The sequence below is a fragment of the Oscillatoria sp. FACHB-1406 genome (genome assembly GCF_014698145.1).
Classification (GTDB): domain Bacteria; phylum Cyanobacteriota; class Cyanobacteriia; order Cyanobacteriales; family Spirulinaceae; genus FACHB-1406.
The window spans coordinates 1-57,671 of the sequence record NZ_JACJSM010000002.1; the positions used below are offsets into that span (position 1 = coordinate 1).

At 48.9% G+C, this 57,671-nt stretch carries 48 protein-coding genes and 2 pseudogenes (1 of these 50 running past the window's edge); 19 read left to right on the forward strand and 31 right to left on the reverse strand.

The window, feature by feature from the left end:
* A pseudogene (locus H6G50_RS02620) lies at positions 1-458 on the reverse strand (RNA-guided endonuclease TnpB family protein); the annotation flags it as partial.
* A gap of 115 nt (positions 459-573) precedes the next feature.
* Between H6G50_RS02620 and H6G50_RS02625 the strand changes: the two are divergent.
* Positions 574-2,295, forward strand: coding sequence for a PAS domain S-box protein (locus H6G50_RS02625; RefSeq protein ID WP_190713048.1), 1,722 nt, complete (start codon positions 574-576; stop codon positions 2,293-2,295).
* Between the two features lie 64 nt (positions 2,296-2,359).
* Here the strand turns inward: H6G50_RS02625 and argB are convergent, their stop codons facing one another.
* Positions 2,360-3,253, reverse strand: coding sequence for an acetylglutamate kinase (argB, locus tag H6G50_RS02630; protein ID WP_190713051.1), 894 nt, complete (start codon positions 3,251-3,253; stop codon positions 2,360-2,362).
* A 22-nt stretch (positions 3,254-3,275) separates the two neighbouring features.
* On the reverse strand, positions 3,276-3,539 hold the full coding sequence (locus H6G50_RS02635; protein WP_190713054.1) for a hypothetical protein: 264 nt from the start codon (positions 3,537-3,539) through the stop codon (positions 3,276-3,278).
* Between the two features lie 60 nt (positions 3,540-3,599).
* On the opposite strand from H6G50_RS02635, the gene H6G50_RS02640 reads away from it, so the two are divergent.
* Positions 3,600-5,081 carry an SGNH/GDSL hydrolase family protein gene (locus tag H6G50_RS02640; RefSeq protein WP_190713056.1) on the forward strand — a complete coding sequence of 494 codons (1,482 nt, stop codon included), beginning with the start codon at positions 3,600-3,602 and terminating at the stop codon, positions 5,079-5,081.
* Positions 5,082-5,085: 4 nt separating this feature from the next.
* On the opposite strand, the gene H6G50_RS02645 is transcribed toward H6G50_RS02640, so the two are convergent.
* The gene (locus H6G50_RS02645) at positions 5,086-5,994 is read right to left on the reverse strand and encodes a ribonuclease H (protein ID WP_190713058.1); all 909 of its coding nucleotides are present in this window, start codon (positions 5,992-5,994) and stop codon (positions 5,086-5,088) included.
* A 103-nt stretch (positions 5,995-6,097) separates the two neighbouring features.
* Complete coding sequence (locus H6G50_RS02650; RefSeq protein ID WP_190713060.1) at positions 6,098-9,310, reverse strand: tetratricopeptide repeat protein; 3,213 nt, start codon at positions 9,308-9,310, stop codon at positions 6,098-6,100.
* 289 nt (positions 9,311-9,599) lie between these two features.
* On the opposite strand from H6G50_RS02650, the gene H6G50_RS02655 reads away from it, so the two are divergent.
* Together H6G50_RS02655 and H6G50_RS02660 are read left to right on the forward strand one after the other, a co-directional pair.
* Positions 9,600-9,818 carry a hypothetical protein gene (locus H6G50_RS02655; protein WP_190713062.1) on the forward strand — a complete coding sequence of 73 codons (219 nt, stop codon included), beginning with the start codon at positions 9,600-9,602 and terminating at the stop codon, positions 9,816-9,818.
* 66 nt (positions 9,819-9,884) lie between these two features.
* Positions 9,885-11,324, forward strand: a complete 1,440-nt coding sequence (locus H6G50_RS02660; RefSeq protein ID WP_190713064.1) for an adenylate/guanylate cyclase domain-containing protein — start codon at positions 9,885-9,887, stop codon at positions 11,322-11,324.
* On the opposite strand, the gene H6G50_RS02665 is transcribed toward H6G50_RS02660, so the two are convergent.
* The 7 genes from H6G50_RS02665 to H6G50_RS02695 all read right to left on the reverse strand — a co-directional run bounded on the left by H6G50_RS02665 (position 11,304) and on the right by H6G50_RS02695 (position 19,714).
* Positions 11,304-11,987, reverse strand: coding sequence for a type II CAAX endopeptidase family protein (locus H6G50_RS02665; RefSeq protein WP_190713066.1), 684 nt, complete (start codon positions 11,985-11,987; stop codon positions 11,304-11,306). The genes H6G50_RS02660 and H6G50_RS02665 overlap by 21 nt on opposite strands.
* A gap of 281 nt (positions 11,988-12,268) precedes the next feature.
* Complete coding sequence (locus H6G50_RS02670) at positions 12,269-12,655, reverse strand: AvaI/BsoBI family type II restriction endonuclease (RefSeq protein ID WP_199302682.1); 387 nt, start codon at positions 12,653-12,655, stop codon at positions 12,269-12,271.
* Positions 12,656-12,664: 9 nt separating this feature from the next.
* Positions 12,665-14,098, reverse strand: coding sequence for a site-specific DNA-methyltransferase (locus H6G50_RS02675; protein WP_190713067.1), 1,434 nt, complete (start codon positions 14,096-14,098; stop codon positions 12,665-12,667).
* Between the two features lie 221 nt (positions 14,099-14,319).
* A complete protein-coding gene (locus tag H6G50_RS02680; protein WP_190713070.1) occupies positions 14,320-14,694 on the reverse strand; it encodes a DUF1823 family protein in 375 nt (124 codons plus the stop codon).
* Between the two features lie 1,015 nt (positions 14,695-15,709).
* Positions 15,710-16,522 carry a glutamate racemase gene (gene murI, locus H6G50_RS02685; protein ID WP_190713073.1) on the reverse strand — a complete coding sequence of 271 codons (813 nt, stop codon included), beginning with the start codon at positions 16,520-16,522 and terminating at the stop codon, positions 15,710-15,712.
* Between the two features lie 65 nt (positions 16,523-16,587).
* Entirely contained in the window at positions 16,588-18,027 is a 1,440-nt protein-coding gene (locus H6G50_RS02690) for an N-acetylmuramoyl-L-alanine amidase (RefSeq protein ID WP_190713075.1), read from the reverse strand.
* A gap of 316 nt (positions 18,028-18,343) precedes the next feature.
* Positions 18,344-19,714, reverse strand: a complete 1,371-nt coding sequence (locus H6G50_RS02695; protein WP_190713078.1) for a cation:proton antiporter — start codon at positions 19,712-19,714, stop codon at positions 18,344-18,346.
* A 188-nt stretch (positions 19,715-19,902) separates the two neighbouring features.
* Between H6G50_RS02695 and H6G50_RS02700 the strand changes: the two genes are divergently transcribed.
* Positions 19,903-20,769 carry a shikimate dehydrogenase gene (locus H6G50_RS02700; RefSeq protein ID WP_190713080.1) on the forward strand — a complete coding sequence of 289 codons (867 nt, stop codon included), beginning with the start codon at positions 19,903-19,905 and terminating at the stop codon, positions 20,767-20,769.
* A gap of 435 nt (positions 20,770-21,204) precedes the next feature.
* Here the strand turns inward: H6G50_RS02700 and crr are convergent, their stop codons facing one another.
* The 5 genes from crr to H6G50_RS02725 form a co-directional block, all read right to left on the reverse strand.
* Entirely contained in the window at positions 21,205-21,714 is a 510-nt protein-coding gene (gene crr, locus H6G50_RS02705) for a PTS glucose transporter subunit IIA (RefSeq protein ID WP_190713082.1), read from the reverse strand.
* A 275-nt stretch (positions 21,715-21,989) separates the two neighbouring features.
* Positions 21,990-24,086 carry an AAA family ATPase gene (locus H6G50_RS02710; RefSeq protein WP_190713085.1) on the reverse strand — a complete coding sequence of 699 codons (2,097 nt, stop codon included), beginning with the start codon at positions 24,084-24,086 and terminating at the stop codon, positions 21,990-21,992.
* A 270-nt stretch (positions 24,087-24,356) separates the two neighbouring features.
* A complete protein-coding gene (locus tag H6G50_RS02715) occupies positions 24,357-24,530 on the reverse strand; it encodes a hypothetical protein (RefSeq protein ID WP_190713087.1) in 174 nt (57 codons plus the stop codon).
* A gap of 21 nt (positions 24,531-24,551) precedes the next feature.
* Entirely contained in the window at positions 24,552-24,986 is a 435-nt protein-coding gene (locus tag H6G50_RS02720) for a hypothetical protein (protein ID WP_190713090.1), read from the reverse strand.
* Positions 24,987-25,056: 70 nt separating this feature from the next.
* Positions 25,057-25,383, reverse strand: coding sequence for a 2Fe-2S iron-sulfur cluster-binding protein (locus H6G50_RS02725; protein ID WP_190713092.1), 327 nt, complete (start codon positions 25,381-25,383; stop codon positions 25,057-25,059).
* Positions 25,384-25,462: 79 nt separating this feature from the next.
* On the opposite strand from H6G50_RS02725, the gene cimA reads away from it, so the two are divergent.
* From cimA to recG, 6 genes are all read left to right on the forward strand, one after another.
* Positions 25,463-27,112 (forward strand): citramalate synthase, encoded by a 1,650-nt coding sequence (gene cimA / locus H6G50_RS02730; protein WP_190713095.1) that lies wholly within the window; start codon positions 25,463-25,465, stop codon positions 27,110-27,112.
* A gap of 861 nt (positions 27,113-27,973) precedes the next feature.
* Positions 27,974-28,300, forward strand: coding sequence for a DUF3082 domain-containing protein (locus H6G50_RS02735; protein WP_190713097.1), 327 nt, complete (start codon positions 27,974-27,976; stop codon positions 28,298-28,300).
* A gap of 481 nt (positions 28,301-28,781) precedes the next feature.
* Positions 28,782-30,461 (forward strand): HD family phosphohydrolase, encoded by a 1,680-nt coding sequence (locus tag H6G50_RS02740; RefSeq protein WP_190713099.1) that lies wholly within the window; start codon positions 28,782-28,784, stop codon positions 30,459-30,461.
* A gap of 20 nt (positions 30,462-30,481) precedes the next feature.
* Entirely contained in the window at positions 30,482-31,201 is a 720-nt protein-coding gene (locus H6G50_RS02745) for a Crp/Fnr family transcriptional regulator (protein ID WP_242032692.1), read from the forward strand.
* 52 nt (positions 31,202-31,253) lie between these two features.
* Positions 31,254-32,054: a Uma2 family endonuclease gene (locus H6G50_RS02750; protein ID WP_190713101.1), complete on the forward strand. Its 801-nt coding sequence runs from the start codon at positions 31,254-31,256 to the stop codon at positions 32,052-32,054.
* Positions 32,055-32,263: 209 nt separating this feature from the next.
* The gene (recG, locus tag H6G50_RS02755; RefSeq protein ID WP_190713103.1) at positions 32,264-34,741 is read left to right on the forward strand and encodes an ATP-dependent DNA helicase RecG; all 2,478 of its coding nucleotides are present in this window, start codon (positions 32,264-32,266) and stop codon (positions 34,739-34,741) included.
* A 146-nt stretch (positions 34,742-34,887) separates the two neighbouring features.
* Here recG and H6G50_RS02760 read toward each other — a convergent pair whose 3' ends face one another.
* Both H6G50_RS02760 and H6G50_RS02765 read right to left on the reverse strand, forming a co-directional pair.
* Positions 34,888-35,496: a Uma2 family endonuclease gene (locus H6G50_RS02760; protein ID WP_190713105.1), complete on the reverse strand. Its 609-nt coding sequence runs from the start codon at positions 35,494-35,496 to the stop codon at positions 34,888-34,890.
* Positions 35,497-35,595: 99 nt separating this feature from the next.
* Positions 35,596-36,144 carry a peroxiredoxin gene (locus H6G50_RS02765; RefSeq protein ID WP_190713107.1) on the reverse strand — a complete coding sequence of 183 codons (549 nt, stop codon included), beginning with the start codon at positions 36,142-36,144 and terminating at the stop codon, positions 35,596-35,598.
* A gap of 192 nt (positions 36,145-36,336) precedes the next feature.
* Here H6G50_RS02765 and H6G50_RS02770 point away from each other — a divergent pair, with 192 nt between their 5' ends.
* Positions 36,337-36,807 carry a DUF4079 domain-containing protein gene (locus H6G50_RS02770; protein ID WP_190713109.1) on the forward strand — a complete coding sequence of 157 codons (471 nt, stop codon included), beginning with the start codon at positions 36,337-36,339 and terminating at the stop codon, positions 36,805-36,807.
* Positions 36,808-36,935: 128 nt separating this feature from the next.
* On the opposite strand, the gene H6G50_RS02775 is transcribed toward H6G50_RS02770, so the two are convergent.
* From H6G50_RS02775 to H6G50_RS02790, 4 genes are all read right to left on the reverse strand, one after another.
* Positions 36,936-37,667 (reverse strand): DUF1997 domain-containing protein, encoded by a 732-nt coding sequence (locus H6G50_RS02775; RefSeq protein ID WP_190713111.1) that lies wholly within the window; start codon positions 37,665-37,667, stop codon positions 36,936-36,938.
* Positions 37,668-37,893: 226 nt separating this feature from the next.
* Positions 37,894-38,766 carry a DUF72 domain-containing protein gene (locus tag H6G50_RS02780; protein ID WP_190713114.1) on the reverse strand — a complete coding sequence of 291 codons (873 nt, stop codon included), beginning with the start codon at positions 38,764-38,766 and terminating at the stop codon, positions 37,894-37,896.
* Positions 38,766-39,959 (reverse strand): GNAT family N-acetyltransferase, encoded by a 1,194-nt coding sequence (locus H6G50_RS02785; protein ID WP_190713116.1) that lies wholly within the window; start codon positions 39,957-39,959, stop codon positions 38,766-38,768. Before H6G50_RS02785 ends, H6G50_RS02780 begins: the two co-directional genes overlap by 1 nt.
* A gap of 502 nt (positions 39,960-40,461) precedes the next feature.
* Positions 40,462-41,328 (reverse strand): RibD family protein, encoded by an 867-nt coding sequence (locus tag H6G50_RS02790; RefSeq protein WP_190713117.1) that lies wholly within the window; start codon positions 41,326-41,328, stop codon positions 40,462-40,464.
* Between the two features lie 382 nt (positions 41,329-41,710).
* Between H6G50_RS02790 and H6G50_RS02795 the strand changes: the two genes are divergently transcribed.
* The 4 genes from H6G50_RS02795 to H6G50_RS02810 all read left to right on the forward strand — a co-directional run bounded on the left by H6G50_RS02795 (position 41,711) and on the right by H6G50_RS02810 (position 47,290).
* The gene (locus tag H6G50_RS02795) at positions 41,711-43,687 is read left to right on the forward strand and encodes a sensor histidine kinase (protein ID WP_190713118.1); all 1,977 of its coding nucleotides are present in this window, start codon (positions 41,711-41,713) and stop codon (positions 43,685-43,687) included.
* Between the two features lie 59 nt (positions 43,688-43,746).
* Positions 43,747-44,778, forward strand: a complete 1,032-nt coding sequence (fni, locus tag H6G50_RS02800) for a type 2 isopentenyl-diphosphate Delta-isomerase (RefSeq protein ID WP_190713120.1) — start codon at positions 43,747-43,749, stop codon at positions 44,776-44,778.
* Between the two features lie 142 nt (positions 44,779-44,920).
* The gene (gene sppA / locus H6G50_RS02805) at positions 44,921-46,714 is read left to right on the forward strand and encodes a signal peptide peptidase SppA (RefSeq protein WP_190713121.1); all 1,794 of its coding nucleotides are present in this window, start codon (positions 44,921-44,923) and stop codon (positions 46,712-46,714) included.
* Positions 46,715-46,768: 54 nt separating this feature from the next.
* Positions 46,769-47,290 carry a PD40 domain-containing protein gene (locus H6G50_RS02810; RefSeq protein ID WP_190713122.1) on the forward strand — a complete coding sequence of 174 codons (522 nt, stop codon included), beginning with the start codon at positions 46,769-46,771 and terminating at the stop codon, positions 47,288-47,290.
* A 39-nt stretch (positions 47,291-47,329) separates the two neighbouring features.
* Here the strand turns inward: H6G50_RS02810 and H6G50_RS02815 are convergent, their stop codons facing one another.
* From H6G50_RS02815 to H6G50_RS02825, 3 genes are all read right to left on the reverse strand, one after another.
* Entirely contained in the window at positions 47,330-48,829 is a 1,500-nt protein-coding gene (locus H6G50_RS02815) for a serine/threonine-protein kinase (protein WP_190713123.1), read from the reverse strand.
* A 47-nt stretch (positions 48,830-48,876) separates the two neighbouring features.
* The gene (locus H6G50_RS02820) at positions 48,877-49,335 is read right to left on the reverse strand and encodes a hypothetical protein (RefSeq protein ID WP_190713125.1); all 459 of its coding nucleotides are present in this window, start codon (positions 49,333-49,335) and stop codon (positions 48,877-48,879) included.
* Between the two features lie 198 nt (positions 49,336-49,533).
* Positions 49,534-50,703: an anhydro-N-acetylmuramic acid kinase gene (locus tag H6G50_RS02825; protein WP_190713127.1), complete on the reverse strand. Its 1,170-nt coding sequence runs from the start codon at positions 50,701-50,703 to the stop codon at positions 49,534-49,536.
* Positions 50,704-51,012: 309 nt separating this feature from the next.
* On the opposite strand from H6G50_RS02825, the pseudogene H6G50_RS24025 reads away from it, so the two are divergent.
* Positions 51,013-51,213, forward strand: a pseudogene (locus H6G50_RS24025) (type II toxin-antitoxin system antitoxin SocA domain-containing protein); the annotation flags it as partial.
* Between the two features lie 36 nt (positions 51,214-51,249).
* Complete coding sequence (locus H6G50_RS24350; RefSeq protein WP_277882656.1) at positions 51,250-51,375, forward strand: hypothetical protein; 126 nt, start codon at positions 51,250-51,252, stop codon at positions 51,373-51,375.
* A 624-nt stretch (positions 51,376-51,999) separates the two neighbouring features.
* Here the strand turns inward: H6G50_RS24350 and H6G50_RS02835 are convergent.
* The 4 genes from H6G50_RS02835 to H6G50_RS02850 form a co-directional block, all read right to left on the reverse strand.
* Complete coding sequence (locus tag H6G50_RS02835; RefSeq protein ID WP_190713128.1) at positions 52,000-52,614, reverse strand: 2OG-Fe(II) oxygenase; 615 nt, start codon at positions 52,612-52,614, stop codon at positions 52,000-52,002.
* Between the two features lies 1 nt (position 52,615).
* Positions 52,616-53,344, reverse strand: coding sequence for an amino acid ABC transporter ATP-binding protein (locus H6G50_RS02840; protein ID WP_190713587.1), 729 nt, complete (start codon positions 53,342-53,344; stop codon positions 52,616-52,618).
* Between the two features lie 106 nt (positions 53,345-53,450).
* A complete protein-coding gene (locus H6G50_RS02845) occupies positions 53,451-54,656 on the reverse strand; it encodes an amino acid ABC transporter permease (protein ID WP_190713130.1) in 1,206 nt (401 codons plus the stop codon).
* A gap of 203 nt (positions 54,657-54,859) precedes the next feature.
* Complete coding sequence (locus H6G50_RS02850) at positions 54,860-56,029, reverse strand: ABC transporter permease subunit (RefSeq protein WP_190713131.1); 1,170 nt, start codon at positions 56,027-56,029, stop codon at positions 54,860-54,862.
* 267 nt (positions 56,030-56,296) lie between these two features.
* Here H6G50_RS02850 and purD point away from each other — a divergent pair, with 267 nt between their 5' ends.
* Positions 56,297-57,556 carry a phosphoribosylamine--glycine ligase gene (gene purD / locus H6G50_RS02855; protein ID WP_190713132.1) on the forward strand — a complete coding sequence of 420 codons (1,260 nt, stop codon included), beginning with the start codon at positions 56,297-56,299 and terminating at the stop codon, positions 57,554-57,556.
* Between the two features lie 98 nt (positions 57,557-57,654).
* Here the strand turns inward: purD and H6G50_RS02860 are convergent, their stop codons facing one another.
* Positions 57,655-57,671 carry the final stretch of a hypothetical protein gene (locus H6G50_RS02860; protein ID WP_190713133.1) on the reverse strand. Its footprint extends 664 nt past the window's final position, so the window shows 17 of its 681 coding nt (coding positions 665-681); its start codon lies off the right edge, out of view — the gene reads right to left on this strand; its stop codon occupies positions 57,655-57,657.

The following is a 57,671-nucleotide window of genomic DNA, read 5'->3' on the forward strand; positions in this document are numbered from 1 at the left end:
ATACGCTTAATTTTCTCGACCTGGTAGAAATTAAGATCGCGCGAACCGATTAATTTGAGCCTGCCAATCTTGAAGCCATCGGTCAAAGTTAGGGATTTCCGATCGTCGCTAAGCTTCCATCCTGAAGTTTTATATTCGACAGAGTAACCGCGCTTTTTGAATCTCGGAAAGCCCTTTTTACCGGGTACTTTCTTCTTGCAATTCTCAAAGAATCGACTAATGGCAGACCACGCTCTTTCTGCACTGGCTTGTCTTGCTTGAGAATTTAACTTTTTAGCAAACTCAAACTCTTTGGCAAGTACAGCGCAGTATTTGTTGAGGTCGTATTTATCGCTCCCTTTTACATCCATCCATAGCCTCAAAGCCTTATTGCGGACAAACAGAGCGGTACGAATCGCCTCATCTATGAGGTTATACTGCTCTGTCTTTCCTTTTAGTTTTGCTTCGAGTATTAGCATGGATTGGGTCAGTCTTATGCTGGGCATTCTAGCAAAGAATGTTAGATTAATACAAAGCCGTCCTAGAAGGACGGGGTTTTAAACCCAATTTTTCGATAAAACCGAAGCCGTCCGGATGCGAGCGCTGGTTGAATTTACACCAGCGGCAATCCCGCAGGGATCTACTTCGCGGCACGCGCTCTTCGACCGCGAGATGCGCTACCTTGCAGCCAGTCAGGGCTGGAAAGAAGATTATCGTTTGGGAGAGTGCGAACTTATCGGTCGGAGTTACTACGAACTTCACCCAGAAATTTCCGAGCGTTGGAAACCCATTCACCAACACTGTTTAAACGGCGCGATTGAGTGCTGCGAAGAAGAGAGTTTGCTTCGGGCTGACGGGACGAGGGATTGGCTGAAATGGGAAGTTCGCCCGTGGTACGATCTCAACGGCGCGATCGGCGGCATCATTATGCTGACTGAAGTCATTACCCAGCGAAAACAAGCCGAAATTGCCCTCGAACAACTGAATAAAACCCTAGAAACTCAAGTGGAGGAGCGCACTGCCGAGTTGAAGAAATCGCTTCAAGAACTTGCCGCGATTAAGCTAACCCTCGATCTCTCCATTATCGTTGCCATTACCGATCGCAAAGGCACGATTACCTACGCCAACGACAAATTCTGCGAAATTTCTCAATACTCCCGAGCCGAACTGATCGGACAAAATCACCGCCTTTTAAACTCGGGCTACCATCCCCCGCAATTCTTCCAACAGATGTGGAAAACGATCGCCAGCGGTCAAATTTGGCAGGGAGAAATTTGCAATCGCGCTAAAGATGGGAGCTTGTACTGGGTCGATACTACCATCGTTCCCAGCTTGGATGAAAGCGGAAAACCCGAGCAATACGTGGCTGTTTGCAAGGACATTAGCGATCGCAAGCAAGCCGAAGCCGACAATCAAAAACTCGCTGCTTTAGTCGATAACAGTAACGATTTTATTGCGTTAGGTTCCTTAGAAGGCAAAGCGCTCTATGTCAATCCCGCCGGACGCGCCTTAATGGGTTTAGAAGCGATCGAAGATCTTTCATCGATCAAAATACTCGATTTTATGTTTCCCGAAGACCGGGAACATTTCCTGCAACAGCAGATGCCCAAAATCCAGCAACAAGGGTTCGATCGCGGCGAGTTTCGCTTCAGAAATTTTACGTCTGGCGAAGCCATAGAGATCGACTACAACTCTTTTATTATCAAACACCCCGATACGGGAGAAATGCTAGCCCTCGGTACGATTTGTCGAGATATTCGAGAGCGAAAATTATCCCAACTTCAACTGCAACAAAGAACTCAAGAATTAGAGGAAACCTTGCACGAACTTCGACACACACAAATGCAAATGCTCCATAGCGAAAAAATGTCGAGTTTGGGACAAATTGAAGTTAGCAAACAGTACGGTCAGTTGCCTAAAGTTGAGTGCTATCCGGGTCAACTCAATCAAGTTTGGATGAATATTCTCGTGAATGCGATCGATGCTTTGGAAGAACGAGATCGCCGCCGGACTTACCCGGAAATTCAACAACATCCCAGCCGCATCCAGATTTGCACAGAAGCTCATCGCGCGGGCTGGGTTAGTATCCGCATTAAAGATAACGGATCGGGCATTCCCCCGGCGATTTTAGAGCGCATTTTCGATCCCTTTTTTACGACCAAAGATGTGGGTAAAGGAACGGGCCTCGGAATGTCGATCTCCTATCAAATTATTGTTGAAAAACATAAGGGAAAAATCAGGTGCTTATCCGAGCCGGGAGCGGGAACGGAATTTGCGATCGAAATTCCGATCCGGCAAGTCGATGTGAAGGAATAGGTGAACTACTCTATTGGCTCGGTGCGATCGCATTTAGAAGTCAACCGACCAGTTAGCTAGAGTGCTAAGCCAGAAACTCCGAAGCCACAATCATCGAGCCAATTCCCTTATCGGTAAAGGTTTCTAATAAGATCGCGTGGGGAATGCGGCCGTCGATAATATGGGCAGCGCGTACCCCTTGGGCTAGAGATCTGACGCAGCACTGAACTTTCGGAATCATACCGCCGCTCACCGTACCATCTTGAATCAACTCTCGCGCTTGCTGAATGTCAACGCGCTGAATTAACGTGGACATATCCTTATAATCGCGCAAAATACCGGGAGTATCCGTCAGCAAAATCAGCTTCTCCGCCCCGAGCGCCGCCGCAATTTCGCCCGCTACCGTATCGGCATTAATATTATGAGCTTGCCCGCTTTCATCGGCAGCAACGCTCGAAATGACGGGAATATAACCATCTTTAACCAACGTCTCAATAACTTTAGTATCGACGCGGCTGACTTCCCCAACAAAACCGATACTCTCCCGGTCGAGCGGGCGCGCTTCAATAGAATTGCCATCCTTGCCGCACAAACCCACTGCAATGCCCCCGGCTTGGTTGATTAACGACACCAACTCCTTATTAACGCGACCGACGAGAACCATTTCGACAACATCCATCGTATCGGCATCGGTGACGCGCAAGCCCTGCTTAAATTGAGGCTCGATATTCAGTTTCGTCAGCCAGCTATTAATTTCCGGCCCGCCACCGTGAACGACAACCGGACGCAACCCCACGCAGGAGAGGAAGACAATATCGCGAATGACCTTATCTTTGAGAGTGGAGTCTTTCATCGCCGCACCCCCATATTTAATGACAACCGTGCGACCGGAAAATTGTTGAATGTAGGGAAGGGCTTCGCTGAGAACCCGCACGCGCGTCGCTTCGGCTTGTTTGTAAAATTCGCTCTCGCTGGTCATACCGATTTTCGATGTTAAATTATCAAGGGTTAGGAATTTCTAGCAGTTTAGACGATCTCGCAGGCCGGGATTGTTCGCAATCGACGATTTTTTCATCCCCTTGATGCAAATCTTGCGTCAGGATTTGAGTTTCAAGGAGAGCGATCGCTGTCCGGTCAATAATGCAATCCACTGATGGCTCGATCGCCAAAAGATAAATCCGAGCTATTTTATGGGTTCTTTTCAGCGATCGAACCGCGCTATCGAGAGTTAGCCGCAAATAATAACAATTTTTGCCCGATCGCATCGTCTTTGCGAGAGTTCGGATACAGTCGGTAGAGAGATATCCATTCTACAGGGAGAAATTATGCCTCCAAAACTGGTTGTTATCGGCGATAGCCTGTCCCAAGGCATGATGAGTGCCAGCATCTACCAGCCAGAAGTTTCCTATCCCGCGTTAATTGCTCGCTGTTTGGGCGCAGTTCCGACGAAGGGTGCGGCATCCCAAGATCGCCCCTCATTTCGCATTCCCGACTTTAGCGGCGAAGGGGGGTTGCCCGTCAATCTCGAGCGCGTGTTGCGATTGTTAGTCGAGCGCTACGGCGCAGCGGTGGACTGGGCGGAAGTGCTACCGGCGGCGTTAAGCATTCGCAGTTTTGTCGATCGCGTCGAAGATTATTGGGAGCGAGGCGACGGTTCGCGCGCTTCTACCACCGGCCCGGTTCATCACAATTTATCCGTGTTTAGCTTTAAGTTAGGAGACTGCGATACTTTAACTGAAGCGAACTGTCGCCAAGCCATCCCCGAGCCGAAGGACGATTTACTCGCTCAGATCCCGGAGTCGGCAATGGCTCGAGCCGCACGCCGCACGCTGAATCCGCGTTTTGACAAGCGCTTGGAAAATCTCACCCAGCTTGACTTGGCTAGAGCGATCGCGCAGCGCGAAGGTAAAATCGAAAATCTCATCTTTTGGTTGGGAGCGAATAACGCCCTCGGAACGGTAACGAACCTCAAAATCCAGTGGTCGAAAGCGAGCGATCTGTTGCTGTCCTCGCATTTAGTAACGGCAAACTTATGGCGGCCGGAGCATTTTCGCGCCCTGCTCGATCGCATTGCCCCAAAACTCGCCGCGATCGAGGCAGAACGAGTTTTTATCGGCACGATTCCCCACGTCACGATTCCCCCCATCTCCCGGGGCATCACGCCGGGTAAAAGTGGCGACGAAGCGCGCAGTAGCGACGGTTACTACGAATGTTATACCCAATTTTGGGTTTGGGATGATGAGTTTGAGAAAGCACCCGAACGTTTCTCTTATCTCACCCGCGATGATGCTCGCACGATCGATCGCACTATTGATGCCTACAACGAGATGTTAAAAGCAGAGGCACAAAAGCGCGGCTGGTATCTCGTCGATATCTGTAAAATGTTAGATGACCTGGCTTTTCGCCGCCAAGGGGGAGAAACGAGTTATGTGTTTCCGCCTGCAATGTTAGAAGCATTTCGCACCCATCCCGGCACGAAAGATTGGCTGACCCCAGAAGGGCAGCACGTCCCCGATACTCGCTATTTGCGGATTGTGGCGGAAGGAGGACGAACGCAATATACCGGAGGGCTGTTTAGTTTGGATGGTTTTCATCCCACCACGGTGGGGTACGGACTGGTTGCAGAAGAGTTCCTTAAGGTCATGAAGCAGGCAGGGACAGAAATCCAACAACCCTTAAACTGGAAAGCAATTATCTCAGTATCGTCCCTGCTTAACGATCCACCCGCGAATTTAGAAAGTTTGCGCCAGACTTTGGGCTTTCTCTACAACCGCACGCCGCTGCGGGATCTCATTGAAGCCCTGTAAGTTCTCAATCGACTCGTTCGAGTTGCCAAAGAATTTGGTTGCCTTCGCGTCGCACGCGGGACACGACCCAATTGCGCCACGGCCAATGGTCGCCGCGACTGGTTACGGCGCTGGCGTTGACGTTCATTAAGTCAGCCAGTTCGGAACTGCCAATCAAGTAACCTTTGCTGGCGATTTCGTCGGCAATGCGCAGCGATTCGATCGAATGCCTAAGTTGAGCGATGCGCTGTTCCTGGGAGAGTAGCGAGTCGTCGGTTGCGCTGGTGGGAGCGAATTCAGTCATTTTTTTATGGGGGGTTGTTGGGTGAGGATGCTGTTTGTAACCTATCGTTACTTGTGCTTCTGAGTCTGATAAGCCCGCTACCTTTTCTCGATGGGGTCTTTGCAGCCATTCGAGGTCTTGCAGGGCGGTTTCAAAGTCGGAGAAGGGGTGCTGAGAACCCACGCCGCCCGCGAAGGCTCGTGCAATACGCGCAGCGGATTCGGTGGAGTCCGCATCGGCGTATTCGTTACTCGGCTTATTACTCTGTTCGTACCCATACTGCCAATCGATCCGATCGCTGTTGAGGCGATCGAGGGTTTCCCAGAGTTCTCGATGGAGAATGGGTTCGCCTCCATCGGTTTTCCACTCGCTCTGCTTCCACCCGGAAAGCCCCTTCGTTACTCCCGTTCTCAGGTATTCGCTGTTGATGTAGAGGGTAACGGGTTCGCTTTGGGCGGTGGCGCTGAGAAGCTGGAGAGCAGCAACGGCTGCCTGCATTTCCATACAGTTACTCGTGGTTTGCTCCTGCGCGCCCCCTAATTCGACAATGGAACCATCGGTGAAGCTGACAACTAATCCCCATCCTCCGGGTCCGGGGTTTCCCAAGCAAGTTCCATCGGCGTAGAAACTTTTAATGATGCGAGTGGACATTACAATTCAATTGATAATTGATAATTGATAATTGATAATTGGCAATGCACAATTAATCGATATATTGTCCATTGCCCGTTGCGCGCTGAGTCCGTTGTTGTCTTCAACCGATCGCGATAAATCCCGCCCAGTAGTAGGGATTCGCATAGGGATAGGAATCGCCCTTCATTTTAGCAGCATTCTCTTCTAGGGTTCTCACTTGGGTTTCGAGGTGTTCGGCGGATCGGGTATCGCTGGCTTCGGAAATGCGATCGCGGTAGGCAACCATCAAGCTCTCGGCGGTGGCGGTTTGCAACCAGCGCTGACTTTGGTACAAGGCTTCGGGCGGTTCGGCTCCGGCGCTCAAACGGCGGTAGAATTCTCCTATCAGCAGGTCGCTCGCGATTCTATCTCCCGGCCAAAGACGGTAGAGAATGTACTGTACGCCGCGATCGAGCAGTCTTTCGAGCAGGGCTGCCGTTTTTGCGAGGTTGCTCGGCAGAACCATGAGGTAATAGGAGGAGAGGGGCAGGGTACTGAGTTGCTCCAAACCGAGGCTTTCACCGTAAGCCCATTCAATACCATATTTATTGATTTTTGTCAAACCCGTCCCGGCGGGTTCGGCGACGTGGAGGATTTGATAGCCCTCAGAAATGGCGGCGATCGCGGCGCTTTTCGAGGTTTGGGCGGGATCGAGGTAGCGAGCGCCAGCCCAGTTGCGGCTGACCTGTTGGAAAATCTCCGCTTCCACCTCGCTCTGCCCAACAAATAGACCCGACAGCGAGGTCGGTCGTTGCTGGGTTGAGGGACGAAAGGCGGTGCGGGTGCTGGGGTAACAGTGGGGGATAGCCGTCGAGCGGGCAGAGGCAAACAAAGCCGGCAGGGGTAGCAAATCCAGTTCGCTGCCCGGAATCAGGGTCAAAACGGAGGCTGCTGAAGCGGTTTCTTTAGCAGTAGCAGCCAGAATCGCCGGAACATTGAGAATCTCGGCGAGTCGCTCCAGCAGTTTAGAGAAGACGCTCGGTTCGGCTTCCGCTTGCAGAAGGCAGCGTTGCCAGTCGAGCCGCCAAGTTTGGAATTGTTGCAAGCGTTGCAGTAACTCCAAGCTGTGACCGCTCGTTTGCGGCGCGCGCTCCGGGTCGCTTTCTTCAATCTCGAGGAGGTCGAGCAAAATTTGCCCGATTCGAGTGGGATTTTCCCGTGCTTCCCGAATCCTGGCTCGCAGTGCGGGCGTTAAGACAATTTGTTTGACTTCATTTCCCGGCTGACCGAGAACGAGGGGTTCGGCCCGATCGCGATCGAGAATAAACGTCGTCAGTGCTACGGGGCTGAGATGCCAGTAAACCGCGACGGTTTGGGGTGCGAGCCGCTCCCGAAGTTCCCGCCAACTCGGCGCTTCTGGGGAAGGTTCTCCCTCGATTGAGCTAGCCGCCACTTGACTTTGTTGGGCGAGTTCTAGGGCTGTGGCTAATTCTCCCGACTGCACCGCCAGATCGACTCCTAACTGATTGAACCGAGCTAGTTCTGCCGCGCGGCATTTCTGTTGACCCTCCGACTGTTGGGGATTGTCAAGCAGCCGCAACAGCAAACTCGCTCCGCGCTGCAAAGACTTATTCGCCCGGGCTGTATCTTCCAGCGCCCACTGGACTTGAATCAAATCTTGCAGCACTTCCAGGTGTAACTCCGGGAAGGCTTCTTCGGTGAGGGTCGTCAGGGCTTCGTGATAGCGACCGACGGCTTTTTGACGCAATTCCTCAGCTTCTTGGGGGTTGGTTTGCGCTTGGCGGGAGTACAATCGACCGATCGCGGCGTGCAATTGCCCCCAGCCTTCCGGGTGAGTGTTGGGATAAAGGCATTCTAGCCCCGCTTCCAAGCTGGCGAGTTCCCCGGCTTCGCCGCGCTGATTGAGGCTGGGCGAAGAGTCAGAAATGGCGCTTAGGGAGGTGAGCAGCAGGTCTGGGGCGGCGGAGAGCCGAGCCGCATGACTGCGACCGAGCCAAGCTTCCCAGGCTTCGGGTTTAAATTGTAATGCTTTATCGAAGGAGGCGATCGCTTCTTCGTAAACTTGCAGTTCGATTGCGGCATGACCGCGAGCCGTCCAAATTTCCGGCGTATCGGCTCGCAGTTCTAAGGCTCTATCGTAGGACGCGATCGCCTCTTTTGCATTGCCGACCTTCTTCAACGTCAAGCCGCGCTGATACCATACCCCCGAAAGATCGGGTTCGATTTCGAGCGCTTTTTCGTAAGACGCGATCGCCATTTCCCACTGTCCTGCCCCTTGGAGCGCGTCGCCCCGACTCGACCAAGCTTTATCGTAGTCGGGTTTGAGTTCCAACGCGCGATCGTAGGACGCAACAGCCGCCTCGAAGCGCTCCAACTCCTCCAGGACAATGCCTTGGTTGTACCAAGCCTTATAGTATGTCGGCTCCAGTTCCAGCGCTTGACGGTAACAGATCAGGCTCTCTTCCGGTCGTCCCAACTGTTTGAGCGCTAAACCGCGATTGTTCCAAGCTTGATAGTAGCTCGGTCGCAACTCAATCGCTTTTTCCCAATCGCTCAAAGCGCCCGCAAAATCCTCAATTTCGTAGCGTTCGACACCGCGATTGAAAGCCGTTTCTGGCTCTTCTAAGGGCGGCGGGTTGGCTTGAGAGTCGATTTGTGCCGCTAGTGCCGTCGCCAGCGACTGCAAGTTCGTCGTCTCCAGTCCGAGTTCCTGCGCCACTTGAACGGCAAACGCGGGATTTTGCTGAAGCGTTGTTAACAGTTCTTCCCAAGACCAATCGGTGGGGGAAACTTGACTCGGTATCGGCTCCGGAAGCGGTTCCGGCGGCGGCAGTTCCTCCATCGGGGCGGGCGCGAGGGGCGGGTTGTCTTCGGGAAGCTCGACTGCTGCTCCGAAGTTTTCTACCCCATCCGGGCCAGTATACTCCCAAATTTCGTTGAGGGTTCCGCGCGAGAGGAGTTCCATCGCAATCTCGCGGGCGCGATCTCCGACTTGGCGCGCGGTTGAGGTGGGAGGCAAGGCTTGACACTGTTCGTCGAGTTTGAGGAGATACTGAGCCAAGTTTTCATTGGCTGTCGGTGCTGTCATCGCCTTGAGTTGGTAGCGCTCCAACCAGCCCAGCCAAGCATCCTTGTCGCCTCGTTCGCCCAACGTTTCAAAAAAGCGCTGAATGCGTCCCGGCTGCCACCCATAGGCAATCCCTTCGAGCAATTGCTCGAATAAATACTCGTAATCCGCATCGCTGAGGGGTTTGTTAGGCTTTGGCGCTTCTCTCAACTCCGGAGCGGACTCGGACGTTGGGGATTTGAAGAAAGACTGCCAGATGTTTTTCAAGATATTTTAGGGTTTGACTCGAGATTGATGGAGGACTGGCGCTGGGCCGTTATGCAGAACTCTGACGAGAGCGCACGGCTTTTGTATCCTGCTCTATTGCCAAATTATAATTTATGGGCTATGCGATCGCGCCATTTCGCCTCTGAGTCGGTTGTTTGAAAGCGTTTCCGACTTCTAAGTCTCTATTTTAGAGTCCTGAATCGCCGATTGAACTCTGAAGCGAATATGGGGCGCTTAGTGGCCTTCGTTACTGGACGAGAGAGCGTCACCTTTTTAGGATAGAGGAGATGTGGCGCGATCGGAAATCTCGATTATGGCTTGGTTTGAATTTAGGCAACGATTTATTCCCGATTTTGAAAAAACTTACGGACGTTTGCCGACGGAGCAAGAAATTGTTGATGCGGAGGCGCGTTTTCTGGAGTACGCGCGATCGCAAGGCGCGAATCTAGAGGAGGAAATTTATCCACACCAACCGCCACAAGCTCCAGAAGATAAGGCTTCAAAATAGGACTTCATCAGGATTGATTGGGACATTCTACAGCTTTGATTTCGCTCCTTCACTCAATTAACATTGATGTTTTCGTTCCAACTCTTATCTTGGCTCCGTCTCTTTCAGGCTCGTTTATCCCAACGCCTCGTCCTCTGGCTTTTTGCCAGCCTCGTTTTTATTGAATTTGTTGTTTTGATTCCATCGTATTACTCAGAACAGCGACGACAGCTTCGCAATCTCGAAGACTTATCCTACGCGGCGGTAGATTCAATCATCAGTCTGACCAAGATGGAAGGATTGACTTCCAGTCAATTTCCCGATCGCCTTAAAAAGATTCTTGAAGATTCGACCACGATTCGAGGAATTGCAATTTATAAAACGGATGGAACCCTCGATCGCGTGATTGGAGAAGCCCCTCAATTATTTTTAAGGGATCTGAATCGCTTTCACCAAAAAGTTTATCGGAAAAGTTTTGGCGATCGCTACGATGTAGCGTGGTTGTCTCAGACGATTCAAGACAAATATATTCTCGTTGTTCGTCTTGATGCTTCGAGAGTGAGAGGAGAATTATCGAATTATCTGCTCAGAATTGCCTTCCTCGTTCTGGTGATTTCGGGTTTTGTTACCTTTGTGATGATGCTCGTTCTCGGAAGAACGGTGATCGAACCGATTGTGCGCTTGCGACAAGACCTAATTCGGGCGGGTGAAGCACTCAGCCAAGATAAAACGGGCTGTCAATTTTACTCGCTTTCCGTCCAACGCCGAGATGAAGTTGGGGATGTAATGACGGCGTTTAAGGAAATGTTTAATCGCGTTTCCTGGGAGATTCAAGAACGGAAACGAGCCGAAGCAGTGTTGCGAGAAGAACAAGAAAAATCGGAACGGTTATTGCTGACAATTTTACCGCATTCTATCGCTCAGCAGTTAAAAGAAAAACACGGCACAATCGCAAATCGCTTTTCAAATGTCACGATCTTATTTGCTGATATTGTTGGCTTTACGCCTCTGTCTTCTTCCTTGTCACCAGAAGAATTGGTGGAGTTATTAAATCAGATTTTTTCGAGTTTCGATTGCTTGACAGAGCAGTACAATATTGAGAAAATAAAAACGATTGGCGATAGTTATATGGTAGCGGCGGGTTTGCCTTTGCCGAGAGAAGACCACGCGGACGCGATCGCAGAAATGGCCCTCGGTATGCAAGCAATCGTTCAACAATTTCCGAGCTTATTGGGAACCCAACTTCAAATCCGCATCGGGATTAATACTGGAACCGTTGTAGCGGGCGTAATCGGCACAAAAAAGTTTATTTACGATTTGTGGGGGGATGCCGTAAACATCGCCAGTCGTATGGAATCTCACGGACTCCCCGGCTCTATTCAAGTGAGCGAACAAACGTATCAATTACTGCGCGATCGCTACCAATTTCAAGAGCGTGGAGAACTAGAAATTAAGGGTAAAGGAATGATGCGAACCTATATTTTATTGGGAAATAAAGAAGAAAACTTAGCGGAAAAAACCATATAATAGCTGCCAGCCAACGAGCGCGATCGCTAAATCTGCTAAGATATGACTAATCGTACTCGCCCAGAGCGAATGAGACTTAAAATAGCACCACGACCAAATCGCTCCCGCTCCAAAAACACCCAGAGAACCTAACACAACGACCGGCAAGGCAAAATAACGAGCTAAGCCAATAACGTGATGTAAAGTAAACAGCAGCGCGCTCAATAAAATTGCACCTTGAAGTTGCAATAACCGCTCGCATTGACGACCGACAAACCAGCGCCAAACATACTCTTCGATCGGCGCATTAATAAAGCTAAAATAAGCAGCACCCGCCAAATAGACTTGCGGACTGCTAACGCCAACTTGCTGCGCTCGATCTCGAACATAAACTGGATCGATTAAATCTTGACCGACTGCAATATAGATTCCCCAAATAGTTGCAAACATAGCCAGTCCTAGCACCGTTCCGAGTAAAACTTCCCCCATACGAGGCAGACTCAGTTTAAATTCACCTTTCTCGACGCGAAGAAACCAAACTGCGGGTAAGACGAATAGCCAAAGTTTTGACAGCGAAAAAATAGCTTGTCCCAAAGTTCCCGGCGCAATCCATAAGGCCATTGCTACGCCGAAGCTGGCAACCGGAACGATAAGAAGTAAGGCAAGAATTGCTTGTTTTCGCATCTCAAAATTATCCTTTTGTGAAGAGAGGCGAGCAGAAAAAAATAACTTTTCGTGTTAATATCAAATTTAAATAAAGGTGCATAGAATTTTCGTGTTCAAGTATCCTTTTAGTACCGTCCGTACTAACGCAGTGTTAGTTGGTTGTTACTTCTACAAACTGCATAGCCAACGAGAAATCGATGCAATTTGGTTTTCTTCATTTAAGTTGGCAGCATTACTGAGCGACCCGCTTTCTAATTGCTCCCAAATTTCACCAGCCATCCTTTTTTGAATTGCCGACCCTAACGCATCGAACCACCAAGCGTATCGCCGCGAGTCAATAGAAATCTAAAAACTAATTCCTCTACAAAATTTGCACCTGCTGGCTCAAGAAAGTTTTTAATTAAACCGTTAATCGCGTCAACTTTATCCTGCGGCATCAAGTGAGCGAGAGATTTGTCAGATAATCCTGCCGCAGTCAACAATCCCATCTCGATACCCTGAATACTTAGCAAGTCAGCAGGAATTCTAACTTGATTTACCGCCTCTTTCAGTGCCTTTGCTTCTGCCACATAAGGGGTAGCCCGTCGGTTCTTTTCAAGTGCAAGCGCCACGAAGCCCGCACGAGTTGCTTCATAAGTTGTTACAAGCTCCTTACTAGACTGAAGATAGTTACGATAAGCAGTCATAAGATATAGTTACTGTTTTCTCCATACATAAACACATTTTCGCAAGGGATCGCGCCCATGATTTCCCATTTGCTGGCTACTGTTACCCTTATCACCCGGTAAAACGAGAATATTTTCAACTATGAAACCGAGTTTCTCCGCAAAGTCCGAGAGTATCGTATCTACTGAAATACTTACGCCAGAATAACGCACATTGTCATTGACCATAAACAACAATGCTCCAGGTTTGAGTATGCGGGAACATTCTTGTATAACGCAAGCCATTTCGTAAAAATAACCTCTTACCATTCGGGGTATTCCGTTATTATTTAATACACCCTGAAGTTTCCGATCGCCCAAATAGCGCAAAATGGATTGTAATAGAGTCTGTGTATTTGCAGTCTCTAGAGCCAAATTCCAATTTGGATTAATAGTCAACAAGTCTTTTGAGCGATTTTCGACTGTGCAGCTTAACATTTCCTGTCGTAGATCGATTAGCCCCTTTTCAGAAACATTTAATAATGCAAGTTCTAATGCATAAGTGCGAGTGTAGTCATATCGATTGCAATAGGGTGGAGATGTGATAACAGCATCATAAATTGCATCAGGCAAAGTCGGTAGCAAGCTGAGACAAGAACCTTTAAAAAGTTTGACTTTACCGGGTGGCATCTTAACCGAAAAAAGTTCTACCTGATGTATGGGAGGTTCAAGATCGTTGATGATTTCTTCGATCTTACTGGCGATCGCATAATCAAAATCTAAAATATCACCTTTGTTAAAAGGCTTCTTTCCTTGCCCACGGCCAGAACGATGATCCCAACGGAGATATTGCCCATCTTTGCGAGTGTAGCTTATAGACTCTAAAATGCATAGTAAAGCAAAGCGCAGAACTTTTTGTACTCTTTCATTTTCTTGATAACAAGCTTCTAGGTATTGCTCAATTGCTTTTTTGGTTTCTTGAGAATAGGCTCCTTTTGTAATCTTAAACTCGGTCAAACAAAACTTTTGATTAACCTGCTTCCAGATTTGAGATCTCAACCAAGTTTTGAGACGTTCTAAGTCTTCAAATGTCAATTCAGTATCGATAATCTTCTTTGTTTCAATGATCTGTTGACCAATAGGTAACAACTCAATACCATCAGTATCCAATCCTAAATCACTAGCAGCAAACAAAGCCGTTCCGCTGCCTGCAAAAGGATCTAGTATCTTGCCCTGATTAAGTCCATACTTTTGCAGTAAAAGCTCAACAAGAGAGGCAGAAAAGGCTTCTTTATATTTGTACCATCGGTATATAGGTCTTGTTTTGTTAGCTTGAAAACTTACTAAAAGTCTAGTAAGTGCAGGCTGAACAAAAAACTTGGCTTGAAAATGATGCTGTAATTGTTTGTCAAGGTTATCAATTTCCCTAAGAGTATTATTTTGCACTTCAGGGTCGATATTGGAAACGCTTGACAGATTTGTCACAAGTATTAGTCCCTACGAAATACGAATCTGCTTATTATATCAGTGCCTTCAGTCTAAAATGCTAATCGAGTAAGCTAGCGATGTTTTTCGTCTGAAACCTTGAAACGATTATAGCTGACAAGATTTGAAAATTCTCCTTACCAATACTGAAGCCCTGTTGACGATAAAATTCTTTAAAGAACCGATCGCCAGAACCGTATTTAAGATACTGCTACAACTTGCTAGAGTTGAATATTATTTTGCTGCATATAACTCAGCAGCCAATTCGCCATCGTCGCGCGGCGGGTTTGTCGCGGTCCGAATTCGCCAACTTTATAACCTTTAAATCCCAATGTTTCTTTAAGTAACTGTTTATTTTCTGGGGGGATGGAGCGCGTTAATTTAACGGTGGGGGGACGATTTTCGATGAAATCCGGTGGTTCGGGATAGTCGGCGCGCCAATCGTCGGGAACGGCGCTGTTGTCCCAAGTTTGCGTTTGTGGGTCGTAGCGATAGCCTAAATAGTGCCAAACGAGTTGGTTGACGGTTGCATCTTCAATGGTCTCGTTGAGAATCGCCCAGAGGGTGTCGCGGTTGAGGGGAGGTAAATTAGACATGGGGTTTGAGACTAGGTTGCGCCGAGCGTACCGCCCTTAAAGGGACTCCCTCCCTTGGGGAAGGGAGGGAGTGGGGGTGAGACTGGGGATTGGGGATCCAGTCACCTGATTATTAGTTTGACATACCCTCGCTCAAAATTTCAATCAATTTTGGCAGGGTCTCACTCGGAGAAATTTTGTTGGCTCGCTTTTGGGGATCGCCGGAAAATTTGGAAAATTTGTGGTTTTAATTGTGCGCCAGCCATCGATTTTGTGCTAATCTATTAGTTAAGATTATAAAAATTTCCAGCGTTTGTTGGGGCGAACTTTGGCAAGGTAGAGAGTGACCTGCAAGGTTGGTCTGGAATGGTTTCCGCGCTCATTCGATTGATTCAAGCAATCTTTCGGAGCGGCGCAGTTTTCTCGTACCGGCATAATTAATCTCCGAGCAATAACGGCTTTCGAGTCGGTTGCTCTGGGTTCTGATGAAGGGTAATGCCTTTGCAGGTGTTTAAAGTACGAGTTTGTCAGCAACAACGCTATAGGATTCTGTCGGGTGATAGATTGCGACAGAGGGAGAATGAGGGGCAGAAAGCTTTGTTAAAGGCGAGCTTATCTATCTCGAATTTAATTTCTCTTGTCGTCACCCCCAGAAATATGCGCCAAACCCATTAGCGTTTTAAAGATTGCTAATGCGATTGGTCTTAGCTCGCAATGCTTCGATTGATTTTGGGAATTCACTTTCCACTCCTCGCCCACCTTACTGATTATTAGAGAGATGCCTATTGTTATTTTGCTCTTGGCGGCTGCCGTTTACCTAAGTACGGTTTATATCGTTCTGGCTTTGGCTCAGCGCAATGCGAAGGCGACAGAACCGTCGCGTCCCCTGCGCTAATTGTTATTATTGGTATTGAAATTGCGTTTCTGGCTCGGTCTTTAGAGAGCTAGTTGACGGCTTGCTCTTGCATTGGACTAGCTCTCTGGGGTTTGAACCCGATGTTGCGTCTAGCAACTCGGTTTTACTAGGGTGGGGATTTTAAGTAGCGGGAACGGAGGCGAGTTGAATTTGCTCGACTTCCGGTAAGCGCCCGAGCCATTGCTGGGAAAGGGAAGCAAAGTCTTGCGGGCAACCGCTCGTATAAAACTGCGTGGGGAGTGCCGTTTTGAGGTGCTTGAGGCCCATTAATTCTAATTCGCGATCGATCGCGCGAACGAGCCATTGCGCCGGATCCACTAAGCGAACCGATCGCGGTAGCAATTTCTTCAGCACGGGTTCTAGATGGGGATAGTGCGTGCAACCGTAAATCAAGGTGTCAATTTGGCGATCGAGCAATGGTTGGAGGTACTGGCGCGCCACTTGTTGGGTATAAGGATCGCGGATGCGGTTGCTTTCAATTAAGGGGACGAACTCCGGACAGCCCACCTCCCAAACGCGCGCTTCGGGATTGGCTTCAAGAATCGCTTGTTGGTAGGCGTGACTGGCGGCGGTAGCGGGGGTGGCAATCACGCCGATGCGCCGTCCGGTTCGCACGGCCGCGCGCGCGCCCGGTAAGATAATGCCTAAGATAGGAAAGTCAAACTCTTGGCGCACGGCTTCTAAGGCTAGGGCGGAACTGGTATTACAGGCCATGATGACCATTTTGACCTCTCGCTCGCGCATCCAATGCAGGATTTCCCGCACAAACTGCAAAATTTCTTCTGCCGATCGCGTACCGTAAGGTAGGCGCGCAGTATCGGCAAAATAAAGAATCGATTCCTCGGGAAGTTGTCGGTTGAGTTCTCGGAGAACCGTCAGCCCCCCCACACCACTATCAAATACGCCAATCGGTCTGCGTTGGATTTCCTGCATTAATTTAGTTTCTTATCGAGAGTTTAAGCATTGCAACGAATTCTAAACTGTTGTTGGGAAGACCGCTAGCGTAGATTCCGTTGAACATACTCGAGAACGCCGCGCGCGATCGCGGTTGCCAATTGGCGGCGATGTTCGGGCTTCCTCAAATTCGATGAATCCTCAGAACCCGTAACGAAACCAATTTCCACCAAAACGGCGGGCATTTCTGAATTTCTCAGCACGTAGAAGCGGGCTTGGCGAACCGAGCGATCGCGAATATCCACCGTATCTAAAACATTGCGGTGAATGATGCTAGCTAACTGCGAGCCATTGGAAAAATAATACGTTTCCAAACCGCTCACCTCGGGACGATTATCGACCGAATTGGCGTGAATGCTGACAAATAAATCGGCTCGCAAGCGGTTCGCCAGAGCCGTGCGCCCCTGCAAGCTGATAAAGCGATCGTCATCGCGCGTCATCGTGACATTAATCCCCTGCTGCTCCAGCAACTTCGCCACTTGCTGGGAGACATCGAGAACCACTTCCTTTTCTTGCAAACCGCCCAAACCGATCGCGCCGTAATCCTCGCCCCCGTGTCCCGGATCCACCACCACGCGCAAACGGCTGTTAGGGATAGATGGGAGACTGTCGGGGTTCGTTTGTCGGGGCGGGAGGGGAGTTGTGCGATCCGGGGGGGAAACTGGGACAGCCGTACTGGTTCTAATCGCGAGGTCGATATTCAACAGCGAACCGCGCTGGTCGATACTGCCGATTTGAAAAGTGGGAGACGGTTTGAGCAATAAAACCACCGTTTGGGCATCCTGCTGGCGCACCCGCAGTTCGGCAATCGGGCTATCCGGCTTTAATTGCGGCCCTTGGAGGCGTTCTGCGAGGCGGGCGTTGGGGATAGTGAGTTCGTAGAGTCCGGCGCTATCGTTCCAACGGCTAGAAATGGCGAGGGGTCGATTTCCCCGCACCACCAAACGACGATTGACCAAATCGATCGCCTCAACGGTTGCCGCGCGATCGCTCGCTACCGGCGGAGGAACGTTCGTGGGGGGCGGCAGAGGAGGCAGGGAAGGAACCGTCGAAACCGGCGGTTGCGTCGGTCGCGACTGGGAACCAATCTGTTCCGGATTCGGGAGGGAAACCGTCCAATTGGTCGGCGAAACCCCTCGGAATTGAATCTTATCGGGGTTCATCGTGTAACCCGGAGCCAGTTCGACGACAATGCGCGTGGTGCGATCGTCAAATTGACCGACGCGCACGCCGCGAACCGTACCGCGAAAAGATTGATTGACTGTCTCTCGCCCCAAATCGATTCCAGGCAGATCGATAATTAGGCGCGTGGGGTTAGAAATAAGTTGAGCCGTCGGTTGTACGCCAACGTCCGTTGTGAAGAGCAATTGGTTTTGATTGGGATCGAAACGCCAAAATAATAACCTGGCCGCTTCTGCGGGCAAGGCACACAGCACAACGCTCAACCAACTCAAAAGCAACAAGTAAAATCTCAAGGTTTTCATTCCTCGAAAGGTGGGGGTTAAAGGACTGGAGATTCGAGACGCGCTACTGTCGCGAGCGATAGGTGCGAACCTCCGAGTATAGCTTTACGGAATTCAACATTCAAAATTAACAATGCCGTTCCAGGGTAGTCATTGTAACGATTTTGAACGGTCAATTGATTTCCGTACTGCTCGGGCAATATGTGTTGTCTTCGTTGAAAAATACCACGACCCGGACAAAATTGTTGATGGGAAGATAGTACCAACAAGTGGCAGTGAATGACGGCAGTGGAAACTTGAAAGTTGCCGAAACCGCCGTCTTGGTTGGAGATTAACGTTAATCGGGACTGCTAGCTGACTCGACAGCGGTTGCTGGTTCCTTAAAAACAACCCGCAATAACGGTGGCGCGAGAAAGGTGGTGAAAATGACCATCATAATAATGGCAGCATTGGTGGACTCGGAAAGCGCGCCGCTCGCCGAACCGACTCCGGCAAAAACCAATCCCACCTCGCCGCGCGGAATCATCCCTACGCCAACAGCGAGTTTTTTCAGTCCCGGTTGCCAGAGGGTAAAGCCCGTAATGACTTTGCCGACAATTGCTACGCCAATCAGGAATAGGGCGATGATGAGGCCCTCGCGGTTGCTGGGAATGGCCGGATTCAACACGCTTAAGTCGGTTTTTGCGCCCACGCAGACGAAGAAGAGGGGAACAAAAATATCGGCAACGGGAACGACTTGTTCTTCGAGTTCCCGGCGCTTGTCAGTTTCGGCGAGAATCAAACCGGCGGCAAAGGCTCCTAAAATGGCTTCGAGGTGAATGACGGCGGCAATGTAGGCCAGGATGAAGGCAAAACAGAGGGCTGTTAGCAGGAGTTTTCCGCGCGTTTTCATCGAATTGACTAATCCCACCCAAAGCGGACTGATGAGACGACCCAGCAAAATCGCGCCGACTAGGAAGACGGCTGCACTGATAATTAGATAGATAACGTTGGTAATTTCGATTTCGCCAGTTTTAGACAAGCTGGCGACGACGGCTAAGACGATAATGCCAAGAATGTCGTCAAGGACTGCCGCACCAATGATGATTTGTCCTTCGGTGGAGGAGAGTTGACCGATTTCGGCGAGAACTTTGGCGGTAATGCCGATACTCGTCGCTGTGAGGGCAGCACCCGCAAAGATGGCGGGAATGGGGGCAATGTGAAACAGGAAGATTAACCCTGCGGTTCCGGCGGCGAAGGGGGCGACGACTCCGACGGTAGCAACGACAGCCGCTTGGGGACCGACGCGAATCAGTTCGGCGAGGTCGGATTCGAGGCCGATTTCAAAGAGGAGAATGATAACCCCCAGTTCGGCGAGGAGGGAGATAACTTCGCTTTGGGTGGCGAAGACCGATTGGGCGGCTTCGGGGCTGAGGTTAGCCGTGGCTTCCATGATACGGATAATCAGCGAATCGCCTGCTGCTGCACCGCTGGCCGGAAAAACAAGCAGGTGCAGCGCGGAAATGCCGATAATGACACCGCCGACGAGTTCGCCGAGGACGGGCGGAAGGTTGATGCGGGCGCAGAGTTCGCCGCCGATTTTGCTGGCGGCGTAGACTGCGACGAGACTGAGTAAGACACCTGCAAGAACGAAGGTGCTTTCTTCTGCTGCCGTTTCGGTGGCGGCTGCGATGGGAAAGGTTAGAAACAAAGAAAGGTCGAAATTCATGCTGGGGAGAATTTCCTGCGATCGCATCCGGCAGGAGTGAAGGATATAGGATCTTTGTCTAATGTACTGGAGAATCTTCCCAATTGAATGTTAGGGGGAGGAATCCTTATGATGCGATGTCAGGTTGTCTTGATTTTTGCGAGTCGTTGCTTCAAGATTGACGCACGAGTTTTTTTGGGGTTAAGGTGATGCGATCGATTCAAGGGACGACGAAGTTATTGGGCGTGATTGGCGCGCCGGTGGAACATTCGCTGTCGCCTGCGATGCACAATGCAGCATTGGCGCATTTGGGGCTGGATTATGTCTACGTGCCGTTTCCAGTGCGTCCGGTGGATTTGGAGCGCGCGATCGCGGGGTTTGAGGCAGTTGGGGTAGTGGGTTTCAGCATCACCATTCCCCACAAGCAAGCGATCTTGCCTTTATTATCGCAGGTTTGGCCCGCCGCGCAATTGGTGGGAGCCGCGAACACGGTTTGGTATAACGATGGGGGCTGGAGCGGCACGAATACTGATGTTGAGGGCTTTATTGCGCCGTTAAAGGCGTTGCAGCGCGATTGGAGTCAAGTTGTGCCGGTGGTGCTGGGAAATGGCGGCGCGGCGCGGGCTGTGGTGGTGGGGTGTGCGGAGTTGGGCTGCCCAGAAGTTTGCGTTGTGGGGCGAGATCGCGATCGCTTGGACAAATTTAAACAAAGTTGGCGAGATACGCCCCTTCACGGGCTTGTTAGCGTTCGTTCCTGGGATGAATTATCGGGGCTGGTATCGGCGACAGATTTGCTGGTAAATACCACGCCGGTGGGGATGTTTCCTCATGTTTCGCAATCGCCGGTGGAGGAAAGTGTTTTGGAGGGATTGAAGGCGGACGCGATCGCTTACGATTTGATTTATACGCCTCGCCCGACGTTATTTCTCAAACTCGCTCAACAACGGGGTGCAATGATAATTGACGGTACGGAAATGTTGGTGCAACAAGGGGCAGCAGCTTTACAAATTTGGTTGCAACAACCCGTTCCCGTTGATGTGATGCGTCAGGCATTGTTAGAGAAGTTAGCGGCTTAAATATCTATAGTTTTTTCTTTTATAGCGGTGATGACAATCCAATCAGTCAAAAACTAGGCGAATGCCATTCGCCTTTACTAAAATTTGTCCTCACTACCTTGGCGATTACTATAGCGCTATCTTCTACCAATTCCTATAGGTTTTGCACGATTTCCCAGAGCTAGGGCAGAGTAATGCTCATTGGTGTCAACTTAACGCGATCGCGGGCAGAAAGAATGCGATCGAGGATAGCTAAGCGCGCCGGGGAGTGAGTCAAGTGCAATGATTTGACAGCGCATATGGATGAGATGTTTGATTGCACAACCCACCCCGTAGACCTCAGCCTTGTGTAGCTAATTTTGCTGCGCCTGAAACAAACATCAATGTTTCAGAAAAGCCCCTTTTGACGGTTAATTTTTCCTCTATCTGATGTCGCTTATCGGTCGTACTAATGCCTTATTTTATTATGCGTAAAATAGGCGTTTTACCAACAGCAACACTCCCAGAAAGTTTGTGCAGTTCTTTAATTTCATCTATGTTAGCAATAATAACGGGGGTTAGAGTTGATTTTGCTTTAGCTTCTAAAAGTTCTAAATCAAATTCAAGAATCGTATCACCAACTTTAACGGCTTGACCTTCCTCAGCAATCCGCTTGAAACCCTCCCCTTTTAGGACAACTGTATCAATTCCAAAGTGGACAAAGATTTCAAATCCATCATTAGATGTAATCGAAAAAGCATGGTTTGTTTCAACTATGTTACCAATTGTCCCCGTTACTGGCGCTACTATTTTGTATCCGCTTGGTTTAATCGCAATACCATCACCAACTATTTTCTCAGCAAATACAACATCAGGAACATCTTCAAGGTTTACAATATCGCCTGAAAGTGGCGCAATAATTTCTATGCCAATTGCGTCTGCACCATCACTTCCTACTACGGATTTTAATTTATCGAATAAACTCATTCTACTTACTCCACAAATTTTTATGGCGACAAAATTATTAACACTGTATGTACATTAACAGAGCCATTAATTATAGCAAATACTGGTCGAAGATTCAAAGCATTTTTCTGCGCCATTTCTAAGCACTTATGCAAAATAAATTACCTGTTCTAGATCGCTGAAAATTTTGAGTTACAAGGGTTCTGGCGTAGAGTGATGTGTAAATAAATTTGCTTCGGTGCTTACGGGCATTCTGTACCTTTATTATGTAGCCTTTTTCATAGGCGTGAGGTACACTAAAAATCGGCTTCCTCCTGATGCGGTTCAATCGCGATAACTTCTGTATATTCAAACTGATTTTCGCTGCGACGCACGAGGGGATACACCTTACCGTGGCGCTCGATCGCGTCTTCTTCGCAGTCCGGTTTCGGGGAATAATAAACTAGCACGTATTCTCGCCCAATGTAAGACGCAACTTCTCGCTCGACTTCGCCACGCCATTGGGTTTTGGTGACGAGAATGGCGAGTTGGTTGGCGAGTTGCGGCACGATTTTTGCGACTTGGCGGCGATAAATTTCATCTAAGCTGCCGAAGGGGGAATCCATGACGATGGGAAAGGTGCTACTATCGGGAGCCATAAGGGCATTACTTTGATTTTGACTCCAGGCGCGCACGCGATCGATGATGCCCCCAATGAAGGATAAACTCAAAATTTGGTTTTCTCCGGTGGAGGCGGCGACGGGAACGGCGATTCCGGAAGTATTTTCGAGCAGGGTTAACTCGTAATTTTCGCTCAAACGGAGGAAGTAGGGCGTGAAGGAAATTTCGCTAAAGATTTCTTGGACGCGCTGTTCGAGGGAGAGGCGGAATTGTCGTTCGAGACGGGAACGTACTTCGGTTAATCGCGCGATCGCGTCTTCGGTTGCATGGATGCGTCGCTGCGCTAAAATTTGTTTATCTTCCTTTAATTGGTGTTTGGCGATTTGCTTGTTTTTCTCTTCGATTTGGCTTTTTAGCTGTTCGAGTTGCTGGTTTTGTCCGCCGCGTTCTAGCATTAAATGGCGGATGTTCGTTTCGGTATCATCGGCACGTTTTTGTAGGGCTTGAATGTCGGTATCGGGATAAGTTCTGAGCTTTTGGCGGATTGCTTCTAAACGATTTTCGGTGTCACTGAGTTGTTCTCGCGATCGCGCCCATTCTAATTGCTGGCGATCCATTTCTTCCCAAAATTCTACCACTTGTTCTTGCATCTGGCTCGTCCGCGTTTCTAAGCGAATGGTTGCCTCTTCTACTTCTGCCATTCCGGCTTTGTCCCACCACGCTTTAATGCTTTCTGCTGCAAAACTCCCTTCAGTCAGTTCCGTTCCGCACAAGCAGCGCCCCCGTTCTAATAATTGCTGTAAAAATTGTTTCTTAATACCGGAGGGGAGTTCTCCTTTGGCGCGCAGTTCGACGAGTAAGGCTTGGAATTGTGCGATCGCATCCCTCAATAAGGGGGTATAGCCGCGACTGGAAATCGCGCGCTTGAGTTGCGTTTTTATTTCGATGAGGTTCTGCCGCGCGGTGCTTTCTTGTGCCTCTAATTCTTGCTTTAATTTCTGTAAATCTTGCGCGCCGCTGACTGCGAGTAACTGTTGGTTGAGGACGGCTTTTAATTCCTCGTAGTTCTGTAACTCTGCTTCCATTTTCTGCTGCCGTTGCAGGATGCGATCGCGTTCTGCCTCCAATTTTCCTACTTCTCGTAATAATTGCTTGGTTTGTGCGTCGCCTATGTCCTTTAATTCCTCTTGAAGCGCGCGCTTGGCTTTCTTTAAATGCTCGATCGCGCGATCTAAAACCGTTACCCCTAACAACTCCTTCGTATCCTCGGCAATACTCCCCTTCTTCCCTTCCTCCCGAAAAATGCGATCGATTCTTTCCCCATCAAAAAAGAAGTATTGGTGCAAACTTTCCGGTAAAATTCCCTGAATAATATCTGCTGGTTGTTCGCTCGGTATATACCAACGTCCATCCTCCTCCCGCGCGTACAACATCGATAACAGTGGAGTCGAACAATCAATGCGATTTTCCGCATTCGGATACGCATAGCAATAGCGCTTTACTTGATACTGTACCCTCTCGTGTTCAAAACGAATTTCTGCCCAACATTCTAAGGAAGTTCCAAAACTCAACTCGGACAGCGCTCGCTTATTGATCAGTTGTTTCGGCGAAGCAAAGGCAGCGGTAAATCGATCGTAGAGTATCCAGGTAAAAGCATTTAAAATCGTCGTCTTTCCCGCTCCATTATTGCCGTGAAAAACGGTTGTATTTCGTTCTCCCGAGGCGAGGACAATTTCTGGCGTTGTTCCGTAAAATTGTCTGAAATTACATAAGCGAAGCGAGAGCAACTTCATAGTCAATTGTGAATTGTGAATAGTGTAATGGCACTGAAATAGGCGTTTAAAAATCGCCTGTAGAGACGTTGTATACAACGTCTCTACAGATAATTTCGTAGGGTATACAGCACCCACCCGCCTTAAGTCAGTGCCATTGATGAATAGGATGTCATTAGCGTTCTGTCGATTCTGCCCTTGATATTGTAACCTTCCGATCTCGGAGCTAGATTGAGTAAACCGATTAAGGGATGCTTCGTTTCAACTGGCAATCTTATTTTTCCAGATTGTTTACTTCACGACATCTTTAACAATTTTCAAAATATCATCATTAATATATTTTCGACTCTTTTGGTGCAGCCGTTCTTTCTCAATCCTTAAAACTCGCTCGATAATCGCTTTCACTTCCGGCGAGGCTTGCGCGATGGGTTCTTCGATGTTCTCAATATTAAGGTTGTGTGCCATTTCTTTGAATAATTGCGATCGCTAACCGGCTTCTCTCATATCGATGGGATAAATTGTCACCTTTAATGAAGCTCCCACCTCTGCAATCTTCCCCATCGTTTCCGGCGAAAGGTTAGAAAGATAATAATGAGGAGAAAGTCCGCCTTCGTAGCCTAAATCGAAAGTTTTACTACTCGCTGTTTCCCAAACTTCCTTCGCTTCGCCCTTCAATTCTCGAATTAAAGAACAAAACTTACGAATTTTAGCATCTGCTTCTCCGCCATCATTCCTTTTTTGAGGCGTGCAAGCCGCCATCTCTAATTCATCAAGACCAATTTCAAAGGTGGCTAAAGTTTCTCCGGGTGCTTCCCCAGAAGAGAGATGATATCTTGCTTTCTCTCCGAAAGCATCAGCAAGAACTTGAAGATTGCGATCGCTCGTAACTTCCAAATCGACATTTAAAAAGTGGGTTGCCATAATATCCTTAATATACTACCGCCGCTCGCCTCTATGGGGAGCGGCAGAACGAAAAACTTTCCCCAGTTTCTTACCATACCCTTTCTTGTCCCTGTCCCCAAAATCCATCATACTTGCGAACCTTAATATTTCCTAAAACTTTGGTTTGACAAGCCAAACGCAACCCCCTTGTAGGAGAATGGGGAGGGAGCGAGAGTCGCCCTTGTTCTTTCCAGTTTGCTTCAGAAACTTCCCCTTCGATTTCGACGGCGCAAGTGCCGCAACTGCCCAACCCGCGACAGTTGATAAATTGCGCTTTCCCGTTGTACAAATCAATGTTATTGTCCAGTAAAACGCGGCGTAAATTAGCCCCGCGATCGCAATTTAATGTTTTTTCCCCGACGGTGACAGTAGGCATTGATACTTCCCTGGCAGTGCAACGTATTAATGTTTAGTGTAGCGACAGTCGAACGGCTCAAAAATTTTTGTTAACGAATATGAACAATCGGATTTGGCTTTACGATACGACCCTGAGAGACGGCGCGCAAAGCGAAGGACTTTGCTTTTCCCTAGAAGATAAATTGCGCATCGCCCGCAAACTCGACGAAATGGGCATTCCCTTTATTGAAGGCGGATGGCCCGGTGCCAATCCGAAGGACGTACAATTTTTCTGGGAACTGCAAGAAAAACCCCTCACCCAAGCGGAAATCGTGGCTTTTTGTTCCACCCGTCGCCCTCACAAAACGGCGGCAGAAGAAGCGCTGTTTAAGCCGATTCTCGCGGCAGGAACGCGCTGGGTGGCGATTTTTGGCAAATCCTGGGATTTCCACGTCACTGAGGGGCTAAAAACGAGCTTAGACGAGAATTTGAACATGATTGCGGATACGGTAACATACCTGCGATCGCAAGGTCGCCGCGTTGTCTACGATGCCGAACATTGGTTCGATGGCTACCAGCACAATCCTGACTACGCCCTGCAAACCTTACGCGCTGCCTTAAATGCGGGGGCGGAATGGCTGGTATTTTGCGATACCAACGGCGGTACGCTGCCCCACGACATCACTCGCATCGTGCGGGAGGTTCTCGCTGCCATACCAGAACTCGCTGGCGAAAATCCCCCCGCGCGGTTGGGGATTCACCCCCACAACGATGCGGGAACTGCCGTCGCGAATGCCCTCGCTGCCGTGATAGAAGGCGCGCAAATGGTGCAGGGAACGATAAATGGATACGGCGAACGCTGCGGGAATGCCAACCTCTGCACCCTCATTCCCAACCTGCAATTAAAACTGGGTTACGATTGCATCGATAGCGCCCAACTCCAGCAACTCACCCCAGCCAGTCACTTTATCGGCGAAGTCGCAAATGTTTCGCCCGACGAACGCGCGCCCTTTGTCGGACGTTCTGCTTTCGCCCATAAGGGGGGAATTCACGTTTCTGCTGTCGCCCGCAATCCCAAAACTTACGAACATACTTCGCCGGAATCGGTGGGGAACGAACGACGCATTTCGATTTCGGAACAGTCGGGGATGAGTAATGTTGTGGCGAAGGCGCGAAATTTTGGGGTGAATTTGGAGGAGAATCCAGAAATCGGGCGGGCGATTTTACAACGGTTGAAGCAATTGGAGGGCGAGGGCTATCAATTTGAAGCGGCGGAGGCGAGTTTTGAGTTGTTGGTTCGTTCTTTGTTAGGGCAGCGCCCGTCGATATTTGAGATTGAAGGGTTCCAAATTCACTGCAATTTGTTGCAAGGATGCGCGATCGACGGGAACCCGAAAGGCGATCGCGTCGATACCCATTCTTTGGCTACCATTAAGGTGGGCGTGAATGGCGAACAGTTGTTGGAAGTCGCGGAAGGAAATGGCCCGGTTGCGGCTTTGGATGCGGCGTTGCGTAAGGCTTTAGTCAAGTTTTATCCGGAAATTGCAGACTTTTATTTAACCGATTATAAGGTCAGAATTCTCGACGGGCGCGCCGGAACTTCTGCGAAAACGCGCGTTTTAGTGGAGTCAAGCAATGGCGAACGGCGCTGGACGACGTTGGGAGTTTCAGCGAATATTATCGATGCTTCTTATCGGGCAGTCGTGGAAGGGATTGAGTACGGTTTGTTGTTACAATCGCCCATTTCTTTGGCGGCAATTTCGGGGTAATGGCTGGGGTAGGGGTTGCGAGGCGATGGGGAGTCTTCTCCGATTGACCAAATAATTCGTAATTCGTAATTACTGACACAATTAACAATTTATTCGGCTTGGCGAGCAACTCTAGCAGTAGCCACTAATACCAATTCCCAATCCTGATGCACTAAATTTTATTGGTAAGGGCGCGCGGTTGCGAATCGCACTTCGGCATTTCGGCAAGCTCAATGACCACAAGCTCAGTGTGGCACATTCGCCAAATAAGCGCCGCACCGTAGGGGCAGAGCATTGCTCATTAGTGTCAACTTAACGTGAAACCCCCTTCACAAAGTTGAATCGCCCTCACCCCCAGCCCCTCTCCCAACCCTGGGAGAGGGGAGCAAGAGAGAATTCTTCTCCCCCCTCTCGCCCAAAATTGGGAGAGGGGGGTTGGGGGGTGAGGGCTGGGATGACGCTATAACAAACACTCGTGCTTAAGTTGACACCAATGAGCATTGCTCTGCCCTGATTCTGCTTCAGTTAGCGACTACAGTTGCAAACAAATTCTGCGTTGAAAGCCTGCCGATAGCAGTTGAGTTATTCCTCTGTTGTCTTTAAGGAGGATGGGGCGTAACTCAAGCCGAAAAGACTTTATATATGTCGGCACACTTTCCCATTTTGATATGATACCCTTGTCAAGTGTTTTTGTCAAGTAAAAATTGCCCTCAAAAAAATTAATTGTCGAAGAAAAATAATTAATTTCTTGAATTGAGGAGTTGAGGAGATCGATCCTTTTGGATAGTCTTCAACAACTTTTCACAATTCTGCTTTCGCTTGTCCTCCAGAAACCGTTAGAGTATAAAAATATTAACATCGAGCGAGATTGCAATATATCCCATGACCAACGCTGCACCTGCCCCTCAAACCGATCCGCCCAAAACGCCCGTAACGCTAGGACGCTGCTTAGTGGGGGCAGCAATTGCGGGGGGACTCGCGATCGCTGCCTACTTCCTAACGGCTTCAATCGCGCAAACCTTCGCCGCCAAACCACCTACTGGGGGTAGCGCCCTCGCCTTAAATATCGCGATCGCGGTACGGACGTTAGTCGTAGGAGTTACCGCCCTAGCCACCGGAGTCTTTGGGTTCGTGAGTCTGGGTTTAGTCGCCCTCGGCATTCAAACCGCCCTGTTTGGAAATAAAGAACCGAAACCCGATTCTAATTAAGCGATCGTTACAGCAGTAGCGCTTCGTCCTCAACAGGCTTCAGTAATTTCGCTGAACGATCCGGAAACTATAATGGAGAAGCTGAATCGTAGTTTCACGTAGCTTGGCTGGTAGACTTGCAATTGAGCGATGGAAATTGAGTGGATAAGGGCAATAGCCCTGCGGTTTTCAGGAAAAAGATAAAAAAAGAGCGATGAGTCGGGCAACTCTCGCTACAATAGGAGCGATCTCATGGTTAGATTTGCTTATTCCTTAAGTCTTTTCCACCGGGACTTCTGTTTCGGCAGCCCGAAACAACATCAGTTGTTAAAAAAGTCTGACATCGCTATCGGCAATCTGAAGGGAATGTTGGTAAAAAAGTTAACCGAAGTCCCTCAATACACCCAATCTCGATCTGCACGCCAACCGAGCGATTAGTGAGGAAATAGAGGGAGCGCCCGCAGCGCTCGCTTGTCCGGCATTGACGCTGAGAAGGCAACACATGACTACTTTTCAACCCCCCCCTACTCTGCTCGAAAATAAAGATTTGGTAACAGTTTTAGCTGACGAACGGGTAGACTTAATCGAAAAACTGCTGTCCATCGGCACAGCCTTATCGGGAAGTCAAAACTTCGAGGAGTTACTTAATCTTATTTTAACAAAAAGTCGGGAGATTACCTGTAGCGATGCAGGCAGCGTCTACCTAATCGATAAAACGCAATCCCCTCCCAAATTAATTTTTAAAGTCGCTCAAAATGATTCCTTACCCGAACTTCCCTTTGAAGAATTTGCGATCGATCTCAACCCAGCAAGTTTGGTGGGCTATGTTGCCCTGACAGGGCGAAGTTTGAATTTACCGGATGCGTATAACTTATCAACGCGGTTGCCGTATAAACTCGATCGCAATTTCGATCGCGATTTTCGCTATCGTACCCGTTCGGTTCTCGTTCTGCCCATGCAAGACGGGCAAGGCGAAATTATCGGAATTTTACAACTGATCAATCGCAAAATTCGCTGCGATATTCAAGTTCTCCCAACGAACGCCCTCGAAGTCACCTTACCTTATACCGAATGGGAAGAGCGCGTGGTTCGCTCTCTCGCGTCTCAAGCCGCAATTTCTATCGAACGAAACCTATTGCATAATAGTATTGAAAATCTGTTTGAAAGCTTTGTTAAAGCCTCCGTGGAAGCGATTGAAGCGCGAGATCCGACAACGCGAGGTCATTCGGAAAGAGTCGCTGAATTAACCGTCCGCTTGAGCGAAGAAGTGAATACGGCAACATTTGGACCGTTGCAGCAATTTTATTTTAGCGATCGCCAAATTCAAGAAATTCGCTACGCAGCCTTATTACATGACTTCGGTAAAATCGGCGTTCCCGAAGCCATTTTAAATAAGCGCAAAAAACTTTATCCCGGTCAACTCGAAGTAATCCGCTCCCGTTTCGGCTTGGTGCGGCGCAACTTAGAACTTGAATGCGCGCAGAAAAAGTTGCAGTATTTAACGCTGAATCCCAATCGAAATTCTCATCAAGCTTGTGCTAACGAACATTGCTTGGATTGCGAGCATTTTTCCGAACTCGATTGCCAACTCAAAACCGCGATCGCACAGCTTGAATATTACTATAAATTAATCGAGAGAATCAACGAACCAGAAGCCTTAGAAAAAGCTGCTTTTAAAGATATTTTAGAGGAAATTTTTCAGACTTTAAGCGAACTCACCGAATATACTTATTGCGATCTTGACGGTGAAATGAAGCCGTTGCTAACAGCCGCAGAAATGGAACAACTCATGCTGAATCGGGGGAACTTAACCGCCGTCGAACGCCTTGCGATTGAAGCCCACGTCACGCATAGTTACGAATTTCTCAAGCGCATTCCTTGGACTAAACAGTTTGAAAATATTCCCATTATTGCTTACGGCCACCACGAAAAACTCGACGGTAGCGGCTATCCGCGCAACCTAAAGGGCGATGAAATTCCCATGCAAACGCAGATGATGACAGTCGCCGATATCTACGATGCACTCACGGCTGCGGATCGTCCTTACAAGCGCCCGCTACCTACCGATGTAGTTATGAAAGTGCTACGCGAAGAGGCAGCGCAGGGTAAGATTAATGCGGATTTAGTCGAGTTGTTCGAGCAACGCCAAGTCTACCGAGTTTTGGGGCATAATCTCCGTTAGTTATCGCTGGGAAATTAAGAATGCGCGATCGCAAAATTGTTGAGATGAACAATCGCTCCGAATTAGAAGTATGGTTGCAAACAACGTTAATTTTTCGGGGATTATCGACCGAACAATTAGAATCGCTCGGCAAAATTGCGCGCCTTCAATCGATTGATAAGGGCGGTGCAATTTTTCATCAAGGAACGACAGCAACGGGTTTTTTTATCGTGAAGAGCGGCAGGGTGAAAGTGTTTAAAGTTTCGCCCAATGGTAAGGAGCAAATTTTACATATCTTTGAGGCGCAAGATTATTTTGCTGAAGTTCCGGCATTTGATGGAAAAACGTTTCCGGCTTCAGCAGAGGCGTTAGAAGCTGTTGAATTAATATTTTTTCCGCGCCTTGCTTTTTTGGAGTTATTGGAGCGGTATCCCGCGATCGCGATTCGGATGTTAACGAGTCTCTCGCTGCGCTTGCGACAACTGACACAACTGGTCGAAAATTTATCGTTTAAAGAGGTTCCGCAACGATTGGCGGCTTATTTGCTCGATTTAAGCGATCGCGCCAACAACTCAGATACCGTAACTTTAGACCTCGCGAAAGGTCAATTAGCCGCCGCTTTAGGGACAATTCCCGCTACTCTTTCGCGGGCGTTTTATCGGCTGAGTAATGAAGGGATTATTGCCATGAATGGCTCGCAAATCGAATTGCGCGATCGCGACCGCCTGCTACAGTTAAGTCAAGCCAGCGATCGCGAATAAGGCCAAAAATTTCGCTACACTAATAGTTACTGCCTGAAGCCAAAGCTTAACCATGACTGTTGCGCCCGAAGTAGAAACCTCTCAAAGTTCAGCCCCTAGCCAAACCCTCGCAACGATAACCCCAGAGGTGCTAGAAAATACCGCCGAAGAAGATGTTATATTTCCTAACGGCGACCTCTACAGCGACGAACCTCCCTTGGAAAGCGACCTTCATCTCAAGCAAATTATGATTTTGCTGCAATGCCTTGAATATCTTTGGCAAGATCGCCAAGATTTTTATGCTTGCGGTAACTTAACGATTTATTACAGTCCGAGACAGCTTAAATCGGAGTTGTTTCGCGGGCCAGACTTTTTTGTGGTTTTAAATACCGAACGCAAACCTCGAAAAAGTTGGGCGGTTTGGGAAGAAAACGGTAAATATCCGAATATTATTATCGAAGTTCTTTCATCTAAAACGGCTAAAACCGATCGCGGCTTAAAAAAAGAAATTTATCAAGATATCTTTAGAACGCCCGATTATTTCTGGTTTGACCCTTATAGCTTGGAGCTTAAAGGCTTTCATATCGTCGAAGGAGTCTATCAGGAAATAGCTCCAAACGAAAGCGGTTGGCTGTGGAGCCACCAACTCGATTTATACTTAGGCGTTCGCGACTCGAAACTGCGCTATTTCACCCCAGAAGGGGAATTAGTTCCGACTCCGGAAGAAGCCGCCGAGCGGGAATCTCAGCAGCGCCAGGAAGCAGAACAGCGCGCCGAAAGCGAACGGCAACGCGCCGAACAAACCCAGCAACAACTCGCAGAACTCGAATCTTTACTAGCGCGTTATCGGGAACAGTTTGGAGAATTGGAATAAGTTGTAATTCGTAATTCGTAACTCGTAATTCGTAACTCATAACTCATAACTCATAACTCATAACTCATAACTCATAACTCATCACTCATAATTCATAACTCATAATTCGTAATTGCCTATTTAGAACAAAAGTATCAATCTCCCTTGAAAGTTCGGACTGCTAGCGATACCCTAAGAAAGCAGGAAAATGCTGGCAACAGGGAAAGGCGATGACAGCGTGGGAACCAAACTGGGAAAGATTGTACAAAGCGTTGTCCGTCGAAGCGGAACGGGGCTTTGTCGATTTGATGGGCAAACAATATCACTTCAGCGAGTTTGTGATGCTGGAGTTGAGCAAACCGCTTGCAACGGGAACCCTGGAACAACAGCGCCGCTGGCGGGATATGGCGATCGCGTTTTCAGAATATCCCCACTGTAACCCCGAAGAACGCCGCAACCTAACGATCGCAGCCCGTAACCTCTTCGACAACCTCCAGAACCGGCAGGAAACGCCCCAGGAGCCACCTCAAAGCGAAATTACCTCAAAAACGCCCAAAACTGCACCCATCGCCGCCCAAGCCCCTTCTAGCTACGCCTCAAAACCCTCCCTTAACACTCCCCTACGCGAGCTTGCGGAAATTCAACGCCGCCGCATTGCCAAACCCCTCGAAGAACGCCTGGGATTGTATACCGTGCGGGACGTACTCTTTTATTACCCTCGCGACCATATCGACTACGCGCGCCAAGTCAATATCGGGCAACTCGTCGCCGGGGAAACCGTAACCTTAGTGGGAACGGTAAAACGCAGCAATTGCTTCACCAGCCCCAAAAACAAAAAGCTGACGATCTTTGAACTCATTTTGCGCGATCGCACCGGACAAATCAAACTCAATCGCTTCTTCGGCGGCGCAAACTTCACCAATCGCGGTTGGCAAGAACGCCTCAAACGTCAGTATCCCGAAGGTTCCGTCATTGCCGCTTCCGGACTCGTCAAACAAAACAAATACGGCTTCACCCTCGACAATCCCGAAATCGAAATCCTCGATGGCCCCGGTGCCGCGATCGAATCGATTAAAATCGGGCGTATCCTGCCCGTGTATCCTCTCGTGGAAGGCGTAACCGCCGATGTCGTCCGCCATGCCGTCCTCGCCGCCCTCCCCGCCACCGAAAGCATTACCGATCCCCTCCCGGCCGTACTGAAGAGACAATATGGGTTAATTGGCTTAAAAGACGCGATCGCACAGATCCATTTTCCCAGCGATCGCGACAGCCTTACCCACGCCCGCCGCCGCCTCGTTTTCGACGAATTCTTCTACCTCCAACTCGGCTTCCTACAACGCCGCGCCCAACTCAAAAAAGCCGAAAAAAGCGCCGTCCTCGTCCCCAGCGGCGAACTCAGCGAACAATTCAAACGCATCCTTCCCTTCTCCCTCACCAACGCCCAACAGCGCGTCGTCGGCGAAATCCTCCAAGACTTAAACTCCGAAACCCCCATGAACCGCCTCGTACAAGGCGATGTCGGTTCCGGAAAAACCGTCGTCGGCGTGTATGCCATCCTCGCCGCCATCCAATCCGGCTACCAAGCCGCACTCATGGCCCCCACCGAAGTCCTCGCCGAACAGCACTACCGCAAACTCGTCACCTGGTTCAACCTCCTCCACCTTCCCGTCGAACTCCTCACCGGTTCCACCAAAGCAGCCAAACGCCGCGAAATACACGCCCAACTCGAAACCGGCGAACTGCCCCTCCTCGTCGGCACTCACGCCCTGATTCAAGATAAAGTCAAATTCCGGCAACTCGGGCTAGTCGTCATCGACGAACAGCACCGCTTCGGAGTCGAACAGCGCGCCCGCCTCCTCGATAAAGGGCGTTCTCCCCACGTCCTCACCATGACAGCAACCCCCATTCCGCGCACCCTCGCCCTTACCCTCCACGGCGACTTAGATGTGTCTCAAATCGACGAACTCCCACCGGGCAGACAGCCGATTCAAACCACCGCCCTCAACGGCAAACAGCGCCGCCAAGCCTACGATTTAATCCGCCGCGAAATCGCCCAAGGACGGCAAGTTTATGTGATTTTGCCGATGATTGAAGAGTCGGAAAAAATGGACTTGCGCGCCGCCACGCAGGAATACGAACGGCTGCAAGAAATATTCCCAGAATTCAAAGTCGGACTATTGCACGGACGCATGAGTTCTGCTGAAAAAGAGGACGTTTTAAAGCAATTTCGCGACAATGAAACGCAAATTATCGTTTCAACGACAGTGATTGAAGTTGGGGTAGATGTACCCAATGCAACCGTCATGTTAATTGAAAATGCAGAACGCTTTGGACTCTCGCAACTGCATCAATTGCGGGGCAGAGTCGGGCGCGGTTCCCATCAGTCTTATTGCTTGTTAATGAGCGGAACCAATAATCCCGATGCCAAACAACGCTTAGCGGTTTTGGAACAATCGCAGGATGGCTTTTTTATCTCGGAGATGGACTTGCGTTTTCGCGGCCCCGGTGAGGTTTTGGGACGGCGACAGTCGGGTGTTGCCGACTTTGCGCTGGCGAGTTTGGTGGAAGATCAAGAGGTGTTGAACTTGGCGCGAGAAGCGGCAGAAAAGTTGATTTTTGCGGATGAATCCTTGGGCGGGATGTCGTCGTTGAAGAAGGAGTTGGAGATTCGGTATCAAAAGTTAATGGGCGGGTCGATTTTAACGTAGGAGGGAGTTTAGATTTTATGCACGCTCTATTCGTCAAATTCTTTTTCTTTACAGGCTTTCTAGAATATTGTAGGGACTTGAAAACCGGGCGAATACCATTAGACCCTACCAGAATTTGTACTAACTGAGTTGCGTAGCGCTCTACTTTACAGTTGCCCCGCCGCGAAAATCTCTTCTATGGGGAGGCTTAATTCGGGAAAAATTGAGGAGAGGAGCAAATCATTAGCTCTGAGTAAGTTTTTTTCATAAAACTCTCGAACAAGCTGACAAACTGTCATTGTCGGTTGCTTGGGGTTGCCAATATATTCTCGCCCTCCTAAGCCCAGATAATCGACAATCCAATATTCAGGAACGCCAAACAAAGCATAATCTTCGACTTTTCGTGCATAGTCATTCTGCCAGTTCGTGCTGACCACTTCGGCAATTAATTTAATAGCAGCACCCGACGTAATTATCGGTTGATATTGCCAAAGAGGTTCGTTTGGAAGTTGGGTTCGATCTAAAACAATTAAATCGGGGCGAAAGGCAGTTGTATCGGAGATGCGAATTAGACAGCGGTGAGGAATCGTATAAGGAAGGGCGAGGCGATCGATTTCAACATGAATTTTTCGGGCTAAAAAATCGATAACTTGCTCGTGTAATCCTGTCGGCTCCAAATTGACTATCTCTCCATCAATAAGCTCGCACCATTCTTCCTCATTATTCCGTGTAATGAACGTCTCGAAATCTAAGAGTGAAGAATTAGTTTGAATCATTTCGCTCTCTAACTCGAACGGGTGAGAATGTAGTGAGTATTATAGCTAAGTTTGAAGTTCTACCGATCGCTTCCCCTCGCCCTCACTTAAGGGATTTAATTAGGTTTGAGCTAATTCATCCAGTTTCGCTAAAACTTCCGTGCTGTGAATGGCGGGTTGAACGCCAAGGAATGTTGCGCGCAGGATTCCTTCGGGGTCGATGATGTAGGTATGGCGCAGGGACATTGGTGCAAGCCAAGAACCGTAAGCTTTACTGACTGCGCCTTTCGTATCGGCAAGAAGGGGAAATTTCAAGCCTTCAGAATCGCAGAATTCGGCATGAGAGTCTACGTCATCGGCAGAAACGCCAATCACGCGGGCATTTCTGGCGAGATATTCGGGTAAATCTTGTTGGAAGCGGCGCGCTTCTAAGGTGCAGCCGGAGGTAAAGTCTTTGGGGTAGAAGTACAATACAACCCATTGACCGCGAAAGTCGCTGAGGGAAAGGGTTCCGTCGCCGGTGTTGGTGGGGAGGGAGAAGTCGGGGGCGGGACTGTTTAAGGGGGGTTGAGGGCCGCCGAGGGCAAAGGCTGGGGCTGTCCAGTTCAGGCTGGCGAGGAAGGTAAGGCAAAGAGCGAGGAGGATTTGGTTAAAGGTGCGGCGATTCATGGGTTGTGAATTTGAGAGGGTGAATGTTGAGAGCGCGCACTTCCCAAATCATGAAAGTGCTTGAATTGTTTGGATTTTTACATTATTTTACATTTAAGCGATCGCGCTAGCTAAAGATTTTTAGCTCGGAAGGCAAATCTCGTGTTACGTTAAGTTTTATGAATATTTAATGATGAGTGGGTAGAGAACGCGATGACTTTTGAAATTCCGCAAACGGTTAAGGCGTATTCGCAATTTTTCCATCCGGCGTTAATGTGGGTGTTGTTAGCGATGACGGTGTACGCCCTATACTCCGGACTGAAAATTCGCCAAACGCGCAGCGCTGATAAAGAAGTTCGTAAGGAACTGATTAAAAAGAACTTCACCGACAAACATTATAAAGTCGGTTCGATCCTCTTATCTTTAATGGTCGCGGGCGCGATCGGCGCGATGGCTGTTACTTATATTAATAACGGCAAAATCTTTTTCGGGCCGCACTTGCTGGTGGGCTTGGGAATGACTGTCGCGATCGCAACTTCTGCTGCTCTGGTTCCTTTCATGCAGAAAGGCAACGAACTTGCTCGTTATAGCCATATTACGATTAACGTAACGCTTTTGGGATTATTTTTCTGGCAAGCGGTATCGGGCGTGGAAATCCTCGGACGTATCATTAGCAAAATGTAGCGTTTAATTGATAATCGATCGTTGACGATGGACAATTATTAATTAAACAAGGGTAGGGGCATAGCAAGTGCTATGCCCGTTTTAAATCTACTATTCACTCGTCCTATCGCGGGACAAGTTTAGGGGATTTAAACGTTAACAAAAGGACGAGATTGTTTCGGCGGAATCGGCAAGCCGAGATTGTCGTGAAAATCTTTTTGAACTTTGTAGGTGAGTCGGGGAGAAACTTGGCGCACGATTTCAGCGAGTAAGCGATCGCCGCTATTTTGAATTAAGGAATGAGGAAGTTTGTTAATAAACTTCGGAAAGCGCACTGCAACTTTTAACTGCAAGTTCCATTCAACCTGCGTGAGGTGCGTCGGATAAACGGCAGCCTTTTTGTAATGATTTTGCATTGCCCAATCCGTTGCTTCTGCCGCCACTTCCGTCAGCTTCATCGAAGCGGAATAGTCAATTTCATAACCCGGAGGCGTGTAATCGGGAACGGGGACGCTGTACATCACGTACTCATTATCTTCAGGCGGTAACAGTACGACTCCCATTTTCGGTTCGACTTCATAGCCAAACGAACCAAAACGTCCGACGGTTAAGATATAACCATTTTTTCCTAACGGTTCGGCACTCATGGGTTTGGCACAGCGACAAAACCAACCCTCATGGGCGCTTAGATATTCTGCCACCGTTGACACCGCAGCATACATTCCCATATTCCCCCGAAAGCGCGTCTCGAAGTAAAAGGGAACGGTTGCATCGATTTCCAATTGCTCTGGACTCCGTTCGCTGGCGATGATTAATGAGTCGGCTTCGGCAACCCGATCGAACTGGGGTTGAAATTGGCGATTGCTAAGGGGTAAGTGCATACGACTATCTCTGGTGTAGAGTTAACCCAATTTTTGGCGAAATCGGACTTGCTGGCTTTCGGGCAAGATAACTTTAATATTGGCGCGTCGCGTAACAGGTGGTTGTGATTTAAAGCACATCATCCAATTGATTTAATCTTTTTTCAGCGAGTGCAATTTCCCTAAACCTTTATGGATTCGAGCTTTTGGTCTTTAAGAGAAAAAATATTCTCCGTAGTTTAAAGTATCAAAATAGACTTAGCTGGTCGGGAGACTGCGGCGGGCGATCGCTGGGGAGTGGTGGAATGGGTACGCCAGCGCTCTCGAGTTGGTGCTGAAACGAACCGGCAATATGGGGCGATCGCGCTTCGATCGGACAATGGACAAAAAAGTAGATTTGCGTTCCTCCTTCTAACTCAGATTTTATCCATTGCTCCCATTCTTGCAAATACCTGCAATTATACTCATCCTCCGGATGGGAAATAAAACGCACTAAGCTAAACTCAGCCGTAACGCTGGGTTGCAAAGGAAGTTGCGGTTTGCGACGTTCCGAGGCGAGTTGGGGATCGTCGGGTGCGTTGTAGATGGGGCGAGTATCGAGTAGAACGCGCGCGATCGCTAATTCGCGCAACAATTGATTTAACCGTTCGGCGTTGCTTTCCTCAAACCAGTCGCGATGGCGGACTTCCAAGGCAAAGGAAAAGCGATCCCGAGGCAGTTTTGTTAAGAATTCTTGCAAGTCATCCCACTGTTGCGGATTGTAACTGGGGGGAAGTTGAGCAAAAATCGGCCCCAGTCTGTCGCCCAAATAAGCCATGCGATCGCAAAAACTCAACGCCGCCTCGATATGGGGAACCAATAAACCCTCGTGAGTGATGGCTTTCGGGACTTTAGGGCAAAACTTAAATCCGGGGGGCGTTTCGGCTGCCCAGCGCTCGACTGTAGCTTGCTGCGGTACGGCGTAGAAGGTTGTATTGCCCTCTACTGTAGCAAGGCGCTGAGCGTAGAGCGATAGAAAATCTTTGGCGGGACTTTTGGGGGGAAAAAAGTCACCCACCCACCCTTTATAAGACCAAACCGCGCAGCCTAAATAGAAGGATTTAGCCGTTGAATTTGTCATTAAACATTGACATCCAATTGAATCTCGCGCTTGCTAAAAGGCAAATCTTGATTGATTGCCTCGATTTCTTCGCCCTCCATCTCATTAACTTCCTGAATGTAAGAGCGTAAAATTTGGCTCATACGAGAGTTATAAAATCGATGATAACTATAATTTGGGGTAGCGGGAAAGCCGCGCCGCCGCTTGTGTTGTCCGCCCGCACCCGGATCGAACATTTGAATGTTTTGGGAAATTGCCCATTCGATCGGTTTATAGTAGCAGGTTTCAAAGTGGAGGCAATCGTATTCTTGAAAGCAGCCCCAATACCGTCCGTAGAGGTTTTCGCCTTTGTGAATGCAGAACGATAAACCGACGGGATTATGGGAATCATCGTCTCGGTAAGCCGCAAAGAGAACGACGCGATCGCGATAATTTGGATAAAGCTGCTCGAAAAATTTTCGCGTCAGATATTTACTGCCCCAATAAAACTTATCGCAAGTGCTGCTGTAGAAATTGTAAATTGTAGGAAATAAAGGATGAGGAATATCTTCGCCACTGAGGATTTCTAGGCGCAATTGTGCCTTATCGACCGCTTTGCGTTCGCGTTTGATATTGCGGCGCTGGTTGGCATTAAAGCATTGCAGGTAGTCGTCAAAGTTGTTAAAGTTACGATTCGTCCAAATGTAGCTGTGGTGCAGCCAACCGGTGTAACCGTGTCGTTCGAGTTGGGGCTGCCAGTCGGGATCTACAAAAAGAAAATGACAGCCCGATATGCCGTTGCGCGTGCAAAAGCGCTCGATTTCTGCCATCATTAGCGCCGTTAACTCGGTTTCATCTTCGCCGGGAGCGATAATAAAGCGATAGCCCGTCGCGGGAGTAAAGGGAGTCATCCCCAACAGTTTGGGGTAATAGCGAATCCCCAAACGATGGGATAAATCCGCCCATTGATGGTCGAAGACAAATTCGCCGTAACTGTGAGTTTTGAGGTAGAGAGGGGCAAGCGCGATCGGTTCGCGTCCCCGCCATACCGTTAAATGATAGGGTTGCCATCCCGTCCGCGCGATCGCGCTTCCGGAAGTTTCGAGGTTTTGCAACCATTCCCACTCCAAAAATGGCGTTTTTAACGGCTGTGCGAGTTCGTCCCAAGCCATTTTAGGGATTTCCGCGATTTTTTGCATCCACTGGACATTATAAGCAAGCTTTCGTTGGTTCATAGATGTTCTTATTTGTCAAAAAAAATCGCAGGAGGAAAGGGCTATAAATCCTTGACGCGGATAACAAATCGCCTCATTGTAGCCCAACTCTTAAAAGAACGGTGAGTTCTTTAAGCGTTGGGCAATAAGCAACTACCACACGATGGCTAAAAATAATCAATCCGTTGGATTTTTTAAAGATTCCAGGCGAGCTTAAAATCACTCGCTCCGAACGCGTAGATTGTTTGAGAAATCATCGAGTCTTTGTTAGCACTGTAGCTTGAGTCAGAGCCAAATTCAGCGCTCTAACGCTAACTTCCTCGCACTGAGGAGAAAGATAGTCTATCGTTCTTTTCACCTCAAACTTTAAGAACAAAAAATAGAATGAGAGGGAAATTCACGAGCGGATGAAAACCTAATTCTTGAGGGGATTGCAATGACTCTTTCTTTGTCAAATGAGGGCTAAAATCAGCTTAATCCGAACTGACCTTTGGATTTTTAAACGACCGGGATACACGAATTTTTAACGTTTAACGCGATAGTTCAAAAACAGTTCTCCCTCGATATTAATCACCTCGCACAAATCCAACCTAGGTGCTTCAGCGGTGAAAAATCCCTGTCCCGCCACTGGCGTAGCCGCATCCGCACCGCCCAGAATGACGGGACAGAGCGTAATCCAGAATTCATCGATTAAATTAACAGCCAAAAGAGACGCAATTAGCTCCGCGCCGCCAAGGACGGCAATCCGGTGGAGATTAAATTGAGCGAGTTGCTCTAAAACAACCGGCCAATCGAAGACGAGACGCTCGGCGGACGGGGTAGCAGCACCAATGAGAACGCGCTCGAACTGAGGTTGCTCTTGCCAGCGTTGCGCTCCTTCGGGGGACGTTAACAACCAGCGGGGAATGCCCTGGCGAAAAAAGTTCCAATCGGGATCGAGATTGCCCGAGGGCGAACAAACGATGTTAATCGGTTGGGGGGGTTTGCCTTGTTGCTGGCGCTCGTCGAGGAGGGCAGGAGTCGTCACTGGGAGGCTGGCTTGGTCGGCGCGCAAGGTTCCCGCGCCCAAAAGAAGGGCATCCGCGCGAGCAATCTGACGTTCGAGGTGTAGCTTATCGTGATGCGAGCCAATATGAGCCGCAGTGCGGGAGCGATCGGCAATCTTGCCATCCGCACTCATGGCGAGTACAACAGTGGTATGAGGGCGATTCACTGTAAAAGCCAGAGAATGGTAGTAAGGGTGGGCAAAAATAATGCCTCCTCCGTCACAAACTCGCGAGGATCGCGCATTTGCGTTATTCCAGCCCGAGATGACAGAAGAGGGATTATAACGTTTCTTTATTGTAGGAGGAAGCTCAGAAGGGTGCAAGTCGCCGCTGCGCGATCGCATCGATCGCTATGGAATGTTACTGAGATTAAGGCAGGGGGTTGCGGTTCATCTTAGGAAAGATAGAGTTTTTAGCCAGTGACGGGTTGCTGATTTCAGTGCTAGCCAATCGGGGGTGAGGTCAATTTTGCGAGGGACTCACCTGCTCGCTCCCGAGGGCGAGTGAATAAATTTATCATAGTCAATAGCGCCTACAGCGATTGCTATGCTTATGTCCGTACCGAACAATGAAATATTCCAGGTCAGAACAGTTTTGGATTCATTGCCCTTACCGGCTCGAAGGATTTCAATCCGGGCGATCGCGCTCCCTCTGCTACATTTAACGTAGATAACGTGCAGACCACTTCCTCCTCTTGGGTTTTAAGCCTCAACGACGGCAGTTTCTATGGCTAAGCCATCTTCCCCATCATTTCGTCGCATCTTACTCTCGCGCCTTATTCTGCTCAGCGTACCCGTCCTGCTGCTCGGAATGTGCGTAACTTCCACCGTAACTTACCGAAAAGCGCGTCGCGCTCTTTTAGACACGGCAAGGCAAAACCTCACTGAAAGTGCCATTCGCAAAGCCGAAAGCATGAGCCAAGAGATCGCTTCCTTAAAAAAATATTTGGCAGCGACGAGCCAAAACAATGTTTTAGTGGAAGAGCAACGCGACAACTATCAAGAGTTCGTGCAACTCTCGATCGAGCAACTTCCCACCCAAGTTCAGTGCTTGCAGTTAATCGAAGTCCAAACGCGAAGCTTATCGGCTAGCACCTGCGGTTCGCAAAAACTGTTTGACCCCGAAGAAAACTCCTGGCCGACAACCAATCGCCAACTGCTCTTAGATAGCGCGCAAGTTAAGCTCCAAGTTCTCTTACCCTCTCCGAGTACGACAGCTTACCCCGCCAAACCGATCGGGAACTTACCTCCTTCGAGCAAGTTGTCGCTGCGGCTGGAAGTTCCCGTTTATAACAGCACCGGCAATTTATCTCATATTCTTGTTCTCAAAACGATTATCGAGCAACAAAGTCAAATCAGACCGGGTTCTTTAACAGGCTATTCCGTTGTCATCGACGAGAGTCGCACCATTCTCATGCACCCCGATCCCCAACGAATCGGTCGCAATATCGCTCGCGAAGTCGATGCTTCGAGATACGAGAGCCTTCTCAAAAATGCTTTCTCCGGTCGGAAGGATTTTTTGCACTTTGAGTTTCAAGGTCAGGCAGAATCCGTCGCAGGCTATACGGCAATTTCTAGTCCCATCGCTCCGGATTCCAACGAGCAATGGGCTATCCTCGCCGTAACGAGTCTCGATGACGCGCTCGCCGGTCTCTGGGAGATTCAAAAGACTTTAGTGCTGCTGCTGCTGACGCTAACTCTCTCGTTGATTGGCGCGAGTTTTTTGGTGATTCTCTATCTCTCGCAAGATATCGCTCGTCCCCTCGAAAAGCTTAGAGATTTTGCCCTCGATGAGGATAATCTTTACTCCAACGACCAAGTGCCGCAGAATTTAAAAATTCGGGAGTTTAACGAGTTAGCCAGTGCGTTAAACCGTATGGTCAAACGTCTTAAGGCTTGGGCATTGGAATTGGAGAGCGCTTGGAAAGAAGCGCAAACGGCAAACCAACTGAAAAGCGAGTTTTTGAAGACAATTTCCCACGAATTGCGAACGCCTCTCAATGGGATTATCGGCTCGATTCGTTTAATTGCCGATGGATTTTGCGACGATCGCGAGGAAGAGATGGAGTTTCTCGAACAGGCAGATCGCGCTGCTGTACGCCTGAGCGGAATTATCAACGATCTCCTCGATATTTCTAAAATTGAGTCGGGTCAATTGACGGTGACGCTAGAGATCGTTGATTTCACTCAATTGTTAGCCGAAGCGATCGCGCCTTATCAACCTGCCCTAGAAGCAAAAGCCTTGATCCTCATCCCGCCCGAAACTCAAGCGTCCTACAAAGTTCACGCCGACCCCGCTAAACTCAAACAAGTTTTTTCTAACATTATTGATAATGCCATTAAATTTACTAAAACCGGGAAAATTACGGTTTCAGTCTGCGTTGAATCTCTTGTTTCTGCTTTGAACCCTCGAGGCGAGGAGAGTCACTCGATTCATTCCCCTGTAACTCACCCCACGAAGCAGGTCGTCGCTACAATTGAGGATACCGGGATCGGCATTGCTGCCGACAAGATGGATAAACTCTTTCGTCCTTTCGTTATGGTGGATGGCTCGACGACCCGCGAGGCGGGGGGGACGGGCTTGGGTTTGGCACTCTCTCGCAATTTTATTGAGTTAATGGGCGGAACAATCGTGTTAACCAGTTCCGGTAAAGATAAAGGAACAAAGGTTAAAATTGCTCTGCCTTTAATCATGAATCGTTGAGCGTTACTTCCGGGCAATGACTAATAATGTAATCCGATCGCTGATGACTGATAACTCAAATGACTGATACTCAAGCTCGAAAGGCAGACCATATTCGGATTTGTCTGGAAGAAGATGTTCGTTTCGAGGAGCAAACTCACGGTTTAGAACGCTATCGGTTCGAGCATTGCTGTTTGCCCGAACTCGATTGCGATCGCATCGAACTTTCTACGGAATTTTTGGGGAAGTCTCTCGGCGCGCCTCTATTGATTTCTTCAATGACGGGAGGAACCGAACGCGCTAAGACGATCAATCGCCGCTTGGCGGTGGTGGCGCAAACTTACAAGCTGGCAATGGGCGTGGGATCTCAACGGGTCGCGATCGAACGTCCGGAGGTTGCGGATACGTTCGCCGTGCGCGATCTCGCTCCCGATATTCTCCTGTTTGCCAATCTCGGAGCCGTACAACTGAATTATACTTACGGTTTGCGGCAGTGTTTGCAAGCCGTCGAGCTTTTAGAAGCAGATGCGCTGATCTTGCATCTCAATCCTTTGCAGGAGTGCATCCAACCCCAGGGCGATCGCGATTTTTCCCAATTACTTGACAAAATCGAATTGATATGTAGCAAGCTCCCGGTTCCGGTCATTGTTAAGGAAGTCGGCAACGGCATCTCAGCGAAGATGGCGCGAGTGTTAATCGAAGCGGGAGTGGGCGCGATCGACGTGGCGGGTGCGGGCGGGACATCTTGGGCAAAAGTTGAAAGTCAGCGATCGCACAGTCCGATGCAGCGCCGCTTGGGACAAACCTTTGCCGATTGGGGACTGCCGACAGCGGAATGCGTCGTCAGCATTCGCCAACAATACCGCGACGTTCCGCTGATTGCTTCCGGGGGACTGCGTAACGGTTTAGACGCAGCCAAAGCGATCGCGCTCGGAGCCGATCTCGCCGGACTTGCCTTCCCCTTCCTACAAGCAGCCAGCGATTCTGCCGCCGCCACCGACGAACTCGCGCAACTCCTCCTCGCCGAACTGAGAACGGTTCTCTTCTGTACCGGCAATGCTAACATCTTCGCCCTCAAACAATCGAACTGCCTCCAAAAGTTAGCCCCCTAAGACCTGACGGTGAATTCAAAAGTCCCGTTAAAATAAGACTGTTCGCGCCGAACGACGGGCAATGGCTGGCAATGATTTTAAAGATATCCCCAGGCTCAGTCTTCCGCTGTTGCACTATCGCTACTCCCCATTTATATAAAATATGCGTTCCTTTCTCAAACAAACCTTTGCCAGTCTCGTCGGTACTTTTGCTGCTCTTACACTCCTCTTCGTCTTAGGAACGGGGGGCTTAGTTCTGCTGATGATTGCGGCAGTTAGAGAGAGCAACGAACCGCCGCAAGTTAAAGATAAATCCGTTCTCGTTTTAGATCTGACAACGCAAATTCGGGATACCGATCCGACGCTAGACGTATCGCAGGCGTTCTCCAGTCAAATTCCCAAAACCTTTGCCCTCTCGCAACTGATTAAAGCGATCGATAAAGCAACTCGCGATCGCCGCATTGTTGCCCTCCTTTTAGACGGTTCTCGCATCACGACCAGCGAAACGGATTTTTCAACCTTCAAAGAACTGCGCCCCGCCTTAGAAAAATTTAGGGCAGCGGGCAAGAAAATCGTTGCTTACGGTGTGAATTGGGGAGAGCGCGAATACTACCTTAGTTCCGTCGCTGACGAAATTGCCATCCATCCGATGGGAACCTTAGAATTCAATGGTTTAAGCTCAGACCAAGTATTTTTCACCGGAGCCTTAGAAAAATTTGGAGTTGGAGTCCAAGTCGTGCGCGTCGGGAAGTATAAATCCGCCGTCGAACCCTTCACCCAAAAACAACTGAGTCCTGCAAGTCGGGAACAACTCGAAAACTGGGTGGGCGATATCTGGCGGGATTTTCTCACGAGCGTGGGTAAAAGTCGCAAAATTGCCCCGCAGAGTTTACAAGCGCTAGCCGATACTAAAGGACTCTTAATGCCCGCAGAAGCGCGAGCCGCCAAATTAATCGATCGCGTCGCCTACTTCGATGAAGTAGTGGCCGAGTTGCAAAAATTAACGGGTAAAAGCGACGGCGAAGAAACCTTCCGACAGATTCGCATGGAAACCTATCGCGACGTTCCCGTTAAGGAAGCAAAAACTCGTTCCTCTAATAACAAAGTTGCCATCATTTACGCGGAAGGCGAAATTGTTGGCGGTCAAGGCGAAGATACTCAAATTGGTAGCGATCGCCTCAATAAAACCTTACGCAAAGCTCGCAATGACGAAGAAGTTAAAGCAGTCGTGTTGCGCGTCAATAGTCCCGGCGGTAGTGCCACCGCCTCCGAACTGATCGCGCGCGAGGTGAAACTGCTGCGGCAGAAAAAACCCGTTATCCTCTCAATGGGGAATGTCACGGCTTCCGGAGGATATTGGATTGCCACGAGCGCCGATTATATCTTTGCTCAAACCAACACCATTACCGGCTCGATCGGGGTTTTTGGCTTATTGCCTAACATCCAAAAGATTACCAATAATAACGGGATAACTTGGGATAACGTTAAGACCGCTAAACTGGCAGATATCGAGACGGTTTCGCGTCCGAAAAATCCTCAAGAAATGGCTCTCTATCAGCGGTTTGTCAATGGAACCTATAACTTATTTCTCGATAAAGTCGCGCAGGGTCGGAAACTTCCGAAAGCAAAGGTCGCTCAAATCGCGCAAGGGCGAGTCTGGTCGGGTCAAGATGCTAAGCAATTGGGTTTAGTGGATCGATTGGGGGGGTTAGATGACGCGATCGCCTACGCAGCGAAAAAAGCCAACTTGGGCGACGATTGGGAAGCGAAAGAATACCTCGAGGAACCGAGTTTTGAATCGCAACTGTTAAAGTTTGTCCTACAAGAATCGCGTCTGTCTGCCGATCCGCTGACTCGCGAATTTTCCAGGTTCTCAAAGGATTTAGACTTAGTTAATCGCTTTAACGACCCGCGAGGGGTTTATGCTTTTCTCCCTTTTGATTGGCACGTTCATTAAGTAGAATAATAAGTTCTAAAATCAAGCTTCAAAATGGGGAATTAAAAATAAAAAATGTTTGCCCGCCCAACCAGATGGAAAGTTTTACCGTTAGTATCGCTTGCTTTGGTACTAACTGGATGCGGTGGATATCCGCGTTTATTAAACTTTCCCTTCGATGCGGGAGGTCGCAGTTTGAATAGTTCGGCGACTGAGAAAATGCCGCAAATTGCCTCGCGCTATATTGTCTTTGTTTCCGATCGCAACGGCGCTCAAGATGTCTACCTTTTTGACGCGCAAGACCGAAAAATTATCGATCTGCCGGGGTTGAATGCGTTTGATGCGATCGCGTCCGATCCTTCCATTTCTGAAGATGGACGCTACATCGTTTATACAAGCAGCCGTCAAGGGTTTTCCGATATTTACCTATTCGATCGCGAAACGCAGATTAATCGCAATTTAACGGCTACTATTCAAGCAGAGGTGCGCCATCCCCAAATTAGTGCTGATGGTTCCGCGATCGCCTTTGAATTTGCTACCGACGGTCAGTGGGATATCATGGTTGTCGATCGCTCTGGCAAGATTTTGGATAAATGATCGAATGGGTAGGGGCGAATGCCCTTCGCCCTTCTCGTATCAATGAATATCTTCGGGATAATTAGTTTGCACCGATTCGAGTTTCATTTCAATCTTGGGTTTGAGGGTGTCGTACTCTTGACGCAGGATATTTTTACTGGTTTGAGGGTTAGAAACTGACGGTAAAGTTTGACTGGTATCTGCCCAATTGATCAGCATTTTGCACTGCGTCGGATCGATCGTAGAAACCATGACGTGCTTGCACTGGTGCGGATCTTCGAGGGCGAAGAACAAGATGCGATAAGCGCCGGATTTGCCCAACTGACGGGCGAGACGTTGCCCCTTAGACTGCTTGAGGTCGAGGTAACAAGGCAGCCAGCGCGCGCCGCGATCGCGGCTGTAAAGTACGGTAATCCATAGCAGCATCGGGTGAGGACTAGCCAGGAAAAGAAATTGGTTATAGCGCGTACTCTGCCTGCGGTTGAAAATATCTTGCTCGGAAAGCATCACCCACAGCGTCGCAATTCGACCTTGGGAAGTTGAAATCGCTTCAGGAAAAACGATTTGTTTTTTCGGTTTATCCGTCGGCCAAGTCGCTCTCATACAAAGCGATTCAATCGTCGGAGCGGCAACTTCTTGGACGGGAACGGGGAAACGCGATCGCTCGCGCTTAGGATAGCGAGGATCTTGCAACTCTAACCCTTCCAGGGCGCTTAAAATTTCGCTTGCACTTTGAGGGCGCTGGCTCGGATCCTTTGCCAAACATTGGTGGATTAAAGCTTCCAATTCTGAAGGAATTTTAAGCTCTGGTGGGAAAGATTTTGGGGGCGTATTATGGTGGGCTTTATACCAACCGCCAAAGGAAGGAGTTGCCGGTAAAATTGGCATCTCTCCCGACAGCATTTCGTACATCATAATGCCCAAACTATAAATATCCGAGCGATTATCGAGTTCTTTTCCTTCAATTTGTTCGGGGGAACAATAGGCTAGGGTTCCCATAAACGAATGAGTCTGTTCCTGATTGGCTTCAATTAATTTAGCAATCCCAAAATCGAGGATTTTAACCAATTCTCCCAAAGTTGTATCGGGTAGGATCAAAATATTACTCGGTTTAATATCGCGGTGAACGATTTTGGCGATTTCGCGGTTGAACGTAATACCTTGATGAGCGGCTTCGAGTCCCAAACAAATTTGGCGGGTTAAGGCAATAAATCGCGTTATGGTTAAACGCTGCGTTTTAATGATGTCGCTGAGATTGTTCCCCTCGAGAAATTCCATCACGTAGTAAGGAATATCCCGTTCGTCTACCCCATAATCGCGAACGCGAACGATGTGAATGCTTTTTTCTGCGAGGAGGGCGCAGACGGTCGCTTCCCGCACGAAGCGATCGCGCATTTTCTGGTTGAGCAAGGTTTGAGCTAAAAACTTTACCGCCACTGTCACGCTGCCCAGCAGTAAATCTTCAGCGCGATAAACCTGCCCCATCGCGCCCTTGCCCGCGAGTTCGACCAACTTATAACGATTTGCCAGCAAACGGCCAGAATTGGGGTCTTGTATCATAATGGATCGTCTCGATTCAAAGAGCGCATTCGGGATGACGGCGATGGTTATCGCTGTCGTTCTAGCTGGGCTTCCATGATGCTGGTCAAAGAGTGTCCCGTCAGGATGCCGCTCGAGAGAAAGTAAGTATCGTTATTGAGCCGGTACAATGTTTCAAAACCGCTCCGAGATTGGCTGTCGCCGCGCGCTGCATCGCTCAGCACCCAGTAGCGCTGCACGATGGTGGAGGGCGAGATTAAACCTTCCCCCTCGACGCGCCCGAGCAACGTCTGTTGGAGGACAAAATTATACTGACTTTCTCCGGCATCAAGACGACCGCGATATTGAAAAGCAATGGATTCGCGATCGCTTTTTGGGAAAATTAGCTTAGTTACCCAAGTGAACCAATTTTCATGATTCCAAGCAACGATAGTTTTTCCTTGAACGGGTATCGGAACGCTGTTGCGCTCCAACCACTGTCCTTGGAGTATCCAACGTCCTTCTTCCATTAAAAAGGTATGAGCCACAGTTACTAACCCAAGCGATAGGTACGATCGCGATTGATTGAAGCGCACTTGACGTTCGTTGCTTCGTCTTACAATTAGTGCGCTCGCTTTAAATTTTAACTGACTCGGGCGGGAAGTCTCGCACTCTAGGGCGGGGATGAATATTGAAAGGGTGAGGATGGGGTGAGAGGGAGAGGGGACTGAGTGCGAAATTACGAATTACGAAGCGATCGCGGGCTGATAAATATCTCCCAGTTGCATCGGCTGCGTCGCGCCCGTCACCCCCGGCAAGTTCCCCGCGAGCGAGGATTTCAGCCGCCAGTACCCCAACACCGCAAACGCGATCGCTTCCTTATAATCCGAGTTTAAACCCGCTTCGTCGGTGGTTAAAACAGTCGCCGGTGCGACGCGCAACTGCAAGCGTTCTTTGAGATAGCCATTGCGACTGCCACCGCCGCAGAGTAGCACTTCATCGGGACGACGCTCCAAAAAGTCGCTGTAGCTGCGCGCCACCGAAGCCGCCGTTAATTCTGTCAGCGTCGCCAGCCAATCGACATCGCTCAATCGATACTCTGACGCTTCTTGCCAGCAACGCTCTAAATAAGCTTGTCCGAACAATTCGCGTCCGGTGGATTTTGGCGGCGGCTGCTTGAAAAAGTCTTGTTCCAGCCAGCGATCGATCAGTTCCAGACAGGGCGTACCGCGAGCGGCAAACTGCCCATTGCTATCGTAGGTTTGCGCGCCCTGCGTCACCTGTTGCATGGCTAAATCCATCAGCATATTACCCGGGCCGGTATCCCAGCCCCAAATCCCGCCTTCCCAGTCGGGATGCTGGCGCGCGGGTAGATAGGTAACGTTGCCAATACCGCCGAGATTTTGCACGCATCGCGCTTTGTGAGGATGTGCGAGCAAGCAAGCATCGATTTTAGAGACGAGGGGCGCGCCTTGTCCGCCCGCAGCCATGTCAGCAGCGCGAAAGTTGTTGGCGACGGGCAATCCGGTTAAGGAAGCCAAAAGCTCGCCGCGTCCGAGTTGCAGGGTGTAGCCCAAACGGGCGGCGCGATCGCCGTTTTCGGGCGGCGGACGGTGAAAGACGGTTTGGCCGTGGGAACCGATAAGTTCGGCTTTCGGATTTTCGATTTGAATTTCTCGGGCGGCGCGGGCAAAATGAGTTGCGATCGCATCGTCGAGTTCGGCGAATTCTAGCATCGAAATCGGCTCGCCCTCGCCCACTGCTAAGATTTTCGCTCGTAAGGTATCGGGGTAGGGGTAGGTTGTACCCGCGATTAATTTGACTTCTAGATCGACTTCTAAGCCGTTAATTTCAACTAAAGCCGTATCGATTCCATCGACAGAAGTCCCGCTAATTAAACCGATTGCGTAGGTCATGGGCAATTTATAGCGAGTTGGAGTTAATCGAATAATTGGATAGCTATTCTCAGTATATAACCCACCCGTCCCTCGTTTAAACCTGTCTTTACATTAAAACTGTTGCCGCACCCAACCTCCTTTAATACCACTCAAACAAGCAAAATTATTGCTTTTTGTGCTAAAATAAGGAATCATTCAAAACGCCCTAATTTTTTTAAATTAATAGGGAGGTTAAAGTCGGTGCTATCTTGCTTTGATATTGCTAATTATTTTATTTGACTAGCCAATGAAACCGGCTCTTTTTTAAGTAACTTAAAACTTCAAAAGCTGGTTTACTACGCTCAAGCTTGGCATCTTGCTCTCTACGATAATCCTCTCTTTGAAGAAGATTTTGAAGCCTGGGTACATGGCCCTGTAATTCCATCTCTGTATCAAAAATATAAATCTTTTGGATGGCAGCCCATCGTTGAACCTGCTGTCCATAAGCTTCCCGAAGATGTTGAAGCATTTTTAAGCGAAGTTGCAAGTGAATACTTTGCTTGCGATGCTTATGAATTAGAACAAATGACTCACGTTGAAGCTCCTTGGAATTTAGCCAGAGGGGATTTACCGCCCGATGTTCCTTCCAATGAAATTATCGAGAAAGAGTGGATGAAGGAGTATTACGGAGCGGATGTCAAAGAAAATTAAGAAGACGAATCTCTCGAAGACGAGTCCATCAGGAATTAAAGCAACTAAGCTGAAACCGCGAGGTATCAGCTTTTCGTTTAAATACTATCAAAACGATAAGGAAAAGTTTTCTTGTCAGGGTAGACCTGATACCTACTGGCTAACCTTAATCGAGCGTTTAAAAGCGCTGTCTGGTCTATCAAACCAAGAATTACTGGTGAATCGAAGTAGTTCCCTTAGATGTCATCCAATCCAATGGGAAGATACTAGCGAAGATTGTTTTGGATTGCCGAATGAAGAACAATTGGTAGACACACCCTACCAATTTTCCATTTCATCTAACGAACATGATAGAGTTCATGAATTTTTTATAGATGAAGTCTTCTATATTGTTTGGTTTGACCCCGACCATCGGCTTTATTCTGGAAAGACTTAATCAAAAGAACATTCAATCCGAGAGAATCCAGCTTATACCAATTTAAGATTGCGTTGCCTAGAATCAACTCTCCTAAATTATCAGGATAACGGTGCGTTACGCTTCGCGCTCCACACCCTACTTTTCATTCTATGCAGCGACCCATCAATCTGGTATTAGCATGAGCAAGTTCGATGTAAATTCAATTCCAATCTTTTTCCAGAGAACCTTTACGGCTTTTTCTTCTTCCGAGTCTGCGTTAACACTCTTGACTCGATAATAAACTCAGGAATTTCCCACAGTTCGGTTTCGCTTAAGCTATATTGTTCGCAAACCAAACTCAAGCGATTTCCCGAACTTTTGACGGCATTAACCGCATGGGTTAAATCACCTTGAAAATGAAGTAAAACGTTCGTTTGAGGTTTGATTTCGGCGACTCGGCGTTTTTGCTGGGAGAGGACGAGTTCGCCGCCTTCTAAGTCGGGGGGGACGCGGGCGTAAAGGACGCTAACGATCGCGGGCGGGGCAATTGCTTTACAATAAGAACGTAAGGAGCGATCGATATGAGGATCGACCCTAGAACCTCGGGTGAGAAGCAAGGGATTGAGATAAAACGCATTGCAGTGCGACTCAAGGGCGCGATCGAGGTAGGGCTTAAAAAAGGGAAACTTTTGTTCGACTTCGGGCAATCCGGAACGTTGAAAGGCGATCGAGAATCCTTTGGTTCCGACAAAATCTCGATTGAGGTTATTAGTTGTGAAATAAGAACAGTTGCAAACTTCTCCCCATAGATCGTTGAGATATTTATCGGGGAAAATATTGGCTTGTTGTCGATAGTATTTCAAGTTACAATATCTGCGATAAAAACTGTTGGGAACGTTCGTGTTGGGGGTTATTAAAAAAGGCTTCGGGGGTTGCATCTTCAACGAGCAAACCGTCAGCCATGAGGACAACGCGATCGGCAACTTCGCGGGCAAACCCGACTTCGTGAGTCACGCACACCATCGTCATTCCATCGGCGGCAAGCGATCGCATCGTATCCAAAACTTCCCGCACCATTTCTGGATCCAAGGCGGAAGTCGGTTCGTCAAAAAGCATGATTTTCGGCTGCATGGCGAGGGCGCGCGCGATCGCAACCCGCTGCTGTTGTCCGCCAGAAAGTTGTCCGGGAAACTTCTTCGCCTGTTCCAGGATGCCCACTTTCTCCAACAGTTGCATCGCGGTTGCTTCTGCCTCTGCCTTCTTCTTTCGTCGCACCCAAATCGGAGCTAGCATCACATTTTGCAGCACGGTTAAATGGGGAAACAAATTAAATTGTTGAAACACCATTCCCACTTCCCGACGAATTGCATCGATATTTTTTAAGTCGTGGGAAAGTTCGATCCCATCAACCGTAATTTTACCTTTTTGATACTCTTCCAGGGCATTAAAGGTGCGAATAAACGTCGATTTCCCCGACCCAGAAGGCCCCATCACGACTACCACTTCCCCGCGTCGCACCGTCAAACTTACACCGCGCAGAACGTGAAACTTATTGCTGGCGTACCACTTATGAACGTCGGTTGCAACAATCATTTCTTCACCTGTTGTACTGCCAGTAACACTGCTTTGTAAATGAGTTGTCGGTTGTTTATCTAGCATCTGAGTTATGAGTTATGAGTTATGAGTTATAAATTATGAATTATCTATGTTCGGTATTCACCTTCCGTTCGACCCAACGACTGCCTGCCGACATTGCATAACAGAAGCACCAAAACAGCAGGGCATCGAACAAATACACTTCAATAAACCGTCCCCCAAAGTCAGAGTTTGCCAGAATCGAACGACTCATTTTCAGCACTTCGACCAGTCCGACTAACGACAGTAGCGTTGTATCCTGAAACAAACTAATAAACTGACCGACAATCGCGGGAATCACGGCTTTTAGCGCTTGTGGCAAGACGATTAAACCGAGCGTTAGCGGTACGCTCAATCCTAACGCACTCGCAGCTTCGCTTTGCCCTCTCGGAATCGATTGCAGCCCGCCGCGCACATTTTCAGCGAGATAGGCAGAACTAAATAGCGTTAAGCCAATGATGGCACGAAATACATTATCCGGAACCCAGGCTTCGGGTAAAAATAAGGGAACCATTACCTGCCCCAGAAACAAAATCGTGACTAACGGAATGCCTCGAAAAATTTCAATATAGGCGATACAGAGGGCGCGCACCACAGGTAGAGAACTGCGCCGCCCCAACGCCATGATTACGCCGAGGGGAAAGCTCAACAAAATACTAATAACTGCTGTTAGTACGTTAAGCATTAAGCCTTGCCAACTGCTGCTGCGAATCTCCCTTAAGCCCAATCCGCCGCCAATCAGCCACCAACCGACAATTAAGACCAAAAACCAGTTTAAGGCGACCCACTGCCCCAAAGATGGAACTTTGCGACCGATTTGTTGCCCGACCCAAGCCATTGCGACAACGGCTCCGAGCATGGCCAAAAGGAGCAAGCGGAAGGGGAAAAGGGTGGGGACAAGCAAGCAGACGACAGCAGCAATGGCAATTCCGATGAGGATGCTGCGACTGTAAAGTTTTGCAACCGATCGCGCGATTACCCCCCAAGATAGCCCCGACATCACTGCAATGATGCCCAGCAACACCCACAAGCGCCAGCGCTCGGTTTTGGGGTAGGTTCCCGCCACGAACAAGTTTAAGTTTCTGGGAATCACATCCCATTTTGCTTGAGTTGTTGCCCAGTCTATAAAGTTGTAGAGACCGTAGGCTAAAAGTCCAAGTAGCACAACGGTAATAATGGCGTTATACCACGGAGAAAAAAGATTTTTCTTTGCCCAATTAATGGGACTATCTCGCATCTCTGGCGGCGGTAAGGTTTCGCTAGCAAGCATTAGGCTGAATTGATAATTGATAATGGATAACGAAGGAATGGCACTGACTTAAGGCTGAATTGATAATGGATAATTGACAATGGATAACGAAGGAATGGCGCTGACTTAAGGCTGCCCACCCTACGAAATATCAATACTTTGGACTAGATCGCTAATTTTAAGTCATCCCCATTGTCAATTGTCAATTATCCATTATCAATTATTTACCTTTCTTGCAGTTGAACGAATTTATTTAAGGTATTCATTGCGACAGAAATCAGTAAGTCGATGGTGAGATAAACCACCATGATAATGAGCATGACTTCGACGGGACGACCGGTTTGATTGTAGGTGGTATTGGACACCGAGTAGAAATCAACATAACCGATCGCGATCGCGAGGCTGGAGTTTTTTGCGATGTTCATATATTGGCTGTTCAGCGGCGGAATCATGACTCGCAAGGCTTGGGGAAAAACGACTAAGCGTAGGGTTGACATTTGATGCAGCCCCAAAGCACGCGCGGCTTCCCATTGCCCTTTACTGACCGATTGAATGCCCGCGCGGACGATTTCAGCGATATAAGCGCCGGTATAGACGACTAAACCCAACAATAACGCCGAATATTCGATACTGAGGCGCAAACCGCCTTCAACGGCTCCAGCGGCGTTTTTTTGAGGGAATTGCCAGCCTAAAGCGAAGATAAAAATGAGGAGAGATACAAGAGCGATCGCGATTAAACTGTAGAGTTGAGGTTGTCCCGATGCTCCTTTTTCCACCATTAATTTAGTACGCTGCCTGAAGAGAAAGAAGGCAGCGATCGCGAGAATGATTAAAACGCCTAGCCACAGCCAGAAGTTACCATTTATCGCAGGCCAAGGAACAAATGTACCTTGTTTGCTGGCAAAGATAGAGCCGAGAAATGAAAGCGGACTATCGCGATCGGGAAATTGCGAGAAAACGGCGAAATACCAAAACAATAATTGCAGCAACAAAGGCGTATTGCGAATAATTTCAACATAGACCTGACTGACTTTTCGCAATAACCAGTTTCCCGAAAAACTAATCGTCCCCGCCAGAATTCCCAGCAGCGTTGCCAGAATAATCCCCGGAATGATAATGCGAATCGAATTGAGCAGCCCGATTAACAAAACGCGACTGTAAGGGTCTTGACTGGGATTGTAGGGAATCAAGCTTTCTTGAATAAAGAAAGAAGCTTGGGTTTGCAGAAAATCAAAACCAAACTTAATGCCCTTATTGCGCATATTAACGATGACGTTATTCCACAACAAGGTAATTAAGCCAATCGCGGCAACAACCGCTAAAACTTGCAACGCAATCTTCCAAAAGCGCTCGTCGCGCCACAAAGGAATTTTAGGTTCTGAGTTGGCTGTCATTCCTCTATCTAAACTCCCAATATTTCGATTTTCTCTTGTCCTGCAACTGTTCGGGATTTTACCAGAGTTTTACGATTGTCCCATCGCTTTTCATTAATCTTATCGGCATCGCGCCCGCTCCCTGCGAACGATTAAGGCTCGTAAATTCGCCCCAATGCTAAAACTCGTGGGATAATGGGCTGCATTTGTTTGAGACAATCCGCGATCGAATCGGTGCGGCTATTGACTCATCTCGATTATTCTGGTGTTGTGGAGTGGAAAAATTGCATGAAAGTTCTAGTCATTGGTAATGGAGGACGAGAACACGCGATCGCTTGGAAGTTGCTCCAATCGCCAAAAGTTAAACGAGTCCTCTGTATTCCCGGTAATGGAGGTACTGCTTCGCTCGAAGGCTGTCAAACGATTCCGATGCGCACGGACGACTTTGAGAGTATCGCGCGCCTCGTACTCGTGCAAGGAATCGCTCTCGTGGTCATCGGTCCGGAATTGCCGCTAGCCAAAGGTCTGGTCGATTATCTCAGAAACCAAAATATCAAAGTCTTTGGGCCGACTAAAGCCGGAGCGCAATTAGAAGCGAGCAAAGCTTGGGCAAAAGAATTGATGGCGGAAGCCGGAATTGTCACTGCACGATCTGCTCTCTTTGTCAACCCAGACGCAGCGCGAGATTATATCAAACAACAGGGCGCGCCAATTGTGGTGAAAGCGGACGGTTTGGCGGCGGGGAAAGGGGTAACGGTGGCGATGACGGAGCAAGAAGCGCTCGAGGCGATCGCATCCCTTTGGGCAGCCGGACACCGCGAACTACTCGTTGAGGAATACTTAACCGGGCAAGAAGTCTCCGTTCTCGCCGTTACCGATGGGATTAGCGTGCGTCCGCTACTTCCGGCCCAAGATCACAAACAAATTGGCGAAGGCGATACCGGGCCGAATACCGGCGGGATGGGAGCTTATGCGCCGACTCCTTTAGTGAGTGCAGAACTGCTGCAAACTATAGAACGAGAAATCCTTCAGCCGACTGTCGCCACCCTGCAAAAACGCGGCATCGACTATCGCGGCGTAATTTATGCCGGTTTGATGATTGCCCCGGACGGTACGGCAAAAGTGTTGGAATTCAACTGTCGCTTCGGAGATCCGGAAACGCAGGCGATTTTACCGCTACTGGAAACGCGCCTAGACGACTTGCTCTTTGCTTGCGTCGAACAGCGTTTGGCAGAATTTCCTCCCCTCGAGTGGCGTTCCGGTACGGCGGTGTGCGTAGTTGCCGCTTCGGAAGGCTATCCGGGAGACTACAAACGCGGCAATCCGATTTCGGGAGTTGAGGAAGCAGAAGCCTCGGGCGCGGTGGTGTTTCATGCGGGGACGAAAAAGCAAGGCGGCAAACTGATTGCCGATGGGGGACGAGTTCTCAATGTTACTGCTGTGGGCGAGACGTTTGAGAGCGCGATCGCGTCGGCTTATCAAGCCATGAACTGCATTGAATTTGACGGCATCTACTACCGCAAAGATATCGGCTATCGCATCCGTTAAATCGCGATCGCAGCGGACATCTTTACCCCAAGAATTCGTAATTCGTAATGAATACGAAGCGCGCAATTACGAATTGGAGCGAAGCGACTTGACCTCGATTAACGAGGGGTGGGAG

Excerpts from the sequence above, each read along its gene's own strand:
- H6G50_RS02625 (WP_190713048.1), top strand. The coding sequence starts at position 574 with ATGCGAGCGCTGGTTGAATTTACACCAGCGGCAATCCCGCAGGGATCT.
- argB (WP_190713051.1), bottom strand. The coding sequence starts at position 3,253 with ATGACCAGCGAGAGCGAATTTTACAAACAAGCCGAAGCGACGCGCGTG.
- H6G50_RS02635 (WP_190713054.1), bottom strand. The coding sequence starts at position 3,539 with ATGCGATCGGGCAAAAATTGTTATTATTTGCGGCTAACTCTCGATAGC.
- H6G50_RS02640 (WP_190713056.1), top strand. The coding sequence starts at position 3,600 with ATGCCTCCAAAACTGGTTGTTATCGGCGATAGCCTGTCCCAAGGCATG.
- H6G50_RS02645 (WP_190713058.1), bottom strand. The coding sequence starts at position 5,994 with ATGTCCACTCGCATCATTAAAAGTTTCTACGCCGATGGAACTTGCTTG.
- H6G50_RS02660 (WP_190713064.1), top strand. The coding sequence starts at position 9,885 with ATGTTTTCGTTCCAACTCTTATCTTGGCTCCGTCTCTTTCAGGCTCGT.
- H6G50_RS02665 (WP_190713066.1), bottom strand. The coding sequence starts at position 11,987 with ATGCGAAAACAAGCAATTCTTGCCTTACTTCTTATCGTTCCGGTTGCC.
- H6G50_RS02670 (WP_199302682.1), bottom strand. The coding sequence starts at position 12,655 with ATGACTGCTTATCGTAACTATCTTCAGTCTAGTAAGGAGCTTGTAACA.
- H6G50_RS02680 (WP_190713070.1), bottom strand. The coding sequence starts at position 14,694 with ATGTCTAATTTACCTCCCCTCAACCGCGACACCCTCTGGGCGATTCTC.
- murI (WP_190713073.1), bottom strand. The coding sequence starts at position 16,522 with ATGCAGGAAATCCAACGCAGACCGATTGGCGTATTTGATAGTGGTGTG.
- H6G50_RS02690 (WP_190713075.1), bottom strand. The coding sequence starts at position 18,027 with ATGAAAACCTTGAGATTTTACTTGTTGCTTTTGAGTTGGTTGAGCGTT.
- H6G50_RS02695 (WP_190713078.1), bottom strand. The coding sequence starts at position 19,714 with ATGAATTTCGACCTTTCTTTGTTTCTAACCTTTCCCATCGCAGCCGCC.
- H6G50_RS02700 (WP_190713080.1), top strand. The coding sequence starts at position 19,903 with ATGCGATCGATTCAAGGGACGACGAAGTTATTGGGCGTGATTGGCGCG.
- crr (WP_190713082.1), bottom strand. The coding sequence starts at position 21,714 with ATGAGTTTATTCGATAAATTAAAATCCGTAGTAGGAAGTGATGGTGCA.
- H6G50_RS02710 (WP_190713085.1), bottom strand. The coding sequence starts at position 24,086 with ATGAAGTTGCTCTCGCTTCGCTTATGTAATTTCAGACAATTTTACGGA.
- H6G50_RS02715 (WP_190713087.1), bottom strand. The coding sequence starts at position 24,530 with ATGGCACACAACCTTAATATTGAGAACATCGAAGAACCCATCGCGCAA.
- H6G50_RS02720 (WP_190713090.1), bottom strand. The coding sequence starts at position 24,986 with ATGGCAACCCACTTTTTAAATGTCGATTTGGAAGTTACGAGCGATCGC.
- H6G50_RS02725 (WP_190713092.1), bottom strand. The coding sequence starts at position 25,383 with ATGCCTACTGTCACCGTCGGGGAAAAAACATTAAATTGCGATCGCGGG.
- cimA (WP_190713095.1), top strand. The coding sequence starts at position 25,463 with ATGAACAATCGGATTTGGCTTTACGATACGACCCTGAGAGACGGCGCG.
- H6G50_RS02735 (WP_190713097.1), top strand. The coding sequence starts at position 27,974 with ATGACCAACGCTGCACCTGCCCCTCAAACCGATCCGCCCAAAACGCCC.
- H6G50_RS02740 (WP_190713099.1), top strand. The coding sequence starts at position 28,782 with ATGACTACTTTTCAACCCCCCCCTACTCTGCTCGAAAATAAAGATTTG.
- H6G50_RS02745 (WP_242032692.1), top strand. The coding sequence starts at position 30,482 with ATGCGCGATCGCAAAATTGTTGAGATGAACAATCGCTCCGAATTAGAA.
- H6G50_RS02750 (WP_190713101.1), top strand. The coding sequence starts at position 31,254 with ATGACTGTTGCGCCCGAAGTAGAAACCTCTCAAAGTTCAGCCCCTAGC.
- recG (WP_190713103.1), top strand. The coding sequence starts at position 32,264 with ATGACAGCGTGGGAACCAAACTGGGAAAGATTGTACAAAGCGTTGTCC.
- H6G50_RS02760 (WP_190713105.1), bottom strand. The coding sequence starts at position 35,496 with ATGATTCAAACTAATTCTTCACTCTTAGATTTCGAGACGTTCATTACA.
- H6G50_RS02765 (WP_190713107.1), bottom strand. The coding sequence starts at position 36,144 with ATGAATCGCCGCACCTTTAACCAAATCCTCCTCGCTCTTTGCCTTACC.
- H6G50_RS02770 (WP_190713109.1), top strand. The coding sequence starts at position 36,337 with ATGACTTTTGAAATTCCGCAAACGGTTAAGGCGTATTCGCAATTTTTC.
- H6G50_RS02775 (WP_190713111.1), bottom strand. The coding sequence starts at position 37,667 with ATGCACTTACCCCTTAGCAATCGCCAATTTCAACCCCAGTTCGATCGG.
- H6G50_RS02780 (WP_190713114.1), bottom strand. The coding sequence starts at position 38,766 with ATGACAAATTCAACGGCTAAATCCTTCTATTTAGGCTGCGCGGTTTGG.
- H6G50_RS02785 (WP_190713116.1), bottom strand. The coding sequence starts at position 39,959 with ATGAACCAACGAAAGCTTGCTTATAATGTCCAGTGGATGCAAAAAATC.
- H6G50_RS02790 (WP_190713117.1), bottom strand. The coding sequence starts at position 41,328 with ATGCGATCGCGCAGCGGCGACTTGCACCCTTCTGAGCTTCCTCCTACA.
- H6G50_RS02795 (WP_190713118.1), top strand. The coding sequence starts at position 41,711 with ATGGCTAAGCCATCTTCCCCATCATTTCGTCGCATCTTACTCTCGCGC.
- fni (WP_190713120.1), top strand. The coding sequence starts at position 43,747 with ATGACTGATACTCAAGCTCGAAAGGCAGACCATATTCGGATTTGTCTG.
- sppA (WP_190713121.1), top strand. The coding sequence starts at position 44,921 with ATGCGTTCCTTTCTCAAACAAACCTTTGCCAGTCTCGTCGGTACTTTT.
- H6G50_RS02810 (WP_190713122.1), top strand. The coding sequence starts at position 46,769 with ATGTTTGCCCGCCCAACCAGATGGAAAGTTTTACCGTTAGTATCGCTT.
- H6G50_RS02815 (WP_190713123.1), bottom strand. The coding sequence starts at position 48,829 with ATGATACAAGACCCCAATTCTGGCCGTTTGCTGGCAAATCGTTATAAG.
- H6G50_RS02825 (WP_190713127.1), bottom strand. The coding sequence starts at position 50,703 with ATGACCTACGCAATCGGTTTAATTAGCGGGACTTCTGTCGATGGAATC.
- H6G50_RS24350 (WP_277882656.1), top strand. The coding sequence starts at position 51,250 with ATGACTCACGTTGAAGCTCCTTGGAATTTAGCCAGAGGGGATTTACCG.
- H6G50_RS02840 (WP_190713587.1), bottom strand. The coding sequence starts at position 53,344 with ATGATTGTTGCAACCGACGTTCATAAGTGGTACGCCAGCAATAAGTTT.
- H6G50_RS02845 (WP_190713130.1), bottom strand. The coding sequence starts at position 54,656 with ATGCTTGCTAGCGAAACCTTACCGCCGCCAGAGATGCGAGATAGTCCC.
- H6G50_RS02850 (WP_190713131.1), bottom strand. The coding sequence starts at position 56,029 with ATGACAGCCAACTCAGAACCTAAAATTCCTTTGTGGCGCGACGAGCGC.
- purD (WP_190713132.1), top strand. The coding sequence starts at position 56,297 with ATGAAAGTTCTAGTCATTGGTAATGGAGGACGAGAACACGCGATCGCT.